Source organism: Psychrobacter sp. ANT_H3, assembly GCF_027919975.1.
GTDB lineage: Bacteria > Pseudomonadota > Gammaproteobacteria > Pseudomonadales > Moraxellaceae > Psychrobacter > Psychrobacter maritimus.
Genome location: NZ_JAQISM010000007.1, coordinates 115,343 through 173,013, shown reverse-complemented (window position 1 = coordinate 173,013; position 57,671 = coordinate 115,343). Strand labels below are relative to the sequence as shown.

General features: G+C 43.3%; 50 protein-coding genes and 4 tRNA genes. 25 read left to right on the top strand and 29 right to left on the bottom strand.

The features are described from left to right. Window positions 1-41: 41 nt before the first annotated feature. On the bottom strand, window positions 42-1,736 hold the full coding sequence (locus PG901_RS05705; protein WP_271133824.1) for an AIPR family protein: 1,695 nt from the start codon (window positions 1,734-1,736) through the stop codon (window positions 42-44). A 205-nt stretch (window positions 1,737-1,941) separates the two neighbouring features. Here PG901_RS05705 and PG901_RS05700 point away from each other — a divergent pair, with 205 nt between their 5' ends. Together PG901_RS05700 and PG901_RS05695 are read left to right on the top strand one after the other, a co-directional pair. Further along, window positions 1,942-2,961 (top strand): lipoate--protein ligase, encoded by a 1,020-nt coding sequence (locus tag PG901_RS05700; protein ID WP_271133823.1) that lies wholly within the window; start codon window positions 1,942-1,944, stop codon window positions 2,959-2,961. Window positions 2,962-3,181: 220 nt separating this feature from the next. Further along, on the top strand, window positions 3,182-3,502 hold the full coding sequence (locus tag PG901_RS05695; RefSeq protein WP_271133822.1) for a PAAR domain-containing protein: 321 nt from the start codon (window positions 3,182-3,184) through the stop codon (window positions 3,500-3,502). A 166-nt stretch (window positions 3,503-3,668) separates the two neighbouring features. On the opposite strand, the gene PG901_RS05690 is transcribed toward PG901_RS05695, so the two are convergent. After that, the gene (locus PG901_RS05690) at window positions 3,669-5,804 is read right to left on the bottom strand and encodes an NADPH-dependent 2,4-dienoyl-CoA reductase (RefSeq protein ID WP_271133821.1); all 2,136 of its coding nucleotides are present in this window, start codon (window positions 5,802-5,804) and stop codon (window positions 3,669-3,671) included. A 456-nt stretch (window positions 5,805-6,260) separates the two neighbouring features. Here PG901_RS05690 and PG901_RS05685 point away from each other — a divergent pair, with 456 nt between their 5' ends. After that, window positions 6,261-7,925 (top strand): AMP-binding protein, encoded by a 1,665-nt coding sequence (locus tag PG901_RS05685; RefSeq protein WP_271133820.1) that lies wholly within the window; start codon window positions 6,261-6,263, stop codon window positions 7,923-7,925. A 105-nt stretch (window positions 7,926-8,030) separates the two neighbouring features. Here the strand turns inward: PG901_RS05685 and PG901_RS05680 are convergent, their stop codons facing one another. The 4 genes from PG901_RS05680 to hemA form a co-directional block, all read right to left on the bottom strand. Beyond that, entirely contained in the window at window positions 8,031-8,450 is a 420-nt protein-coding gene (locus tag PG901_RS05680; protein ID WP_271133819.1) for a YeeE/YedE family protein, read from the bottom strand. A gap of 112 nt (window positions 8,451-8,562) precedes the next feature. Continuing rightward, window positions 8,563-9,000: a YeeE/YedE family protein gene (locus PG901_RS05675; protein ID WP_271133818.1), complete on the bottom strand. Its 438-nt coding sequence runs from the start codon at window positions 8,998-9,000 to the stop codon at window positions 8,563-8,565. Window positions 9,001-9,188: 188 nt separating this feature from the next. After that, window positions 9,189-10,322, bottom strand: a complete 1,134-nt coding sequence (locus PG901_RS05670) for an aminotransferase class V-fold PLP-dependent enzyme (protein WP_271133817.1) — start codon at window positions 10,320-10,322, stop codon at window positions 9,189-9,191. 185 nt (window positions 10,323-10,507) lie between these two features. Further along, a complete protein-coding gene (gene hemA / locus PG901_RS05665; protein ID WP_271133816.1) occupies window positions 10,508-11,887 on the bottom strand; it encodes a glutamyl-tRNA reductase in 1,380 nt (459 codons plus the stop codon). A 671-nt stretch (window positions 11,888-12,558) separates the two neighbouring features. On the opposite strand from hemA, the gene PG901_RS05660 reads away from it, so the two are divergent. From PG901_RS05660 to PG901_RS05610, 11 genes are all read left to right on the top strand, one after another. Then, window positions 12,559-14,517, top strand: a complete 1,959-nt coding sequence (locus PG901_RS05660) for a tetratricopeptide repeat protein (RefSeq protein ID WP_271133815.1) — start codon at window positions 12,559-12,561, stop codon at window positions 14,515-14,517. Between the two features lie 222 nt (window positions 14,518-14,739). Further along, window positions 14,740-15,378 carry a lipoprotein insertase outer membrane protein LolB gene (gene lolB / locus PG901_RS05655; RefSeq protein ID WP_271133814.1) on the top strand — a complete coding sequence of 213 codons (639 nt, stop codon included), beginning with the start codon at window positions 14,740-14,742 and terminating at the stop codon, window positions 15,376-15,378. A 61-nt stretch (window positions 15,379-15,439) separates the two neighbouring features. After that, window positions 15,440-16,396, top strand: coding sequence for a 4-(cytidine 5'-diphospho)-2-C-methyl-D-erythritol kinase (gene ispE, locus PG901_RS05650; protein WP_271133813.1), 957 nt, complete (start codon window positions 15,440-15,442; stop codon window positions 16,394-16,396). Window positions 16,397-16,440: 44 nt separating this feature from the next. Next, window positions 16,441-17,019: a hypothetical protein gene (locus tag PG901_RS05645; RefSeq protein ID WP_271133812.1), complete on the top strand. Its 579-nt coding sequence runs from the start codon at window positions 16,441-16,443 to the stop codon at window positions 17,017-17,019. A 172-nt stretch (window positions 17,020-17,191) separates the two neighbouring features. Further along, a tRNA-Gln gene (locus tag PG901_RS05640) sits at window positions 17,192-17,267 on the top strand. Window positions 17,268-17,510: 243 nt separating this feature from the next. Continuing rightward, a tRNA-Gln gene (locus tag PG901_RS05635) sits at window positions 17,511-17,586 on the top strand. Between the two features lie 110 nt (window positions 17,587-17,696). Beyond that, entirely contained in the window at window positions 17,697-18,644 is a 948-nt protein-coding gene (locus PG901_RS05630; protein WP_149490452.1) for a ribose-phosphate pyrophosphokinase, read from the top strand. A 511-nt stretch (window positions 18,645-19,155) separates the two neighbouring features. Further along, window positions 19,156-19,830 (top strand): 50S ribosomal protein L25/general stress protein Ctc, encoded by a 675-nt coding sequence (locus PG901_RS05625; protein WP_201564486.1) that lies wholly within the window; start codon window positions 19,156-19,158, stop codon window positions 19,828-19,830. 197 nt (window positions 19,831-20,027) lie between these two features. Next, window positions 20,028-20,609 carry an aminoacyl-tRNA hydrolase gene (pth, locus tag PG901_RS05620; protein WP_201618983.1) on the top strand — a complete coding sequence of 194 codons (582 nt, stop codon included), beginning with the start codon at window positions 20,028-20,030 and terminating at the stop codon, window positions 20,607-20,609. A 153-nt stretch (window positions 20,610-20,762) separates the two neighbouring features. Beyond that, a complete protein-coding gene (gene panD, locus PG901_RS05615; protein WP_045443274.1) occupies window positions 20,763-21,143 on the top strand; it encodes an aspartate 1-decarboxylase in 381 nt (126 codons plus the stop codon). Window positions 21,144-21,319: 176 nt separating this feature from the next. Beyond that, window positions 21,320-22,333 (top strand): calcium/sodium antiporter, encoded by a 1,014-nt coding sequence (locus PG901_RS05610; protein WP_271133811.1) that lies wholly within the window; start codon window positions 21,320-21,322, stop codon window positions 22,331-22,333. Between the two features lie 77 nt (window positions 22,334-22,410). On the opposite strand, the gene PG901_RS05605 is transcribed toward PG901_RS05610, so the two are convergent. From PG901_RS05605 to PG901_RS05595, 3 genes are all read right to left on the bottom strand, one after another. Further along, a complete protein-coding gene (locus PG901_RS05605) occupies window positions 22,411-23,064 on the bottom strand; it encodes an RDD family protein (RefSeq protein WP_271133810.1) in 654 nt (217 codons plus the stop codon). 266 nt (window positions 23,065-23,330) lie between these two features. Further along, window positions 23,331-23,407, bottom strand: a tRNA-Arg gene (locus PG901_RS05600). 186 nt (window positions 23,408-23,593) lie between these two features. Next, window positions 23,594-23,683 (bottom strand) — tRNA-Ser (locus PG901_RS05595). A gap of 355 nt (window positions 23,684-24,038) precedes the next feature. On the opposite strand from PG901_RS05595, the gene PG901_RS05590 reads away from it, so the two are divergent. Continuing rightward, window positions 24,039-24,833, top strand: a complete 795-nt coding sequence (locus tag PG901_RS05590; protein WP_271133809.1) for a hydroxymethylpyrimidine/phosphomethylpyrimidine kinase — start codon at window positions 24,039-24,041, stop codon at window positions 24,831-24,833. A 121-nt stretch (window positions 24,834-24,954) separates the two neighbouring features. Here the strand turns inward: PG901_RS05590 and PG901_RS05585 are convergent, their stop codons facing one another. The 5 genes from PG901_RS05585 to ppx form a co-directional block, all read right to left on the bottom strand. Continuing rightward, the gene (locus PG901_RS05585) at window positions 24,955-25,524 is read right to left on the bottom strand and encodes a YggT family protein (protein WP_201564470.1); all 570 of its coding nucleotides are present in this window, start codon (window positions 25,522-25,524) and stop codon (window positions 24,955-24,957) included. A gap of 167 nt (window positions 25,525-25,691) precedes the next feature. Next, the gene (gene proC, locus PG901_RS05580; RefSeq protein WP_271133808.1) at window positions 25,692-26,525 is read right to left on the bottom strand and encodes a pyrroline-5-carboxylate reductase; all 834 of its coding nucleotides are present in this window, start codon (window positions 26,523-26,525) and stop codon (window positions 25,692-25,694) included. Between the two features lie 168 nt (window positions 26,526-26,693). Further along, window positions 26,694-28,289, bottom strand: coding sequence for a tRNA lysidine(34) synthetase TilS (tilS, locus tag PG901_RS05575; RefSeq protein ID WP_271133807.1), 1,596 nt, complete (start codon window positions 28,287-28,289; stop codon window positions 26,694-26,696). Window positions 28,290-28,495: 206 nt separating this feature from the next. Further along, window positions 28,496-29,299 (bottom strand): acetyl-CoA carboxylase carboxyltransferase subunit alpha, encoded by an 804-nt coding sequence (locus PG901_RS05570; protein ID WP_201564458.1) that lies wholly within the window; start codon window positions 29,297-29,299, stop codon window positions 28,496-28,498. A 314-nt stretch (window positions 29,300-29,613) separates the two neighbouring features. Further along, the gene (gene ppx, locus PG901_RS05565; RefSeq protein WP_271133806.1) at window positions 29,614-31,149 is read right to left on the bottom strand and encodes an exopolyphosphatase; all 1,536 of its coding nucleotides are present in this window, start codon (window positions 31,147-31,149) and stop codon (window positions 29,614-29,616) included. A gap of 511 nt (window positions 31,150-31,660) precedes the next feature. Here ppx and PG901_RS05560 point away from each other — a divergent pair. Next, window positions 31,661-32,065, top strand: a complete 405-nt coding sequence (locus PG901_RS05560) for a DUF962 domain-containing protein (RefSeq protein WP_271133805.1) — start codon at window positions 31,661-31,663, stop codon at window positions 32,063-32,065. A 136-nt stretch (window positions 32,066-32,201) separates the two neighbouring features. Here the strand turns inward: PG901_RS05560 and hemL are convergent, their stop codons facing one another. Both hemL and PG901_RS05550 read right to left on the bottom strand, forming a co-directional pair. Next, window positions 32,202-33,503: a glutamate-1-semialdehyde 2,1-aminomutase gene (gene hemL / locus PG901_RS05555; RefSeq protein ID WP_271133804.1), complete on the bottom strand. Its 1,302-nt coding sequence runs from the start codon at window positions 33,501-33,503 to the stop codon at window positions 32,202-32,204. A gap of 61 nt (window positions 33,504-33,564) precedes the next feature. Then, window positions 33,565-33,918 (bottom strand): zinc ribbon domain-containing protein YjdM, encoded by a 354-nt coding sequence (locus tag PG901_RS05550; protein WP_149490437.1) that lies wholly within the window; start codon window positions 33,916-33,918, stop codon window positions 33,565-33,567. 334 nt (window positions 33,919-34,252) lie between these two features. Between PG901_RS05550 and ygfZ the strand changes: the two genes are divergently transcribed. After that, complete coding sequence (ygfZ, locus tag PG901_RS05545; protein ID WP_271133803.1) at window positions 34,253-35,026, top strand: CAF17-like 4Fe-4S cluster assembly/insertion protein YgfZ; 774 nt, start codon at window positions 34,253-34,255, stop codon at window positions 35,024-35,026. Between the two features lie 73 nt (window positions 35,027-35,099). Beyond that, entirely contained in the window at window positions 35,100-36,425 is a 1,326-nt protein-coding gene (locus tag PG901_RS05540; protein ID WP_271133802.1) for a D-amino acid dehydrogenase, read from the top strand. A 72-nt stretch (window positions 36,426-36,497) separates the two neighbouring features. On the opposite strand, the gene PG901_RS05535 is transcribed toward PG901_RS05540, so the two are convergent. Together PG901_RS05535 and PG901_RS05530 are read right to left on the bottom strand one after the other, a co-directional pair. Then, window positions 36,498-38,723 (bottom strand): molybdopterin oxidoreductase family protein, encoded by a 2,226-nt coding sequence (locus PG901_RS05535; protein ID WP_271133801.1) that lies wholly within the window; start codon window positions 38,721-38,723, stop codon window positions 36,498-36,500. A gap of 136 nt (window positions 38,724-38,859) precedes the next feature. Further along, entirely contained in the window at window positions 38,860-39,549 is a 690-nt protein-coding gene (locus tag PG901_RS05530; protein WP_271133800.1) for a TetR/AcrR family transcriptional regulator, read from the bottom strand. A gap of 445 nt (window positions 39,550-39,994) precedes the next feature. On the opposite strand from PG901_RS05530, the gene PG901_RS05525 reads away from it, so the two are divergent. From PG901_RS05525 to PG901_RS05515, 3 genes are all read left to right on the top strand, one after another. Beyond that, window positions 39,995-40,198, top strand: coding sequence for a CsbD family protein (locus tag PG901_RS05525; protein WP_201564442.1), 204 nt, complete (start codon window positions 39,995-39,997; stop codon window positions 40,196-40,198). A 1,021-nt stretch (window positions 40,199-41,219) separates the two neighbouring features. After that, complete coding sequence (locus tag PG901_RS05520; RefSeq protein WP_201624447.1) at window positions 41,220-41,897, top strand: hypothetical protein; 678 nt, start codon at window positions 41,220-41,222, stop codon at window positions 41,895-41,897. Window positions 41,898-42,160: 263 nt separating this feature from the next. Then, window positions 42,161-42,532 carry a hypothetical protein gene (locus tag PG901_RS05515; RefSeq protein ID WP_201564438.1) on the top strand — a complete coding sequence of 124 codons (372 nt, stop codon included), beginning with the start codon at window positions 42,161-42,163 and terminating at the stop codon, window positions 42,530-42,532. A 9-nt stretch (window positions 42,533-42,541) separates the two neighbouring features. Here PG901_RS05515 and PG901_RS05510 read toward each other — a convergent pair whose 3' ends face one another. Then, window positions 42,542-42,853: a Nif3-like dinuclear metal center hexameric protein gene (locus PG901_RS05510; protein ID WP_271133799.1), complete on the bottom strand. Its 312-nt coding sequence runs from the start codon at window positions 42,851-42,853 to the stop codon at window positions 42,542-42,544. Between the two features lie 52 nt (window positions 42,854-42,905). After that, a complete protein-coding gene (locus PG901_RS05505; RefSeq protein ID WP_271133798.1) occupies window positions 42,906-43,562 on the bottom strand; it encodes a DNA-3-methyladenine glycosylase in 657 nt (218 codons plus the stop codon). 212 nt (window positions 43,563-43,774) lie between these two features. Here PG901_RS05505 and PG901_RS05500 point away from each other — a divergent pair, with 212 nt between their 5' ends. Continuing rightward, on the top strand, window positions 43,775-44,227 hold the full coding sequence (locus PG901_RS05500; protein ID WP_271133797.1) for a hypothetical protein: 453 nt from the start codon (window positions 43,775-43,777) through the stop codon (window positions 44,225-44,227). 104 nt (window positions 44,228-44,331) lie between these two features. Here PG901_RS05500 and purC read toward each other — a convergent pair whose 3' ends face one another. The 4 genes from purC to PG901_RS05480 form a co-directional block, all read right to left on the bottom strand. After that, on the bottom strand, window positions 44,332-45,045 hold the full coding sequence (purC, locus tag PG901_RS05495; protein WP_271133796.1) for a phosphoribosylaminoimidazolesuccinocarboxamide synthase: 714 nt from the start codon (window positions 45,043-45,045) through the stop codon (window positions 44,332-44,334). 135 nt (window positions 45,046-45,180) lie between these two features. Then, a complete protein-coding gene (locus tag PG901_RS05490; RefSeq protein WP_201618962.1) occupies window positions 45,181-45,501 on the bottom strand; it encodes a hypothetical protein in 321 nt (106 codons plus the stop codon). Between the two features lie 123 nt (window positions 45,502-45,624). Beyond that, window positions 45,625-46,530 carry a 4-hydroxy-tetrahydrodipicolinate synthase gene (gene dapA, locus PG901_RS05485; protein WP_271133795.1) on the bottom strand — a complete coding sequence of 302 codons (906 nt, stop codon included), beginning with the start codon at window positions 46,528-46,530 and terminating at the stop codon, window positions 45,625-45,627. Between the two features lie 600 nt (window positions 46,531-47,130). Further along, window positions 47,131-48,585 (bottom strand): Do family serine endopeptidase, encoded by a 1,455-nt coding sequence (locus PG901_RS05480; protein ID WP_442966853.1) that lies wholly within the window; start codon window positions 48,583-48,585, stop codon window positions 47,131-47,133. Between the two features lie 900 nt (window positions 48,586-49,485). On the opposite strand from PG901_RS05480, the gene PG901_RS05475 reads away from it, so the two are divergent. Further along, window positions 49,486-51,780, top strand: a complete 2,295-nt coding sequence (locus PG901_RS05475) for a cation:proton antiporter (RefSeq protein WP_271133794.1) — start codon at window positions 49,486-49,488, stop codon at window positions 51,778-51,780. Window positions 51,781-51,908: 128 nt separating this feature from the next. Here the strand turns inward: PG901_RS05475 and tmk are convergent, their stop codons facing one another. Then, window positions 51,909-52,541 carry a dTMP kinase gene (tmk, locus tag PG901_RS05470; protein ID WP_271133867.1) on the bottom strand — a complete coding sequence of 211 codons (633 nt, stop codon included), beginning with the start codon at window positions 52,539-52,541 and terminating at the stop codon, window positions 51,909-51,911. 217 nt (window positions 52,542-52,758) lie between these two features. Beyond that, complete coding sequence (gene mltG, locus PG901_RS05465) at window positions 52,759-54,057, bottom strand: endolytic transglycosylase MltG (protein ID WP_271133793.1); 1,299 nt, start codon at window positions 54,055-54,057, stop codon at window positions 52,759-52,761. Window positions 54,058-54,228: 171 nt separating this feature from the next. Between mltG and PG901_RS05460 the strand changes: the two genes are divergently transcribed. Continuing rightward, window positions 54,229-54,993 carry a DpnI domain-containing protein gene (locus tag PG901_RS05460; RefSeq protein ID WP_271133792.1) on the top strand — a complete coding sequence of 255 codons (765 nt, stop codon included), beginning with the start codon at window positions 54,229-54,231 and terminating at the stop codon, window positions 54,991-54,993. Here PG901_RS05460 and PG901_RS05455 read toward each other — a convergent pair. Next, window positions 54,985-55,551 (bottom strand): hypothetical protein, encoded by a 567-nt coding sequence (locus PG901_RS05455; protein WP_271133791.1) that lies wholly within the window; start codon window positions 55,549-55,551, stop codon window positions 54,985-54,987. The two genes, PG901_RS05460 and PG901_RS05455, sit on opposite strands and share 9 nt — an antisense overlap. Before the next feature lie 181 nt (window positions 55,552-55,732). Here PG901_RS05455 and PG901_RS05450 point away from each other — a divergent pair, with 181 nt between their 5' ends. Further along, window positions 55,733-55,930: a DpnD/PcfM family protein gene (locus tag PG901_RS05450; RefSeq protein ID WP_271133790.1), complete on the top strand. Its 198-nt coding sequence runs from the start codon at window positions 55,733-55,735 to the stop codon at window positions 55,928-55,930. On the opposite strand, the gene PG901_RS05445 is transcribed toward PG901_RS05450, so the two are convergent. Both PG901_RS05445 and PG901_RS05440 read right to left on the bottom strand, forming a co-directional pair. After that, window positions 55,927-56,904, bottom strand: a complete 978-nt coding sequence (locus tag PG901_RS05445; RefSeq protein WP_271133789.1) for an aminotransferase class IV — start codon at window positions 56,902-56,904, stop codon at window positions 55,927-55,929. The two genes, PG901_RS05450 and PG901_RS05445, sit on opposite strands and share 4 nt — an antisense overlap. 15 nt (window positions 56,905-56,919) lie before the next feature. Beyond that, window positions 56,920-57,591, bottom strand: a complete 672-nt coding sequence (locus tag PG901_RS05440; RefSeq protein ID WP_201564397.1) for a hypothetical protein — start codon at window positions 57,589-57,591, stop codon at window positions 56,920-56,922. Window positions 57,592-57,671 lie beyond the last annotated feature (80 nt).

The window sequence follows — 57,671 nt, the reverse complement described above, 5'->3', positions numbered from 1 at the left end:
TATCTTTAAATAATTATGTAATATAGACTTTTAGCTACTGGTTACAACTGTTTATCCACTCTAATTTTTTCTTTAAGTGTCTCAATTAATTTGGCACCTTTAGCAATCTTATTGGTGCCTCCAAGCTCACGGTACAAATCATATGTTGTGGCTACAGCATAATCAAACATATCATCAGTTAAGTCATCAAGCTTTAGCTTAGATAATTGATTGCTACTCGGATAAAGGCTTTGAGCCATTAAACAGGTTACTGTATATAATATATAGAACTTTATATCTGCAATTTCAGTTATTGTATATTTTTTATCTTTCTTTAGTCTTTCTTCAATGCTCCTTCCTAAGTTGGCAACTAAATAGTATGACTGTAAATCATTATTTTTATGAAATAGTTTAGAGTATGATTCATCGTCTTCTAGCAATGTTGATGGTCTTGCTCTTGCAAAGTTTGGTTTTTGCATTAACACTGAAATTAAGCACTGAGACATAAAAGGAACACTGATTATTTCTTTAGGCTTTTTCCCTTCATTTTTATAAAAGTTCTTTCTTCTATCATAAAAAAGACCTCTGGGTTTGAGAAAATCTTCTATTTGACGGTGTACTTGATCCGTTGCTCTTAATGATGATTTAGGAATTGGCGTTTGACTATTTGTAGCACGAATGATTCGATCACGTGTTTCTTCACTTTCAGGGACAATTATTCTAACAAGTACATCTCGTTTCTCGGATGCTAATTTATCTTGATTCAAACTATAGAAACGATGTATTTCCGAAGATGTTTGCAAGCCATTTACAATCTCAGGGTTATGAACAACCAGCTCTTTTCCTCCCGGAGCAGCAACTTCGCTGGCTAAAATAGTAACACCGTTATTCAACCACCAAAACTCTTCATCTCCAGGATTCTCAAGAGTATCTTGTATTTCATTATTTACATTCGTTTTACCCTGATAATCTCTGACATTAGATTCAAATATGTGTCTAATTAACTTTCCATTTTCATCTGTAATGAATTTAAAGTAATCAGCTAAATTTGTTAGAGCTATAAATACCTGACCTGAAGTCGATAGTGGATTTTCTGATATCTTCAAACGAAATACATCATTTGGTCTTTCCTGTGTCATTTTAACTAACTTTTCAGCACCAAGGAAATAAACATTGGCATCAGCAGCGGGCAACTTGCTCTTGATATCACTCTCTAAGTCAGCACCTTGTTTTTCTACGTTTGGATGTAAATCAACTCCTTTAGAAACATAATAAATACTAACTTTTAACTTTGGCTTTTTGGTTATTAGACCAACATAAGTATTTTTAAATAATTCAAATGCTGCTAATACCTTTTCATTGTATCTGCCAATATAATCATCAGGATTAAAATCTAAATCGAAAAGACTTCTGCATAATCTAGATATCTTTAAAAGAGGTTCTTCTGAAAAAGAATTTTCATATTTCGACTGTATTAAAACTAACTCAATATCCACATTTTTCTTATATTTACCGATTAAACTTTCATCTTCTTTTATTATTTCACCATTTACAAACAGATAAATGGAGTCCACACCGCCATCATGGCTTTTACCCGAAATACCTGCATTAATTTCGTCATAGCTTAACTCGTTTTCCTTTAGTACTTGGAGTGCAGAATAAAACTCAAAGAATTCACTTAAAGGTATATCTTCCCCTAAATCCTCCATTTCTTGATTAATAATTGCATCAAGCAGTATTTGATTATTTTTAGACATCAATTTTCCTTAACCTTGTAGCCCTTTATTTAGGTACAGTAAAATTATATCAGAAAGACTAAAAATAAGTTAACTTCTTAAAACCTCAGACTTAAACCGCTCCCATACCACACACCCATTGAAATCCAACCTTGCATCAGCAACAATGGCAGTATCTATTTATTACACTCAATCTATAAAAACCATTCGGGAAAAAGGATAAATAATGAAACTACGTATTCTAAAATCTGCCGTGACTAACCCTTGGTTTAACCTCGCGACCGAGGATTGGATATTTAATACGCTCAATCCTGACTCGCACACGCTATTCTTATGGCGCAATAGCGAGACCGTGGTCATTGGGCGCTCACAAAATCCGTGGGTAGAATGCAAAATCGATAAGATGGAAGCCGACGATGTGTTTTTGGCACGGCGACAGAGTGGCGGCGGCGCGGTATTTCATGATTTGGGCAATACCAACTTTACCTTTTTATCACCCAAAGACGACTACGATCAAGCAGCGAACTTTACCATTATTATCAATGCGCTCAAAAAATTGGGCATAGAAGCAGATTTATCTGGTCGTAACGATATGCAAGTCGGCGATAAGAAAATATCAGGCAGCGCCTTTAAACATGCGGCGGATCGTAGCTTTCATCATGGCACATTGCTAGTGAACGCCAACATGCAAAAGCTGGGCGACTACCTTAATCCGCATCCGCTTAAGCTCAAAGCAAAAGGTATCAAATCTGTCCGTGCGCGCGTCGCTAACTTGGTTGAGTTTAATGAAGACATCAATCACGAGACTTTATCCGAGGCGATTATCGAGGCGTTTTGCGAATACTATCGTGACACTGATTATGGCGACACCACGCCAGTAGAACAATTGGACGAAGCCAGTCTCGCCAAGCAACCTAACCTGAATAAATACTATCAGCAGATGGCAGATTGGGATTGGCGCTTTGGTAAGACGCCTGAGTTCACCCATCACATTGAGACGCGATTTGATTGGGGCATTATTGATTTGCACCTTGATGTGAAGCAAGCAGTGATACGCGAAGTGGTCATCTTCTCTGACGCGCTAAACGTTGAGTTGATTGATCTTTTAAAAGAATCACTGGCAGATGTTAAGTACGACAAGCATGATATTAAAGCTAAGTTTGATAAGCTCAGCAGAGCGCATGCTGAATTGGCAACGCAGATTGATGATGTGTCTGAGTGGTTACGTGGTGAAATGGAAGGGTAGATTTTTGCTTGTTATTAATAATAAATAAAGGGACTCGAGTTCCTCTTGCAGTCAATTTTTCAAAAGCTTTCATAGTTTACGCCGACTAAGGTTATCATATCATTTATAGCTTTAAATAAACTTAAGTTTGATATTTTTTGCTTTTGCCCTCTATAATATGATGCAAATAATAGAATCGCTATAAAAGTCCAAACTTTAAATATTTAACCAAGGTAGCACTATGGCAGCCTATATAACCGTCGGCGCAAAGACCTCGCACGGTGGGACGGTCATCTCCGGCTCACCGCATACCACTCATAACGGCACTCCTGTCGCGCGTAAAGGCGATAAAGTCATCTGTAAAAAATGCAAAAAGGTCACCACTATCCTTAGTGGTGATGCATCCTTTATCGTCGATGGTGCGCCTATTGCACGCGGCGGCGATGTAACCAGCTGCGGCGCTAAGATGATTGCTAATCAGCAGTCATTTGCGGAGTCCGACTTTGAGGTAATGGGGGTTGAGCAGGCGGTGCCTTTGCAGTTTCCTAAGGCAACTTTATAAAATAGTTTATTCCCTAAAGATAATTTCTCCTAAGAATAACAAGTCTTTAAGATAGAATTCAATAGCTGAATTAGCAAAAAAAGCTCATCATTACCTAACAAAAAAACGGCAGGGGATTTCTCCCCTACCGTATTCTCAATTTAAAACTTTAATTCAAATTAGAATTTTAAATACTCGCCGCAACCTCAGCGCCATCACGAATCGCACGTTTAGCATCTAGCTCAGCCGCTAGCTTTGCCCCACCGATTAGATGGTATTGCGCGTCTGGTGCATCACCGACGTTTGGCATCAGCTCAACGACTGACTCTTGACCGGCACAGACTACGACGCTATCGACACGGAGCAGCTGGCTTTGACCTTGGTTATTGGTGATCCAAATACCTTCATTGGTAATTTTATCGTACTGGGCGCCTGATACTTGGATGACGCCGTGCGATTTAACGTGAGCACGATGTACCCAGCCCGAGGTTTTATTGAGACCACTGCCCAAGCGACCTTTGGTACGCTGCATTAAGTATACTTGGCGCACCGGCTTGATGGCTTCAGGCTTAATCAGACCACCCTCGGTTTGATAATTGGTATCAGAGGTCACGCCCCACTCTTCGCGCCACTCGCTAATTGACTGCGCTTTTGGACGATAGCTTGGGTCTTTTAAGAGCTCAGGACCTAGCTCATCGAGCGGCTGACCATGTTTGGCGGTGAGATATTCACTAACGTCAAAACCGATACCGCCAGCGCCGATGACAGCAACAGTTTCACCAACTGATTTTTCGCCAGAAAGCAATTCAGCATAGCTCATCACTTGTGGTAAATCAGCACCTTCTAGCTTACCTTCAAGACTTCTCGGTACTACACCAGTAGCGACGATGACATGGTGGAATTTGGCTTTCTCTAGCATGGCTTTATCGACTTTGGTATTGAGTTTAATCTCAACGCCTAAGTGCTCAAGCTCATTGATATAGTAGCGAATGGTTTCAAAGAATTCTTCTTTACCCGGGATGACCTTGGCGTAGTTAAACTGACCGCCTAAAATATCTTTTGCTTCAAACAAGGTGACGTCATGACCACGTAGCGCGGCAACATGAGCGGCTGACATGCCAGCGACGCCGCCACCGATAACCGCAACCTTTTTAGGTTTTTTGGTTTTCTTATAAACCAATTCTGTCTCATAGCAAGCTTGTGGATTGACCAAACAGGTCGAGCGTTTATTCTCAAAAGTATGGTCAAGGCAAGCTTGGTTACAGGCGATACAGGTATTGATGCGATCTGCTTGGCCATTTTTAGCTTTATTCACCCAATGCGCATCGGCTAAGAACGGACGCGCCATCTGAATCATATCAGCCTGACCACTAGCGACGATTTCTTCTGCGGTTTCAGGCATATTGATACGGTTGGCTGCCATCATTGGGATACTGATGTGTTTTTTAATTTCAGCGGTGAAATCAACAAAAGCGGCACGCGGTACGCTGGTGACAATCGTCGGAACACGCGCTTCATGCCAGCCGATACCAGTATTCATAATGGTAACGCCTGCTTCTTCTAAGGCTTTAGCGACAGTAATGACTTCATCCATGACGTTACCGTCTTTGACCAAATCAATCACTGACAAGCGGAATAGGATAATAAAATCTTCACCCGTCGCTTCACGTACCGCCTTAACGACATCGACCGCAAACTTCATACGATTTTGAATATCACCGCCATATTCATCCGTACGTTTATTGACATGACGCGATAAAAATTGATTGAGCAAATAGCCTTCTGAGCCCATGATTTCGACACCATCATAACCCGCTTGCTTAGCCAATTTTGCACAGCGCGCATAGTCTTTAACGGTCTGCTCGATATTTTTAATGCTCATTTTACGTGGTTTAAATGGCGAGATTGGCGATTTAATCGGGCTCGCTGATACCGCAAACGGATGATAACCATAGCGACCGCTGTGCAAAATTTGCATGATGATTTTGCTGTCATATTTATGCGCCGCACGGGTGACGCGTTGATGATTAAGGACATCAGCGCGCGTGTTCATGGTACCGCCAGCCGGTAGCAACCAACCTTCACGATTGGGTGAAATACCGCCAGTAATCATCATTGCCACGCCGCCTTTCGCACGTTCGGCAAAATACGCCGCCAGCTTACCGTAATTATAAAAACGGTCTTCAAGCCCCGTATGCATCGAGCCCATTACCATGCGATTTTTCAGCGTGGTAAAGCCCAAATCTAGCGGCTCAAATAAATGCGGATAGTGCTCGTTGGTGCTGGCGGTCTCAATGGTGTTGGCAGTGCGGCTGGCGGTCATATCATTTTCCTTATGAATGGTTTGTGGGACTACTTCTAAAGAGAGTTAGGCTTTATAAATACAGTTAAGCGATTTAAAAGCAATCGGGATTCTCAAAATTATTCAACTGCGGGATTTAGCATTACCGTTATCCTAACACACCGCCATTCTTATCAGCTACGCGGACAAGCGACTGATGAGTGAGCAATATATTGATGCGAATGTTCAGCAACTTGGTTTATGACTCGATTTTATGGCATTTAGCAAAGTAAACCCCACAAAACCTGCCCAATTTTTAGTTCGATTGGCTATAATAGCTAAGGCATTGTTATATAAATACGCTATAAGCATGAGCTATGACATGCTAAATATATAAGCCATGTACTAAGCGAAATACGGGTTTTACTGAGTATCAGCAACCGCTTCGCTAAATCCCTGCACCATCGAATACTAGCAATACGATAAAGGACTATCCTAATGACAGACTTCCACACCGGTCTTGGCAAAAACACTGCCAACTATCAACCGCTTACCCCTATTGACTTCATCATCCGTAGCGCGCAGGTTTATCCTGATAAAACCGCTATCATCTATGACGATTTAGAACACAATAACCTCACGCAAACGTGGCAGCAGACCTATGATCGTTGCCGTCAATTGGCGGATGGTCTACGTAAACTGGGGATTGATAAAAATGACACCGTGGCGGTCATGATGCCAAACACCCCAGCGATGGTCGAATGCGCCTTTGGTGTACCCATGTCAGGCGGGGTACTTTGCACCCTTAATACCCGCCTCGATATCAACGCCCTGACCTTTTGCCTACAACATTCTGAAGCCAAAGTGTTGATTCTAGACAGCGAGTTTGCTGAACATGCTGAAATTATCGAAGAAGCCTTTCCCAACTTAATCGTGATTCATGCAACCGATGCGGCGCTCGATATCGAGCATTTTGGTCGTATGAGCTATGAAGAATTAATCGCCAGCTCAGATAGCTTGGATAATTGGGAAAAACCAACAGATGAATGGGATGCCATTGCGCTTAACTATACCTCTGGCACCACTGGCAAGCCCAAAGGTGTGGTCTATCATCACCGCGGTGCCACCCTAAATGCCGTCTCCAACATTTTAGATTGGGATATGCCCAAGCACCCGATGTATCTATGGACACTGCCATTGTTCCACTGTAATGGTTGGTGCTTTCCATGGACTATCGCCGAGCGCGCGGGCGTCAATGTCTGCTTGCGTAAGATTGACGCTGATTTAATTTTGCAGCTGATTGCCAAGCATAAAGTCACGCATTATTGCTCAGCGCCGGTAGTACACAATATGATTGCTGGCGGTAAACCGGAATACAAAGAAGCCATTAACCATGAAGTCAAAGGCTGGGTCGCTGGTGCGCCGCCGTCTGAAACCATGCTCGCTGCTATGGAAGCGATGGGCTTTCATATCTCGCACGTTTATGGTCTCACCGAAGTCTATGGACCGGTCACTGTTTGCGCTGAGCAAGAAGAATGGGATGCGCTTGATGTCGCTGCTCGTGCGCAAAAGAAATCACGCCAAGGTGTGACCTCGCATTTGATGAAAGGCTTTGAGCTTTTTAAACAAGGCACTACTGAGCCGGTTGCTGCTGATGGCGAAGAGATGGGCGAGCTGGCACTGCGCGGTAATATGGTAATGAAAGGCTACCTAAAAAGCCGTAAAGCGACCGAAGAAGCCTTTGCCGACGGTTGGTTCCGCACCGGTGATTTGGGCGTCAAATACCCTGATGGCTATATCAAAATCATGGATAGGCTTAAAGATATCATCATCTCAGGTGGCGAAAATATCTCTAGTATCGAAGTCGAAAACGTCTTATATAAAATGCCTGAAGTACAAAGCTGTGCTGTCGTCGCCGCGCCGCATGACAAATGGGGCGAAGTGCCTGTCGCCTTTATCGAGATTCATGCTGGTAGCACCTTACAACGTGATAATGTCATGGCGCATTGCAAGCAGCATTTAGCTGGTTTTAAAGTACCTAAATATATTATCTTTGCTGAAATCCCTAAAACCAGCACCGGTAAAGTACAGAAGTTTGAGCTGCGTCAGGCGGCAAAATCATTGGCTCATGAGACGCCAAAAGTCAGCCCAAGTACCACGTAGGACAATGCAGTATAAGCTTTTTGTGTAATAATTAATTGAGCATAAAAAAGGTCAGCCTAATGAATGTAGGCTGACCTTTTTGCTTAGCTATTATTAATCAAACGACTAATTCAGTTTTGGCTCAAGCCATTGATAGACCAGCATGCCGATTATCATCGCTGGGATAAAGACATACGCCTGCCATTGTCCTGTACCAAGCAGCACGATTCCTGGTCCTGGGCAAATCCCCACCAAGCCCCAACCGATACCGAATAGCATCGCGCCAATCACCAGTCTCTTGGTTATCTTAGTTTTAGTGGGCATTTCAATGTCATCTCCTACCCAACTAATACGCTGACGTCTAGCCAACTGCACGCCGACTATCGCCACCGCTAGACCGCCACCCATCACCAGTGCCAGAGAAATATCCCACGCACCAAAGACGTCCAAAAAACCCTGTACTTTAGCAGGGTCGGTCATCCCTGATATCAGCAGTCCAAAACCGAATAATAACCCTGCCAGTAATCCAATTATATTTTTTAGCATGTTTGTTTCTCGCACCTAATGTGTTAATCCAAGCTGTTATAACAATCTATTATGACTAGCTGTTATAAACAATATTCAACGCTGTCTTCGCAACGTGCTGTCTATATGACTTTTAAATCAAGCCCAAGACATGGCGACCAACATAAACCGTCACAATACCAAACAACATAAAGGTCACCGTCGCCGCCATCGAACGTGGTGACAGTCGCGCATTACCGCAGATACCATGTCCGCTAGTACAGCCTGAACCTAAACGCGTGCCAAAACCGACAAGCAAACCTGCGCCGATTAATAACGGTATAGAAGTACTTACTTCTATCACTGGTAACGGATTGACCAAACGATATAATAACGGCGAGATAACAAGACCGGCGATAAATAACACCTGCCACATCTCAACGCGCTTGGGTTTTAAGAGACTTGAGAAAATACCACTAATACCCGCAATACGACCAATACCTAATAGCAGAATAACGGTCGCCACCCCTAGCATCAGACCACCTACCAAGGAGATTGGCGTAAATGCCTGCCAGTCTATTTGTATACTCATAATGTTTACCTAAGCCAATTTTTATCAAATACGGATTTAAATTCGTTTTATATAAATACATTATATAATAAAATATAATAAATAGGTAAAAAAATACTGAACCATCGTTACACAGGCTCAGTATCCTTTTTACTATAAAAACAGCTTAATAAATACAGTCATTATTATAAATATAGTAATTATTTAAACTATTTAGCCAGTACTTCATCAAGCGCTTTTTCAAAACGCTGTACCGCACCGTCGACATCGGTCAATTTATCAAGACCAAATAGACCTAAGCGGAAGGTTTTAAAGTTATCAGGCTCGCCTACTTTTAACGGGACACCAGCAGCGATTTGCATGCCAGCTTCAGCAAAGGCGCTCCCCTTATGCATATCATCACGCTCGGTATAAGCAACCACGACGCCCGGCGCCTCAAAACCTTTTGCCGCAACGCTCTCAATACCTTTAGTAGCTAATACTTCACGGACGCGCTGACCAAGCTCCCACTGTGCCGCACATAGTTTATCAAAGCCCACTTCTTTGGCCTCATTAACGGTATCGCGGAACTGACGTAAGCTATCGGTTGGCATCGTTGCATGGTACGCATGACCGCCATTTTCATAGGCGCGCATGATGTTTAACCACTGTTTTAAATCTAGGCTAAAGCTATCAGACTCGGTGCTGTCTACTTTTTGCACCGCAGCGGCGCTCAGCATGACCAAACCTGCGCCCGGTGTGCTGCTCCAGCCTTTTTGCGGCGCGCTAATAAGCACGTCAATGCCCAAGTCTTTCATATCGAGCCAGACGCAACCTGAAGCGATACAGTCAATGACTAATAAGCCGCCAACGCTATGAACGGCCTCGGCCAATGCTTTGATATAATCTTCTGATAAAATAATACCAGATGAGGTTTCAACGTGCGGCGCAAAAACCATGGCTGGTTTTTCAGCTTTGATTTTAGCAACCGCTTCATCGATAGCAACTGGAGAAAACGGCTTTGGGGTATCACCCTCTTCACGATTGGCAGTCAATACCGTAGACGACTTGGCAATTTTGCCTTTTTCTAAAATTTGCGTCCAACGATAGCTAAACCAACCGTTACGGATAATCAGGCAATCTTCATCATTGGCCAATTGACGCGCCACGGCTTCCATGCCATAAGTACCAGAACCAGGAACGATGGCAACGGCATCAGCGTTATAGACTGATTTTAAGTCTCTAGATAAGTCGTTCATGACTTGCTGAAAGACTTTTGACATGTGGTTTAGGGCACGGTCAGTATAGACCACTGAGTATTCTAATAAGCCGTTTGGATCAATATCTTGACGTAATGCAGTCATAGGACGCTCCTAGTATAATAAGAGAAAATTTGGTTACTGGGTTTTGAGTTTTGGGCATGGCTGAGATTTTGCCACATCACTGATGTTTTTTGCTCTATCGATTATAGGGGGTAATTTAGCAAAAAACCAACCCGTGTTTAGCAAATGGTTTAGCGGCTAGTTAGATGAGTGGTTTGATAAATGGTTTAACGACCGCGATGCGCCTCTTGTAATCCCGAAACCACAAAATCTAGCAACTCATTATCGCCTTCACGTGCCGCTTTACGCATCAGCTTCGATGGCGCATGGGTCAGCGTCTGGGTCAAACGTCGCGACAGCTCAATGAGAATGTCCTCAGGGCTGGCATTATCCTGTTGCAGCTTAGCAATAGATTCATGCAGCAGTTTATCGACTTGGTCATGGGTGCGCGCGCGATATTGCTGAATATCTTTGCCGACTTGGCGCACTTGAAAGCGTCGATCCATCTCAACGACCAATTGACTGACGAGCAGCTCAGCATCGACCGCCGCTTGCCTACGCTGCTCAATATTACCAGCAATCACGTGTTGCAAATCATCGACAGAATACAGATAAACATCATCGATACGGCTAATAGTCGAATCAATATCGCGCGGCACGGCCAAGTCAATCATCAGCATCGGCTGATAGCGACGGCTTTTAAGCGCGCGCAAGGTCATGGTTTTATCAATCAGCACATCCATGCTACCACTACAGCTACTGACAATATCGGCTTCTGCCAATACTTGCGGCAACTCTTGCAGCGCTCTCACCTCTATAATGCGATCAGGTCGACGCAGCTCAGCGGCCAATGCTTCAGCACGCTCAGGATTACGGTTACAAATAATAACCCGACCGACCCCAAGCCCTGCAATATGGGTCGCTACCAAGCGATTCATCTCGCCTGCTGCGACGACTAATAAGGTACGACTGGGCAAATCGTCAAATATTTGCGTCACTAATTTGGCGGCAGCATAGCTAAGGGATACCGCTTGCGCGCCCACTTGGGTTTCGTTACGCACGCGTTTGGCGGCGGCAAATACCTGATCGACAATCCAGCCAAGCTGATTGCTTAGGGCTTTTTGATCCTGCGCCAAATGCACAGAACGCTTGATTTGACCAAGTATCTGCGGCTCACCCAATATCATCGAGTCAAGACCAGCGGCGACTCTGAGCCAATGGGTCAATGCATGAGTATCACGGTGCACATAAAGATAAGGGTCAATCTCATCCAATGACAACTGCTTAAAATCCGCCAGCCATGCTTTTATTTTTAAAATATGGGCGCTGATGGCCGCTGAAGCAGTCTGCGTAGCGACTGCATTATTGCTGGCAATAGTAGCAGCTTGTGGCTCTGATAAATGTGCGCCTGATTCTGGCGGTAATGAGATTTGCGGGACGAGCGCATAAATCTCAGTACGGTTACAAGTAGAGACAATCACGCTACCATCGGTAAAGCGCTCTAGCTGTTTAAGGGCGATATTCACATCGTCACCAACAAGCGCCAAGCGCTCTCGTAGAGCGACTGGTGCGGTTTTGTGATTGACCCCAATGACCACTAATCTCATTATTGATAGACCATAAATATAACGTTTACCTGCCAGCCAAACGCTCTTAGAATGTTAAGAAATCCTATTCAATCAGCAGTGCTAAAAAACAGCTTTTCACAGACAGCGCTTGATAAACTGCCTTTGAAAAAATGTCTTTAATAAACCACGCGCACGAGAGACATAGTGTAAACGCCTAAAAAGCGCTTATTATATCATTATTGCCAGCTTTATTTAACAGGCAACGCTTGGCGATGGTATTTGTCTGTATCTGGGCATGGCCGCGATAAATCAACTGCTATGACGGCTTTTCAAGTAAATGCTGCTAAATAGCTAAGTTTAAAAAACGCTAGTAGTGTTCATCTTGTTTATTAGCAATTTGTTTATTAGTAATGATGGACAGCAATGACTATCAACAACGGGTTATTCAATAATTGAGTGATTGCCGCCAACTTAGGATAATTTAGCAGTTACTTAATCCTCTAAATATTGCTAACATCCGAGTAACACGGGCGCTATTGTTTATCCCCTCAATCTACTCTTATAATGCTAGTGACAGGTTTTCTTCGCAGCTATTTCTAAAATAATAACAATAAAATCACCTTGTTATGCTGCAAACGATTTGACGGGTAAATAATGGGTAAACACTGCTAGCTATGATTTTTTTTGGCTCATCCTTTAGATTGCAACCTATGCATCATGATCAGTCTCGCCTGCGCGCTTTACTGCACGCTATTATTGAGCGGCTATGCCAGCGCCATCAGCTAACTTTATCGTTGGCCGTTTGCTTATGCCTAGGATTACCTGCCCACGCCAAATATATCAGCCCCTCACTACATATCAGCTCCTATGACATCTCTGCCGTCGTCGCCAGTGATGCCAATACTAATAATGTAAATATTAGTGATGTAAACATTAATGATGCTAGTAGTGAAAATTCTATTAATACTCCTGCTCATAAAACGCTTACCAAGCAATCATTTAATCAACAGCCACAAACCACTGAAAACGTGGCTAATGTCAACAGTCTAGCACCGACAAGCGGCGGGCAAGTGACGCTTAGAGAACCAAGTTTGTACGCGCTTTTAGATGCAGAGTTTGCCGCGGATCGCGATGATACCGAACGCGCGCTGACCATCTATAAGCAGCAGTCTTTTAAACAAGATGCGACGGCGGTATTTGAGCGCGCGCTAAGCTTATCTTTACGTAATGAGAGTGTTGAGGATTCGCTGCGCTTTGCCAAAACTTGGCAAGACCAAAACCCCGACCACGTGCCCGCGTGGTTTTATGTGGCGCACTTAGCCTTGCGCGCTCATGATTATGAATTGGCAGGCGAAAGCCTGAATCGTATTTTAAGCTATGATCCGCGTGCCGATCTTAGCGAAATTCTGATTGGCATTTATCCCAGTACTGATGAAGACAAACGCGAACTACTTGCCGCTCTGCAACCTATCGATAGTGAGCAAAACGCTTCTTTGTCAGTGTTAAAAGCCGGTTTGCTGTATCAGTTTAATGAGCCTGAGGTTGCCATTGTCCATATCGATCGCGCTTTAGCCCGTCAACCTGATTATGTGCCTTTCATTACTTTAAGAGCCGATATATTGCGCAAGACTGAGCCATCAGAGGCAGTCATTCACTATATTAGCCAAGCCCGCCTACGTAATCCTGATAGCAAGAGCTTATATTTATATGAGATTCGCTACTTACTTGATTTAAAACAAAGCGAGCAGGCTTGGCAGCTGTTACTTGACGCCCATGAGCGCTTTGTCGATGATGAAGAGATTACCTTGCTGGCCGCACTGGTCAGCTTAGACGTTGAAGAGTACGCCAGCGCTGATCAGCTACTCAATATGTTGGCCAAAAGTCCGGCTTACCTTGACCAAGCCTACTACTATCTTGGTATCAGTGCCGAGCGCCAGCAGCGCTTTGAGCAAGCAAAGCACTATCTCAATGGCGTCATGCAAGAGGACTTGGTATTAGAAGCGCGTCGAAAAGTGGTTTCGTTTGAGCTGCTCAATGATGACGTCGAGGCAGCCATCGCAACTTTAGAGAAGCTGCGTAAAGACTTTAGCGTCTTCGCCCCTGACAGCTTTGTGATGCAAGCGGATATCTTGTGGCAGCAAAACGAAGCCGATGAAGCGCTACGGTTATTAACGCGCGCCGCTCGCAAATATCCTAATAATGAGATGCTGCTATTTGCACGCGTCCAACTCCTTGATGACAAAAACGATTATATCGTTAAGCGTACTTTGCTCAATCACTTGCAAGCGCTTGACCCGACCAATCTCTCCTATCAGCTCAGTTACGCGCAGCTATTGCTAGCCAATGAGCGCAGCTCTGAGCAAGGTTTAGCGCTGGCAACGTCTATTATCCAAATCCGTTATGATGACCCGCGCTATGACAATGAGCTGCACCTGCAAGCACTCAATATACTGGCAGCGGATGCCTTAGCGACCGAGGACTACCAGCAGGTCATCGACTATCTACAAACGCCGTATGACGTCTTCCCGACCCTACGTTCAGGCACGCTGTTACTACGCGCTTATCAAGGTTTGGGCAATAATGAGAAAGTCGAAGCATTATTGGCAGACTTACAACAGCGCTTCTCATTTGGGCAGCGCAATATCAACGACCGGATACAGCTTTATTAATGCGCTTTTTACTTAAAATCCATTTAATACTGATAATAAAACACGGCTAGAAATAAAAAACGCTTGCCATAAAAACTACAAGCCAGTTATAAGAAATGAACAGCCGCGCATCAGCGAGTAACAAATAACGCTTAAGCTAAGCTCTTTTTAAGCTTTTAAATATATGAGCTTCTAAATATCAAAATATTAATTTTGTAGATTTGTCACTTTTGAGGAATAACCATGTCCGTATTAAAAAAAACTCAGCCAACTAAACTGGCGCTATTCACCGCTTTAACCACCGCGCTTATGATTACCTCTGGCTGCCAGTCATTAACAACCGCCAACGCTACCAACCAGCCTATTGGCACGGTACAAGGTCAAAGTGCTGAACAACCAAAAAAACTTGAGAGCTTTAATATCACGGGCAAAATCGGGGTCACAACGCCTAGTAAGGACAATTCAGGAAACCAAGGCGGTAGTGCGTTTTATGCATGGGGTCAACAAAATGACCGCTTTGCTATCGAATTGATTGGCGCGCTCGGTATTGGCAAAACCAATATCGAATATAATGGTCAGTCAGCGACTTTAGTCAGTGAAAAAACCGGTACTTTAACCGCCGATGACCCTGAAACTTTGCTAAAAAAAGCGACTGGCTGGCAAGCGCCGATTTCACAAATGCCGTATTGGATATCGGGTCGCCCAGCGCCTTCAGACAGCGCGCCACAGCTTGATGCCCAGAACCGTTTGATTAGCTCAGTTAATGGTGAATGGCAAGCCAGTTTCACTTATAAGGGCAATGATAAACTGCCAAATAAAATCAGTGCGATGCAGTCACAAGGCAATAAAGTGGTGATGACCATCGATCATCAAAAACAATAGTAATACGCAGAAAGCAGAATACATTGTGATATTTACGAACAATTCATAAAGACATTTATTTATGACTGAACGCCCCACAACAACATCGGTTATCACGCGCTTATCACCGGCAAAGATTAATTTATTTTTGCATATCACCGGTAAGCGCGCTGATGGTTATCATAATCTGCAAACCGTCTTTCGCCTGCTTGACTGGGGCGATTATCTGCATTTCACGCTTGTAGACGACGCAGCATTTTCTATTATAGATAAGACCTTAGACGCTAATAAGCTATGTCATCAGCTTCTCACGCTGTCTGGTGCCGACACCATAACCAGCAGTATCAACGACAATCTTATTTTTAAAGCTGCTAGTGCGTTATTAGCATTTGTCATTCAAGCAAACAGACTACCTCAGCAGCTGGCGCCAGTACAAATCACCTTAGATAAACACCTACCGATGGGCGCAGGTTTGGGCGGTGGTTCATCCAACGCTGCGACGACATTATTAGTATTAAATGAGATTTGGCAGCTTAATCTTAATCAAAATGAGCTAATAAAAATTGGCGCAAGCATTGGCGCCGATGTGCCGATATTTATCTTTGGGAAAGACGCCATTGCCATGGGGATTGGCGAGGAGCTGACAGCCATTGCTTTGCCCGAGCAACAGTATTTAGTGTTAACGCCAAATGCGCATGTGAGTACTGCTCAGCTGTTCACCTATCCACAACTACAACGAGGTATCGCCCCGCTATCGATTGAAACCATTCAAAGCCAGTCCAATGAGTATGTGCAACATTTAAACTCGCCTTATCAAAATGTCTTTACGCCAGTAGTTACTAGCCTTGCTCCTGCTGTCGATGAAGCGTTACGTTATTTGCAAGGGTTAGAGTCACAAGCATTGGGCACAGCACGGATGACCGGCTCTGGTAGCGCGGTGTTTTTGCCATTGGATACGAGTGTCACGACTGATAAGACGCTGTTGGCAAAATGGATTAAAGATGCGCCTTGTGCAGGGTATCTGGTGAGTAATTTATAAAATGGACGTGCCCTACTCAAACTCTCAAATAAGTTGGTATTAATATGAACTATTCATATCTAAATAAGAATCTAATAGCCGCCACCGTTTTTATTTGCTTATCATCAAGTTTGACTGGGTGTACATTACTATCTAAATCTCAAGATGAGTCTAATGCTAATCGCTTATCCGATAAAATAACTTTGCCACAACAGCTAGACATAAAAGTAAAAGACAACCCTCGAAATGTAGAGGTTTCTCAGCAGGATTCCAAAGTCAGCTCGCCTACTGAACTATTCACTTATGCTGCTACTCTTTCAATGCGCGAGATCAATTTTGTTTTCAAAGGTAAATACGTTATCAAAAATAACTGCTTATACTTTGTCAAAAATGATAATGAGTATCTTAGCCCTATTTTTTACCCCGATAGAGCCATTCTTTTTGAGAATGAACAAGCCATTTCTCTAAATGGAACTAAAGTTAAACTCGGTGATGAGGTTGTCACTAGCGGTATAATTAAAGAGCGTATAGGTAGTTACTATTTACGAAAAGGGGATATTGTCATCGAAGACCCAGAGAATACAGCTTGTTTGACGGAACCTGCAATATTTATGAGTGGTAGAGTGGTCAATCCTCTCGTCTAAAAGAAAATCGCACAGCATCAGCTTACGATTAACAAACTTAATAAAAAACCTCTATTCACTACAATAGTAGCTATGCAACTCAGGCTAATTCACTTACTTTCGAATAAAAGCCATAAAAACACCTAAAGACCTTGCATATTCTGAAAACTTATTTATAATAGGTCGCCTCAATAGGGGTATAGCCAAGTTGGTAAGGCATCAGGTTTTGATCCTGACATCCGTTGGTTCGAGTCCAGCTACCCCTGCCATTTTTAAGCGCAAAGCGTTTGATATGTAGCTATTATAAGCAGTTTTTAAATAAACGCTTATTTTATTGACATTGACAACGTTATCCCAGTTTCGGTATAGTTCGCAATGAACACCGTTAGGGAAAAGTTATGTTGTAGACGGTTTATCCGTTTATAAAATAACGAACAGGTCGTGACGCTATTCTAAGCGTAATTTTATTAAAAGTTGCTATTAGATATCGACGTACACAGCCTAGACATTACAGGGGTATAGCCAAGTTGGTAAGGCATCAGGTTTTGATCCTGACATCCGTTGGTTCGAGTCCAGCTACCCCTGCCATTTTTTACTGTAATAGTAGTCATCAATACTTTTCAATACTCTTTTCTTAATTTGAGCAGTTTGACACTGCTTAGCGGTCGCTGCTTGAGTCAATCAATAGGACTTCTGTCATGCCTTATTTGGCGATTTTTACGGGTAATGCTCACCCTGAATTAGCAAAAACCGTAGCCGATCATCTTCATATACCTCTTGGTAAAGCTGACATCACGCGTTTTTCTGATGGCGAAATTGCCGTGGAAATCAAAGAACACGTACGCGGTAAAGACGTGTTTATCATGCAGCCTACTTGTGCACCGACCAACGACAATTTGATGGAAATCATGATGATGGCCGACGCCTTGCGTCGTTCTAGTGCTGGCCGTATCACCGCTGTCATGCCTTACTTCGGTTATGCCCGTCAAGACCGTCGTCCGCGTTCAGCCCGTGTACCTATCTCTGCTAAAGTCGTCGCTGACATGCTAAACATCGTCAGTATCGATCGCGTCATGACCGTTGATTTGCACTCAGATCAGATTCAGGGCTTCTTTGATATCCCAGTCGATAACATCTACGGTACCCCTGTATTATTGAACGATCTTAAAAAACAAGATTATGACAACATCATGGTGGTTTCACCTGACGTTGGCGGTGTGGTGCGTGCGCGTGCCATGGCTAAGCAATTGGGCGATACAGATATGGCGATTATTGATAAACGCCGTGCCCGTGCCAATGAGTCACAAGTGATGCATATCATCGGTGATGTCCGTGACCGTGATTGCGTCATCGTTGATGATATGGTCGATACCGCAGGTACGTTATGCAAAGCCGCTGAAGCACTAAAAGCAAACGGCGCGCGCCGCGTATTGGCTTATATTACCCACCCTGTCCTATCGGGTAATGCGCTGAAGAACATCAGCGAATCGGCATTGGATGAGATTGTGGTTACTGATACCATCCCATTGTCTGACGCTGCTAAAGCCTGTAGCAAAATTCGTCAAGTGAGCATCGCACCGATGCTGGCTGAAAGCTTACGCCGTATCAATAACGAAGAATCAATCAGCGCCATGTTTGATGCCTAGTTTGACGCTTAAGATTTTCTGCTGCTAGAAAAAGCGCTAAGTTTTATTACTTGGCGCTTTTTTTATATCCTATTTTTGAGCGGCTTTGATACATAGGCTTTGTCTATATAAGTACCACGAGTAAGAAAAATCTATTTCCGTAGCGCTTTATAACTTTTATCCTTTTTTTATTTAGGATTGACTATAGTTTTCTGCCGAGGCATTTTATATAGCCATTTCACGTAGGTCTTTATTATTACTACAAAAGCACGTATAATGCGCGCCTGTACTGACCGTTTTTTATGATTTAAGACAGTCGGGATACTTAAAAGTGCTGATCACGCTAAAAACCCATAACTTTCCTCATTACTATGATGCTGAAAATTGGTTATTAGCGAATGGCTTAAGAGAATAGTGGTTGATTTTTATTAACACTCATCTCTTTTAGCTATCATCACCCATTAGTGGATTGGTCGCAAATCCACTTTTTTATGACCAGACACTTCCTCATTCTTTTTATAGGATTATATCCATGAGCATTAATCATTTTGAATTAAACGCAGTTGATCGTTCTGCTGAGCTACAAGGTAAAGGTGCGAGCCGCCGCCTACGTAAGCAGAACCTAGTTCCTGCTATCATCTATGGTGGTAACGAAGAGCCAGCCGCTATCTCTATCAAAATCAACGAGCTAGTAAAATCTCTTGAATTTGAAGCGTTCTTCTCACACATTTTGACGCTAAATGTAGATGGCGAAGCACATCAAGTGGTTATCAAAGACCTACAACGCCATCCAGCTAAAGGCTTCCCAATGCATGCTGATTTCCAGCGCGTTGTGAAAGGTCAGAAAATCAACATGAACGTTCCATTACATTTTGCTGGTCGTGAAGAAGCGCCTGGTACTAAAGCTGGCGGTGTTCTATCTACGCTAGTGACTGATATCGAAATCGTTTGCCTACCATCACAACTACCTGAATACTTAGAAGTTGACGTATCAGGCATGGAAATCGGTGATCTATTCCGTCTATCAGACATCAAACTACCTGAAGGCGTTATCATCTTTGATCTTGACATGGAAGATGCACACGACCGTACTATCGTTAACATGCAGCCACCAACCGTTGAAGAAGTTGACGAAGACGCTGCAGAAGTTGATGCCGCTGACGTACCTGCAACTGAGCAAGCTACTGAAAACAAAGACGGCGAATAATAAACCACCGTTACATAGAGACTGCAATCTAGCGTTTACTATGTAATACAAGGTTCGTTTAGTCAAAAAAATAGCAGGTGATGAATATCTCCTGCTGTTTTTGTAAGTAAGGTTTGAAAAATAACAGTTGTGCTATCAATAAATAGCATCATCACAAGCCTTACCACTCATTTATTAAATTTAAGCAGGGTGTTTTTATGGCCATAAAGCTTATTGTCGGTCTTGGTAATCCTGGTCAGCAGTATATGTTTACGCGTCATAATGCAGGATTTTGGTTCGTGCATCATTTGGCTCAGCAGTTTAATATCGCCCTCGCCCCTGACAAAAAATTCCACGGGGTGACAGGACGCGGGCAAATTCATGGGCATGACGTGCGTCTGCTGATGCCACTGACCTTTATGAATAAATCCGGTCAGTCGGTGGTGCCGATGGTTAACTTTTATGGCATTAAAAATGATGAATTGCTGATTGCCCATGATGAGCTCGATATTCCAGCCGGCAGCATCAAGCTCAAAACCGATGGCGGTCATGGCGGTCATAATGGTCTGCGTGATATCACGCCGCATATTGGCAACGACTTTCATCGTCTGCGTGTCGGCATTGGTCATCCTGGTCATAAGTCTAAAGTCAGCGGTCACGTGTTATCGAAAGCATCTCCCGATGAGCAAATCGCCATTGATAGTGCCTTAAGCGCTGCTTTTGATGCCTTGCCATTGCTATTAGATGGCGATATTGAAAAAGCGCGTTCACAGATTAATGGCTTTAAAGTACCGGAATAAGCTGCCGTTATTTGCATTACTTTAAGTCATTTAAATTACCAACACGTAAATTTAGCAGTGACTTTTAGGCAAATAACTTTTATTCTAGCAACCTTGTCCCCATTAAGCTTTTGATTTGACTCATTTATATCAGTTACCCTAAGGAAGCAACCTATGCTACTTAACATGCTCAAGTGCAAATTACATCGCGCCCGTGTTACTCATGCTGAGCTGCACTACGAAGGCTCATGCGGTATCGACGGTGACTTACTCGACCTTGCTGGTCTACGCGAAAACGAATCTATCGACATCTATAATGTCACCAACGGCAAACGCTTTCGCACCTATGCGATTCGCGCTGAAGCGGGCTCTGGTATTATCTCGTTAAATGGTGCCGCCGCCCATATGGCAGATTTAGGCGATATCGTCATCATCTGTGCTTATGCCCATTTTGATGAAGTAGAAGCAGCAACTTATCAGCCAAAGCTGGTTTATTGCAACGAAGACAATACCGTCAAAGACACTGCCAATATCATTCCGGTACAAGTGGCTTAATAACTATTGATGTTAAGGTGTTTATTTTCACAAAAATACGCTTAACTATCATAATAAATAGCGGATGGTTAGCTACGTAAATATTGTGTTTTAATAAGAAAGCCGAATCTGAATAGGATTCGGCTTTTTTTATACTCATTTATCCATTTATCCATTTATAAGAAAGGAATTTACTGATGTGGTTGGCGGTTGTTGCAGTATTGCTTGGTTTGGCAATTTTGGTTTGGAGCGCGGATGTTTTTATTGATGGCGCGACCGCACTGGCAAAAAAGCTAAATGTGCCAAGTTTTTTGATTGGGGTGATTATTTTAGGGCTTGGCACTTCTGCCCCTGAAATGGTGGTATCAGTATTAGCCGCAATAGAAGGCAGCCCTGAGTTGGCATTGGGTAATGCTTACGGCTCAAATATCATCAATATCGCTTTGGTATTGGGTGCAACGGTACTCATAAGCCCCATTATCATCCATACAGGCATCGTTAAGCGTGATCTGCCGATACTGGTAGCGATTACTGCTTTGGCGGCGTGGCAGCTGCGTGACGGGCTACTAAGCTTTACTGATGGATTGGTGCTATTGGCATTGCTTGTGGTGGTTTTGGCTATTCAAATCGTAATGAGCTTACGTGAAGGCAGCTCAAAACACGTAGATGAAATCAGTCACGGTAATATCGTAGATAGTAAGTTATTAGAAAGCCAAGCAGGAAAATCAGATAATACTGAACCCAGTTTAATACGGGGTTTGGGTGGGCTATTTCTTGGATTATTGATGTTGGTTGCCAGCTCACGCGCGATTGTTTGGGGCGCGGTTGAATTGGCGACTTTTTGGGGGTTGAGCGAGCTGATTATTGGTTTGACCATCGTCGCTATTGGGACGTCTTTGCCTGAACTGGTCGCAAGCTTATCCGCCGCTCGTAAAGGCGAGCATGATATGGCATTGGGCAATATCATTGGCTCTAATATCTTTAATACCTTGGGCGTTGTTGGGCTTGCAACGCTCATCGCACCAATTACAGCCAATCCAATCATCTTATCGCGTGATGTGCTGACGATGGGCGTCATCACCTTATTGCTTGTCGTTTTATCTCTCTTTGCCTTTATCAGCAAACGCCCATTTGGTCGCACATCTGGCGCGACGCTGATGCTGTTCTTTGTCGGTTATACGCTATGGCTGATGCAAACCGCCAATATGTAAAGCCGTTTAGCCGTTTAACATTAGAACCTCTTAACACTAAAGACTCTTAACGTTAAAACCTTTAAATACTAAACATATTATTTATTGGCTTTGCGATTTCTAATCACCCGCCATAACCCTTCATTTTCTGTTTTTGGCATCTTTAAGGTGATGGTATTCGAGAGCATATCTTGTACCGCAAGACCGCGACGGTTAAACAGACAAAAGGCATAGTTAAAGACAAAACCCAAAAAGGCACTGGTCAATAAGATAGCCCGTGAGCCGCCGATGACACTACCAATAAGGCCAAATATGAGCGGCATCAGACTTGCGGCCAAGATACGTTTAAACGACTGCCCCCATGTTAGCAGGTGACCGCTATTATTGACCGTCTTTAAGCGCCACGTTTGCATACCGAGTGTTTGCCCGCCGCGGCGCCAAAACAGCCCATAGAAGCCCACTAGCGTCAGTATAAATGACGGTGTCATTATGGCATTCTGATACCACGTCGGCAGCGATCTGGCTTGTTGCGATTGCGTGCCCGTCTCCATCGTCAATAGCGTACCAATCACGGTCAGTATGGTCCCGACCAAAAACAATAAAGCCAAAATCAACATACCATCATAAAGAATAGCCGCCAAGCGCGTGCCAGGTTTGGCAACCATCGCTTCTTCAACAGCAGAGGTTTGATGCGCTGATTGTTTGCGTGGCGATTTTGCTTTAGTAGCAGCTTTTGGTGACGATTTTGACATGATACAAGCCCATAACAAGCGGAAAATAGAGCGCTCATTGTACCGTAATTCAGGCACTTAGCGTACATTATGATAAGACAAGACTTCTGATGCAAAAGGCTGTTGACTGAAACTTAGAAGGAAGGCAATAAATTGGGGGAGAAGCTCACTGAAATAGCAACTCTACAAAAACGACAGATATAAAAAAATCGCCAAATTGTCATAAGACAGGCGATTGATTTAGTTTTAGCTTAATAGTTACATGAACAAATAAGCTAGTATGCAAATGGTGCGCTTGGAGAGATTCGAACTCCCGACCCCTTAGTTCGTAGCCAAGTGCTCTATCCAACTGAGCTACAAGCGCGTACTTTGCACATTATCTACTGAATTATTCAAGAACAATTGCAGTAAATTAGGTTGGTCATTATATAGATAATCTCGCTTGTGTCAACATCTTTTTTAGTTAAATTCAAATTATTTTTAAACTTTATACTAAAAAAATCATTAACGCCAATTTCTGCGTTATTACTCTTTATAACAACTGAATAAATGGCGGTGAAGGAGGGATTCGAACCCTCGATACGCTTACACGTATGGTTCCTTAGCAGGGAACTGGTTTCAGCCACTCACCCACTTCACCGAACGATTTAAGACACTTATCGAAATATTCTTATTAAAAAATGCTTTTTAAGCCAAATATCCTTTTAAACACAGTATCGATGCTAATGATACGTCTTATGCCGTGGGCGGTATTATAGCAAAGCCAAAACGAATTGCAAGCATTGTCTACAGATTTAACCCTACATTTGCCATAATTATCGATTTAAATGCCTTTATTATTTTTTAAGGGTGAAAATCGCCTAGTTTAGCCATAAAAAGCCAATTTTATTTTAGGTTTTACTATTGATTGACGAGAATCTAATGGCTATGGCTTTTTGGGCAATGGATGGCTATAGTATTTATGATTCATTGTAGAATAAATAAAAGGAAGGGTTATGCGACCAGTGGTACTGTGTTTTTCAGGATTGGATCCGTCAGGCGGTGCTGGATTACAAGCGGATATCGAGGCGATTGGCCAAGCAGGCGCTCATGCTGCCATCGCTTGTACAGCAATCACCATACAAAACTCGCAGCAAGTATTTGGTTTTGAGGCTTGTGCTGCCGCCTTGCTAGAAGCGCAGGCAACCACAGTGCTCGATGATTTACCTGTGCGCGTAATTAAGTCAGGTATGCTTGGCACCACTGACAATATCGCTATGCTGACGCGTTTGTTTGCCGAGCAGGTTATCGCTGCTGAGACGCCGTTTGTACTTGACCCGGTATTGGTTGCCAATAGCGGCGGCAGCTTAGGTGATGAGCAAACCTTGGTAACGGCGTTTAGAGAGCTGCTCCCCTATGCGACATTAATCACGCCAAATACCCATGAGCTACGGGCTTTAAGCGGTGAGCAAGATTTGCATATCGGTGCGCAAAAACTATGCGCCAAAGGGTGTCATGCGGTATTGGTTAAGACCTCACACGACTTTGATAGCGGTGATATTGAGCAGTATTTATATATCAAAGGCGAGATGGTACATAAAAGTATCTTGCCACGCCTAAAAGGCGAATTTCATGGCTCTGGCTGCTCATTAGCAAGCTTTATCGCCGGAAGCTTAGCAATGGGCGATGCGCTTGTCGAGGCGGTAAAAGCGGCGGATAGTTGGATTACCCAAACGCTGCGTGCCGCTGATGCGCCGCACCCTGATAATGCTAACGCCCAATTGATACCCAATCGTTTTGTAGAATTTTAGAATCATCTATAGATGGTAAATAAAAAAAGGCGCTCTATATTTTATAGAGCGCCTTTTTATTCAGTGTTCGATTTTATACTAACTTTAACTTAATGAATTTAACTTAGCTCACCATTGGCATTTAGCCCAACATTGGCATAAAGCTTGATGCCAATCCACCGATAAATATCTCAAGTAAATAAAAGGCAAAAAAGGCAACCATCGGTGATAAATCAATCATACCTAGGTTTGGCGTAATGCGGCGAAACGGCGCTAAAATTGGCTCCGCTAAATTAACAATAATGCCAATAATCGGATGCTGAGATTGGGTAAACACCACAATCCAGCTCACAATGATAGAACCAATAACGAGATAGCGGCACATACGCAAAAAGTCTAACACCAAGCTGATAGTACCAGTAAAAAATAGCGGTACAGGCGCAATGCCTTTATGTGTCAAAGCCGCCTTACCAGAGATATCAATCAGACGAATTAAGAACATCAATACAATGGCAGCAATACTAATACGACCTTGGGCGACAGTTGGGAAAATACGCCCGAACACATCGACGATATGGGTGGCTTTATAAGCAGGGGCAACCATAGGATTGCTGGCATCCATCCCAGCAAACTGCAGCATAAAACGGATAAACACCAACATCATGGCGAAGGTAGTGACCAAATCAAAAATTTGCAATAACAGGTTGTTCATGAAGTGCTACTCAATGTGACATTATTAACGGGATTTAGGATGACGAATGTCATTATCAGGCATTTTTATGACTTTAAGTTTTTTATGACTTTAAATTTTTATAATTCTAAATAGGGCATCTCATAAATCATGACATACCCTATCAGTAGAGCACTAACCATTAAAGGCTATTTACTCATCTCTTCACTCAGCGCTTGGCTACGGTCATAACAGGCCTGCATGGCTTCAATTATTTGACGACTGATGTCATTGGCCTGCATGGACTCAATGGCTGCTTGGGTCGTGCCGTTTGGTGAAGTGACTTTACGACGTAGCTCGCTTGGTGCGTCTTCACTACCCAGCGCCATTTTTGCCGCGCCCAGCATGGTTTGCAGCGCCAGTGCTGACGCTTGCTCTTTATCCAATCCTAACGCCACTGCGCCATCGACCATCGCTTCGATAAAGTAAAACATATAAGCGGGCGCTGAGCCTGATACGGCGGTGACCGCATGCATGTGTTCTTCATTATCGACCCACATGACCAGACCTGAGGCTTCCATCACTGCGGTTGCCAATTGCTTTTGTTCGGCAGAAATATCATCCGTACCGTACAGACCAGTCGCGCCCATTTGAATCATCGCCGGCGTATTTGGCATCGCACGAACGATATCGCCATAGCTACCTAGCATATTTGATAACAGCTCAGTCGACAAACCTGCTGCCACTGAAATCACCAGCTGCGTGTCTAAAACGTCAGCAAAACCACTGACCACTGCTTTCATGACTTGCGGCTTTACCGCCAATACCACGATGTCAGCACCGATAACCGCCGCTTTTGCATCGGCAGTTGGATCAACCGTATTCAATCCTTTCGCAGCCAATTGCTCGCGCGCTTCACTACTCGGATCAGCAACGGTAATCAGACTCGGTTTGACACCGCAGCTGACTAGCCCGCTAATCAAAGCCTGCGCCATATTTCCGCCACCGATAAAGCTGATTTTCTTATTATCTAATACTGACATACGTGTCTCCTATTCAAAAAATGCAAAGGCATTCAAACTAACATAATGATAGGTAAAATGACACTCAGTTTACCATACTGCTACTGGCGTCGTTTGATAAATTCAAAGGCTCAGTAATGGCGTTGCTGTTTAAGTAATCATCACTATAGAACGTCGCATATTTATTATTTAACAGGTTTTATGCAGAGTTAAATAGCTGTTGATAAATGCGTCAAGCTGTTTTACATCTACATTAATATTCGCCTGCTCAGCATTCAACACCCAGCTTTCAAAAGGTGATAATAATAAAATAGGCAATACTATCGGATGCTCATTTTCCAAAAGCCCATTTTCATTGTTTTTTTCATTTATAAAAGCCACGCTAACTACTACCAAGCTCTCACGCAGCCATGATGGAATGCCCAAAGTTTGATAGAGCTTTTTGCCCGCTTGTAGACGTGATGCTAATGCGGTTTGCACACGCTGATTGCGATCTAATGGCGCAAACGTTACCTTCACCTTATATTCATAGCTTTCTAATAGCGGCGTTACTTCATTTGGTAGAATCTGTAATTGCCAAGCAAATTTATCATCATTACGTAAATTAATTAGAACGGGTTGTCTTCCAGTTGCATGAACATCAGCCCCAATAGGATTAGATTCAGTAAAATTAAATAAGGTTTGCGTCTGCTCGGTAAGCGGCAACTCAAGCCATTTGAGCCAGTCGCTGCTGAGACGAAAAAGCTGCTGACGATAGCGGCGAATGGTATAAGACGCTTTGCGACCTTGCCAAAACAGCGCCGTTTGATGGTCATTATTATCACGTTGGCTTAGACTTAAGACATCATCGACGAGCTGTTTGGCAGGCGGTAACGGTTCATCTTGACCAAGCCAATAATGCAATAATTGCCGCTGACGATAAATCGGTAGTTTTTGCAATTTATCTATATTTAGCGCGCGCTGGGCAGGTGGTAATTGTAATGATGCAATCTCTATCTGTTGCAAATCCTCGCCTGCTTGGGCATTGATTATTAATTGCGCATCACTTAATAACTGCGCGCTACGAGCAATATTATCAATAACGTTGGAGTTATAGCTCGCCAATATCGGCATAATATCTCGACGTAGGCCGCTACGGACATTATCACCAGTGTCATTGGTTGGGTCATCGATATAAGGCAGATTTAAACGCTGGGCATAGGCGCTGATATTGGCGCGTTTGATAGTCAGCCACGGTCGCCATAACGCTATACGATGCGCACCCTGCGTTTGAATGCGCCACGGCTGCATAGCCGATAAACCATTTACCCCGGCGCCTTGAATCAGGCGCATTAAAACCGTTTCCGCTTGGTCATCGGCATGATGGGCTAATAGTAATACATCATCTTGATTAAGTTGCGCGCGCATCACATCATAGCGTGCTTGGCGTGCGGCTTGTTCATCATGACCGTCCACTTGGGCCCGTAAAATCCGACAAGCTATCTTTTGCACCTTGGCCCACTGAGCCACATGCGCTGACCACGCGCCACTATCTGCTTGTAGACCATGATTGACATGCAGTAATTGGGGTAAAAATGGCAATTTACCTTGCTGATAAAGCTGTACGCAAAGTGCTGCCAGCGCCAACGAATCACGCCCACCACTACAGGCCAGCCAAAGTCGGCGACCATGTAGTTGTTCACCATATTCAGCCAGACTGCTTAATAACGCTTCTGCTAAAGCATCATCATCAGGCAGGGTGGCTATCGGCTCAATAGGATGGGAAAGGATTGCACTATTAGTCATTACTAACCTTATTAATCTTAAACTTATTAACAATCAAGCCATCATAAAGCCGATGATTGATTATCATATAAATAAGCTTGTGCATAAATTAACAGCCACAAAAAAACGCGCCAAAAATGACACGTTTTTATTTTAACATTAAGCGTAAACTGATATCGTTAAAAGCCAAGTTTAAGTAACCTAGCAATATACTTTCATATAAATGCTTAGCAAGGCAACATCACTTCTGAGTTAAAGGATTTCAACTTCTCATAACGCAGCTCGCAGCGCTCATGCGCATCCATATCTTTAATCTCATTCAATTGCTCAACGATTAATGCTTTTAGCGCCGTCATGACTGGCTGCGGCTGAATATGGGCGCCCTCACCTTCGTCGATAACCGCATCAATTAAGCCCATTTGATAGAGATTAATGGCATTTAATTTTAATGCTTCACTGGCATCCTGTGCTTTTTCAGCGGTTTTCCACAGGATAGACGCACAGCCCTCAGGAGAAATAACAGAATAAATACTGTTTTGCAGCATATTTACCTTATCGCCAACGCCTATTGCCAATGCGCCGCCTGAGCCACCTTCACCGATAATGGTGACGATGATAGGCACTTTCAGGCTAGAAAACACGGCGATACTTTCGGCGATGGCTTGCGCTTGCCCGCGCTCTTCAGCACCGATACCGGGGTAAGCGCCTTGGGTATCGACAAAGGTCATCACCGGAATGTTAAAACGCTCAGCCATTTTCACCAAACGAATAACCTTACGATAACCTTCGGGATTGGCCATACCAAAATTATGGGCGATACGCTCGCGCGTACTACGACCACGATGCTGACCAATCACCATCACAGGCTGGCCGTCCAGGCGCGCAAGACCGCCAAGGATAGCCTTGTCATCCGCATAAGCACGGTCGCCATGCAACTCATCAAATTCGGTAAACAGCTGATTCACATAGTCCATAAACAATGGACGTTTGGCATGCCGCGCAAGCTGAACGCTATCCCAGACGGTACTCATAGACGCTTCCCTTTCGTAATTCTATATAATGTAGTGATGTTTAATAATGGCGCTGTTAAACGACAATGTTAGATGACAAAGCTAAATAACAGGATTGTCGACGTTATCGGCTTTTGGACAATCGATTATCAAAGTACAGTTGTAAACTCAATAGAAGCTATAGTAGCACATCTTAAATAGCATGACATTACTGACAACGCCGCTTTTGTTACGTTAATCTGTAGGGCAATTATTACAATAGTAACGGCTTAGCGTTAAACATCAATGTTAAAAATCAGTGTCAAAAGCCAGTATCAAGAATCAGCGTTGATGCCTCAATCACACTCGGCCTCAACCACGCTCAGTTTCACGCCCCATTTAGCGAATTGCTCAACCTCAGTATGCAAGTCTGATAATAAGAAAGCATAGTGCTCACTACTCTCACCAACTGTGATTTGCCAGCGATTATCATCAATCACTTTCAGCTCTAATTCTGGTAACTCATGATCGCTGCGACTATGGTGCGCCAGTACTGCTAAGCGTAACAGCAAACACAGATAAACGAGCGAATCGCCGCCGATGGTACACGCCTGCTCTAGCATATCCGCTTTAAGCTTACGGCGATGATTGAGCATCAACTGCGCCATACGCTTTTGATCCACTTGCGAAAACCCTGGAATATCAGAGTATTCAATCAAGTAGGCGCTGTGTTTATGGTAGCTGCTATGGGCTATCGCCAAGCCTATTTCGTGTAAGGACGCCGCCCGTCTGAGCAAATCGCCATCTTCGCTATTGAGTGCAAGCTTGGCTTTGACTTGTTCAAATAAATTAAGGCTGGTTTTAACCACTTGTTTGGCTTGTTTTTTATCGCCTGAATAGCGCTTTATCAGTGCCAAGACACTGCGGTCACGCACGTCTTCACTTGCAAAGCGGCCGAGCATATCGTACATGACGCCTTCGCGTAGCGCACCATCTGAGTACACCATGGTTTCGATGCCGAGCACCTTCATGATGGCTCGCAATACCGCAACGCCCGCTGGGAATACCGCTTTACGATGCTCCTTGACGCCTTCTAGCTCAATGTCATCGACGTTGCCAATTTTAAGCAATAATTTCTCTAACTTTTTAACACCTTTATAAGTGATGCGTTCTTGCTCGTCTGCCCAACCTTTTGAGACAAGGACGTTGCGCACCGCTTTAATCGTGCCACTTGAGCCAACGACACTACTCCAGCCGACTTTTTGGTAACGGCCATTAATCGCTAGCACCTCTTTACGCGCCGCTGAGATGGCATTATTAAAGGCGTCTTTGGTAATCAAGCCGTCCGCAAAATACTTCTGGGTAAAGGCGACACAGCCCATCTGTAAGCTTTCGGTCAATAACGGATCGAACTCTTGCCCAATGATAAACTCTGTCGAACCACCACCAATATCAATGACCAAGCGTTTGTCACTACTGGCATTGGTGTGCGAGACGCCCAAATAAATCAAACGCGCCTCTTCACGTCCAGCGATAATCTCAATCGGTTTGGGCAAAATTTTATTGGCACGGCTGATAAAGTCATTGGCGTTTTTGGCTTGGCGTAAGGCGTTGGTCGCGACGACGCGGATACGCTCAGGTGGCACCGAATCTAAACGCGCAACAAAGCGGCTTAAACATTCAAGACCGCGCTTTTCAGCCGCAGCGCCCAAGATATTATTCTCATCGAGTCCGGCAGCAAGCTGCACCTTTTCAGACATAGACACCACTTTTCGCACCTCACCATGGTCGAGGCGTGCAATGGCTAAATGAAAACTGTTGGAGCCAATATCAATGGCTGCCATCATTTCATCATCAGCAAGTGGTGGGTTTTTCAGGTAGTCTTTGGGCATAAGCGAGATCGTTACCGTGTCAGATAAAAAGATATTTAAGAGCGCCAAGGCTTTTAAAATAAAGAATACATGGAATGGAACTTAAGTTTTTTATATAAGGGTTTTTATATAAGGTTTTCTTATATAAACCAGAGCTTTTATAATAAGGCTTTTGTATATTGAAACTATTATTATGCGGATTATAGCAAGTTTTGCCATTAAAACATTTATGCAAAACACTGGCAAGTAAGACGCTAGCACTACTACCTACGGATTAAACCGAAAATAAACACTCTTTAACCTTAAAAAACAGCGACCACTTCTCATGCTTTTTTAACATAGCCTATTTAACAATATGGGCTTGCTACCGCCGTAATTCTCTATATTATAATAGAGAACAAGCACTTACTTATGGCGATAAGTGTTCGATAGATATAATTCGATATATATAATAAGCACCCATTTTTACCATTAAAGCCCATCATGGAATGATGAAGCTCAATCAATAACAACCTGCAAGGAAGCAGAAATCATGAATCAAACAACCGCCCAAGCCGCAAAAACCAACGCTCCTGCTGGCACGGAAAAAACCAGTCATAGCAGCCTTATCCATATAAAACGTCCAGCTAAGCTGAAATTTTACGATTTTTATTTAAATGAACATCAAAATATCGCTTGCCGCCGTTTGCATTTCGCCGGTAGTAGCTTTGGACTTTTAGGATTGGCAAAGTCTGTTAAGAACCGCTCGGCAAAGCCACTACTGAAAGGTATTGCGGCAGGATATGCCTGCGCGTGGGTTGGGCATTTTTTCTTTGAGAAGAACAAACCGGCCTCTTTTAAATTCCCTCTACAAAGCTTTGCCAGCGACTTTCGTATGTATAGCGATGTATTACGCGGCAGACTCAGCTTAAAAGACCGTAAGTTTGATAAAATTTAATTGGCATAATTCAATAGGCTCAATTTAATTGGTTTAATTTAACAAACACGAAAAAGCCAGCATAATAAATCATGCTGGCTTTTTATTTTTACCATTAAGAGCCAAATACTCTTAATGTAGTCCAATAGTTTTCAAACTAAGCTTTTGCCATTTCAGCAAAAATCTCGTCAGCGGCTTTAATAGACGCTTCAATGTCTGCATCACTATGCTTGATTGACATAAAGCCCGCTTCATAAGCAGATGGCGCGAGATAAATACCGCGGTCGAGCATGCCATGGAAGAAGGTATTAAACACGTTCATATCGCATTCGGTCACTTCATCGAAGTTTTGCGGTACGTTTGTTGCCTTGTCTTTAACAAAGAACATACCAAACATGCCGCCCAGTTTATTGGTACGCAAGTTAATACCATGCTTATCCGCAGCAGCTTGGAAGCCATCAACGAGCTGATCTACTTTCGCTGATAATTCCGCATAAAAACCATCGACGGTTAAGTCTTCAAACATCGCAATACCGGCGCGCATTGCCAGTGGGTTACCTGATAACGTACCCGCTTGATAGACGCCTCCAAGTGGCGCGATGCAAGACATCACTTCTTTTTTACCACCGAAAGCACCGACTGGTAAGCCGGCACCGATGATTTTACCAAAGCAGGTTAAATCAGGGTCAATGCCAAAATGCGCTTGCGCGCCGCCAAGTCCGACACGAAAACCAGTCATCACTTCATCAAAAATCAATACCGCGCCATTGGCGGTACATTCTGCGCGCAAAGTATCATGGAATTCTTGGGTTGGAATGACCATATTCATGTTGCCGGCGATTGGTTCCACAATCACGCAAGCAATCTCACTACCCCATTTCTCAAAGCAGTCTTTAATCGCTTGCGGGTCATTATAAGGAATGGTAATCGTATGCTTAGCAAAATCGGCTGGCACGCCTTTTGATGTTGGTTCGCCAATATCCAGCATGCCTGAGCCCGCTTTTACCAGTAAGCTGTCTGAATGCCCATGGTAGCAACCTTCAAACTTAACGATTTTATCACGCTCAGTAAAGCCGCGCGCCAAACGAATCGCGCTCATGGTCGCTTCTGTACCTGAGCTTGTCATTCGAATCATCTCAACACTTGGGACGATTTCGCAAATCTTATCAGCAACGGTGGTTTCAAATGGCGTTGGTGTACCAAAGCTCAAACCATCATCAGCGGCTTTTTTAACCGCATCAATGACTTTTGGATGCGCATGACCCAAAATCATCGGGCCCCAAGAGCCGACATAATCGATATAAGCATTGTCTTCGGTATCATAGATTTTGCTGCCGTTAGCACGGTGCATAAAGATAGGCGTACCACCGACACCGGCAAAGGCGCGAACCGGTGAGTTTACGCCACCAGGGATATGCTTACGTGCTTGCGCAAATAGTTGTTCATTTTTAGTGCTCATAATTATTCTCTACTTATTCATTCAGTCTTATTTTATTAACAATTACTTAATTAGCAACAACTTAGGCTTTTTTAACCACTGATGATTTCAGCTTCATTGGTCCATAACCATCCAGTTTACAGTCGATATCATGACCATCAGACGCATCTGGCAATAGGCGGATACCTTTTGCTCTCGTACCGACTTTAATAATGGTTGATGAACCTTTGACCTTTAAGTCTTTAATCACGGTGACGGTATCGCCATCTTGCAGCTCATTACCGACCGCATCACGAATGACCGCATCTTGCTCTTCAGCTTGCGCCGCATCGGTTTCAGCCGCGGTCCACTCATGCGCACACATCGGACATACCAGTAACGCACCATCTTCGTACGTATATTCAGCATCGCATTTTGGGCAATTGGGTAAGCTCATAATTTCCTCGTCAGCCGTGATAAATTGGGTGTATTCTAGAGCTAACATTGTACCGTAACTCGCCAGCTTTAACCAATCGCTTCGGCTGTGAATACTGTGCTGTGCTCCATTGTCATATTTGCTTATGCGGTAAAGCGGACGTTTTTTATCATGTGGTTTTTTATGGTACTCTGCTTTAACCAAATTTGGTTTGATAGCCACTTGTCTTTAGATGGTGAAAACCTCAAACACTACTTTAAGTATTATTTTAACAACTACGTGAACAACCACTTTAATAACTCAGTATTAACCCTAATATCTGAGGCTATAGCGACTGATAAATAGGACAACAATAATGACTCAATCAAGCTTATCGACACTCTCATCAGCATTGCCACAATTTGCTCAATTAACGATTCAAGGTGAAGATGCGGAAAAATTCTTACAAGGGCAACTGACCTCTGATGTCACCAAGCTCGGACTTAGCTATCAAGCAACGGCGCTTAGCAATTTAAAAGGTCGTATCGATTTTGGGCTATGGATTAAAAAACAAGAAGAAAAGCATTTTGACGTGGTTATCAGCGCCGATTGTGCTGAGGCTTTTCAAGCGCATTTAAAAAAATTCGGTGCCTTTTCAAAGTTTGATACCAGTGTGCCAACGCCCATTTATCCTTGCATGGTTGCCGATGAGCCGACCTTTAGCCATAAAGAGGAACATAATACGCCAGCAGACACCCAAGCGTGGATGCAAGCAAGTCTAGCCATTGGTAACTATTGGATAGTTGCTGCAACACAAGGTTTATTTCAGCCACAAGAGCTGCGTCTGCATCAGCGCGGCGGTATGGACTACGATAAAGGCTGTTACTTGGGTCAAGAAGTCATCGCCCGTATTTACTTTAAAGCGGCACCAAAAGCGTTTTTACATTATGTCAGCGGCACAGGTGATGTTCCAGCAGCAGGTGATAAGTTAGAGAAAATTCAGGTAGTTAATGCGCTTGCCGATGACGATATTAATAGTAATGGTTTCAAAGCATTGGTTGTTGCCCGCCCTGAGCATTTAGCAGACAGCGAGCTTACGATATTAGACTTACCACCAGCACTGCAAGCGGATGTCGCCCGTCAAAAATAACGCGGAATAATCGATAGTATGAAGCAGTAAGCATCTTTTAAAATCCTTTAGTATAAACGCAGCAGAGCAATCTATGACCCATATTGCGGTACTCGGAGCAGGCGTGGTGGGCGTGACCACCGCATGGTATCTTCGCCAAGCAGGCTACGATGTGACCGTGATTGAGCGTGAGCCAGCCGCCGGTATGCAGACCTCATTTGCCAATGGTGGGCAGATATCAGTCTCGCACGCGACGCCTTGGGCCAATCCTGCGGCTCCTATGAAAGCGCTTAAATGGCTATTTAAGGAAGATGCGCCGCTGCTCTACCGCTTGCGTGCTGATAAAGCGCAATTGAAATGGGCGATGCAGTTTTTACAAGAATGCCGCGCAGATAAAGCTGATGCCAATTTGGTACAAATGGTACGTTTGGGCTTGTATTCGCGAGATACTTTGCAAAAGCTGCGTGCTGATATCGGTATCGATTACGAGCAGCAAACGCGCGGTATTATGCATTTTTATACCAACCAAGCTGAATTTGATGCCGCCATTGCGCCAACCGCACGTATGCAAGAGCTCGGCTGTGAGCGTCATATCATTGATATTAATAACGCGGTTAGCCTCGAGCCTGCGCTTTATCCTATTGCTCATAAACTCAAAGGCGCAACTTATACCAGCCGTGATGAATCGGGTAATGCCCATTTATTTACCCAACGTTTGGCTCAGCGCTGCATCGATGCTGGCGTGCAGTTCTTATACGATACCGACATTTTGGCGTTAAACACCGATGCCCATTCTGCTCGCCCGCATATGCATAGTATGACTATTCGACCCAAGAGCGAGAACGCGCAGACTTTTAGCGCCGACAATTATGTACTGGCACTTGGTAGCTATAGCGTATCACTCATGAAGCCACTTAATATTCACCTGCCAATTTTCCCTGCCAAAGGTTACTCGGCTACTTATGAAATCAATCCGCGTGCGCCGCATTTAGCACCTTTCGTTAGTCTCATTGATGATGAATTTAAGCTGGTCACCTCACGCCTTGGCGATAAATTACGCGTAGCAGGAACGGCAGAGTTTAACGGCTACAATTTGGATTTAAATAGCACCCGCTGTGAAGCCATCACGCGCCGTGTGCAGCAGTTATTCCCCAAAGGCATCATTGCCGATTCTGTGCAATACTGGACAGGATTGCGACCGATGACCCCTTCTAATGTGCCATTAATAGGACGCGCGCATAAGGGTCACGTCCGTCATGGTAGTCATGATGCCAATGCTAGTTTTGATAATTTATGGCTCAATACCGGTCATGGTACGCTTGGCTGGACCCATGCTTGTGGTTCGGCAAAGGCTCTCAGTCTATTAATACAGGGTGCAACGCCGCCAGTCGACTTTGATTTTGTTGGCTTAAGAACGTAAAAATAAGAAACGTAAAAAAAGGCACTTTTATAAGTGCCTTTTTATTTATATTAAAGAATTTTTAGAGCTATTTTATGCAGCGCTTCCTGATTTAATATCGGCATTAACGTCAGAATCAACGCTTGAATCGGTAATCTCCAAATTAGCCACTTCTAGCGGAATTACTTCTAATTGCACAGGTACGCCATTGACCGCTGCATTACCACTTAACTGGTCGATTAAGGTATCGTCCGTCAAATCATTGACACTGACGCCGGCATGCGCTTGCGCAATCTTTTGCTTCACGCCTTTACGCCCATGACCCCAACCATGCGGGATACTTACCACTTTTGGCATCAGCTCATCGGTTACTTCTGCGGTAATAATCACGCTACCAACGCGCGAGCTAACTTTTACGTTTTGACCGTCCTCAATACTGTATTCTTTGGCCGTTTCAGGATGCAACATAAGCGTACAGCGCGGCTTACCTTTTACCAAGCGATAGCTATTATGTAGCCACGAATTATTACTACGGACATGGCGACGACCGATGAGTAAAATTTGCTTATCGTCATAGTTCTGCATCATCTCCCTTACCCGCTCTAAATCTGCTTGATAAAAATTAACGTTGAGATGTATTTGCTTGTCTTTATGCTTTAATGCTTGCGGTAGCATCCTTTTGAGGGGCCCTAAATCAAACCCATGCGGCTTTTTCTTAAGCTTATTTAGGCTCATGCCAGCATAAGGTCCACTTCTTAACCCTTGATCAAGCATAAATTTTGGTCCTAAAATATTGACTATTCGGCGCTCAATTTTGGTTGCAAGCGCTGCTTTTTTATCTAGACGTTTTACTAATTCTAAATAGATTTGCCAATCATGTTTGGCACTTTTTTTCTTAGCAAATAATGCTTTTGAATACTTAGCGACGTTATGCACAGCGAAATTATTAAAGGTAACATCATAATGGTCACGCTCTAGCGGCGATACCGGAGGCAAAATGATATTGGCATGACGACTGGTTTCTGTCACAAAGTAATCAATCGCAACCATAAAATCCAAGTTGGCAAAAGCCGTATCTAACTTTTCACCATTAGGCGTACTTAGGACAGGATTGCCAGCGACGGTCATAAAGCCCTTTAACTGCCCCGCGCCTTCTACTAGCATCTCATCTGCCATCGCCACGACGGGATAATCGCCATTAAAATCAGGCAAGTTACTCACGCGGCTATGACGTTTACCTAAATAACCTGGGCCTGAGTTATTGACCACATCGACCGCAGGATTGGGGAACATCAGACCACCCACTTCATCCAAGCGCCCCGTGACAATATTAATGACCATTATGAGATACTGACTTAATAAGCCAAACTCTTGCACCGAGACACCCATGCGCCCATAACAGACCGAGCTTTCGGCTTCACAAAACTCTTTGACGAGTCGTTTAATCTCGCTTGCCGCAATGCCAGTAATATCAGCAACGGATTCGGCGCTATAATCTTTGGCAAAGTCTGCAATGCGCTCAATCTCTGGCGCGAGCGCCGCCGCTCTATTATTTTTAGCGCGCGCTTTGTCTGCATAACCTTGTAGATAGATTTCATTGAGCATGGCAAGTAAGAGTAAGACATCCGTCGCTGGGCGAATAAAATGATGCTCGCTCGCAATATCTGCCGTTTCGGTGCGCCTTGGATCAATCACTACTACTTTACCATCACGTGCTTTGATATCTTTTAGCTTTTGGCGCATATTCGGTGCGGTCATAATACTGCCGTTAGACGCTAGCGGATTACCGCCAATGATGAGCATATATCGGGTACGATTGACGTCAGGCACGGGGATACGCAGCATATGCCCAAACAGATGCATACTGACAATATGGTGCGGCAATTGGTCGATGGAAGTCGCAGAAAAACGACTGCGCGTCTTTATACTGCTTAATAAATGCTTAATCGTTAACATGCCGCCCAAATTATGGACATTGGGATTACCTAGATAAATACCAAAGGCGTTTTGACCATGTTTCTTTTGTACCGACTGAATACCCGCGGCCACTTTATCGAGAGCGTCAGGCCAGCTAATCTCCTTCCAACCGTTAGCCGTTCTCTCAACGGGATGACGCAACCGATCACTGTCTTCATGCAAATCTTGCAAGGCGGTCGCTTTTGGACAAATATAACCTTTGGAGAATGGGTCGTTTTTATCACCTTTAATCGATAGCACTTTTTCACCATCGTGCTGGATGACGATACCGCACATCGCTTCGCATAAATTGCAGGTTCTAAAATGTGTTTGTTCATTCGTCTTGCTTTGTTCACTAGCCATGGTCGCGCTCCCTGTTATTTTTTACTATCGCTTTCACTATATAAATTCCGTTTTATAGGTTTAATAAAGGTAGTAAATTTACTCGTCTTCAAAATATTGAGCATTAGCCAAAGTTAGACATTGATAAGCTCAATAACTAACCTTCCACTCTGTGCCTATCTTTAGCGAAAAAACTGCTAAAAAGTCCATTAAAGTTTTTGCACAACATGGCAATGGCCTGTTGCTGTGAATAGCGCTGTTGATGACAACCTAATATCAACTCATGTACTTGGGCGGCAGCGATATCAACGCAGAGATGAACGTCAAACGCCTCAAAAGAACACTCGGCTGACTGCAAACCCTGCATAAATATCTTGGTCCATTCGTCGCGTATCTCTGTGATTAGACTCTCCAAGCTTTTATTCTCTGCTTGCAAGTCAAAGCGCAGACTGTCTTCCATTAAACGTTGGAATAAAGCGATATTTTGAAAGGCCGCATCAAAAATCATGGTTAAGCAATACTGGCAACGCTGATTAAACGCCTCTTTAGACAGCATTGCATAGTCTTTAAGCATATCGACCCACGCCATACGCATCGGTGATAAATAGTTGTCTTTTAGCTGTGCGCCTAACTCCTGCTGCAATGCCTCTAAGCTATCAAAGTGATTATAAAAACTTGGTTGAGCAATACCCGCACCTTTGGCGATTTTGTTCATACTCATGCCACAAGCGCCCTCCAAGCTATACAGCCGCAAGGCACTTTTTAACAGCGCATGGCGCGTCTTTGCTTTGGCCAAATCACGCCTCGACTCTGCTTTTGTAGAACTTACTACCTTAAGTGCATTCACTGTCAATCTACCGTAGATGAATCAATCGTATAACGTATTTATTATTTCAACTATAAGGCTATAGCCATTTAAACGATAAGTCTATATTTAAATACTCAGATAGGTTTAAATACCGAAGCAAAGGATTATTAACAGTCAATCTTTACCTATCATGCTGAGAAAACGCCCTATCTCTTACACAACTATGCGGCCCATAACATAGTGGTGGCTTTTATCATAATTGAGTAACACTGCAAACATTGCCCATACAGACAAGGCGCGCTGAAATTCATATATTGGTAGCACAAGTTAGCCACTGGCTAGTTGTAGAGTACTGAAACGCAGTACTGAAAGTGTCATAAGAATCATAAATAATAATCTACATATTAAAGCGTCATACAAACTGTTGATTCAACTTTTATAACAGCTTTATCAAGACGCAATAACGAGAATAAGGAATATCACAATGAATGAACATACTCTAAAAGGTGATTGGAATCAGATGAAAGGTACAGTGAAGCAGAAGTGGGCTGACCTGACTGATGATGACTTACTACATATCGAAGGTAGCCGTGATAAGCTTGTAGGTAAAGTCCAAGAGCGTTATGGTCATAGCAAAGATGACGCTGAGCGCGAAGTTGATACATGGCGCAATGAAAACAAATATTAATTAATAATTGTTCTTATAAAACCTTGTCGTAAATACAGATCTTTATAAGTAAGTAACTAATTAAAAAAACCGCATTGATTATGATGCGGTTTTTTATTGCTCATTGATAGCTGTGTCAATATATAGAATGCTGGATCGCAGGTTTGAATAAAAAACAAACAGTGTAAAATAATTAACACCCAGACACGATAAAACCGCATAGCAATTAATTGTTATGCGGTTTTATTGTTAACGATCCTTGTTACCCATCACCACTCTCATCACTGCATCCTTGCAGGATATTGAGTACATTGTGATAGCCGGGCATCCTGCCCATTTCTTCACACTACTATTGGCATTATCTGCCTGCAACACGGGTCATGTGTCCTTATTCCAATTGCTATTATCATCCTGATGCCAGCAAATCGAACTATTATCCTTAATACGGTCAACTCAATCCTTGAGTCACATTCCCTTATGCCGTGTGTGTATAGTGTCAAATTATAAGGCTGCTGTTAAGTCGCGTAAGCGTCATTGCGTGTAAGCATATGCTTACGTCAGTTATAAAAATGACCGGTAATATCAGCCAAGTTATTGATAATAATATTATTATCGTTAAAAAGTATATTTAATGATTTTCTATAAACTATTTAAATACTAAAAGTGTTATCGATGTTTGCTAACGTTAGCAACACCTTGGTCACCTAAAGTGTCGAATGCTTACGCAAATATTTGCAAAATTTACAACTTATTAACACCAAAGACATGTATTAATGAGTTTTAAGTCTTACTATGTGTATGTAAGAAAATATTTCAAGATTAAGAGACAAATATCGATTATATAAGAGTGTTGCTCCGTAGTCTTTTGCTTCATAACCTTTATACAGTCTTTAGCTCTTTATATATAACAAGACATATAACCAGTCACTATTAGAAATTTAAGCCTGATAAATACCAGTATGACAAGTATAAGTTGGATTAAAATAAGGCTTATTAATAACAGTGCCTTACTCAGATATGCTATACCAAAGGAGATTTTATCGTGAAAATTCTACCCGCTTTCTCATTTAAGACAGCAATATCTGCCGGTCTGGCGCTGACGATGTTAGGGACGGTTGCCGGTTGTGCCGTTGTCGGTCCAGGTTACGAAGATTACCCAATATATGGCGGTAACAGCGATTATGGCAATGTTGACTATAAGCGTGTTAACCAAACCCTGCGCAATGACCTACGCCGCAAAGGCTATCAGGTTATGGATATCCGTGCTGATAACTATCGTGGCAATCGAGCCATCACTGCCATTGCTAGAAAGAACAATCAAACTTATGAGTTGAAATATACCTATCCTGATTTAAGACTCATTAGCTCAAATAAAAGAGCCTCTACTAGCATCTGGCAAGATGATAGATATGATAAAGACAGATACGACAAAAACGATTATAAGAAAGACAAATATAAAAATAATGGCAAATACAAGCAGAACAAGCATTATAAAAACGATGATATTGAAGACAGCATCAAAAGAGATTCGCGCTATCCAGCCATTAAACAACGCGCTATTAATAAGGTAAGATCGATGGGCTACCGCGTCGAAGGTATTGAGCTGGAAGAAAAGAACGGTCGCGGCGTGTTTGAGATTGAAGCCAAGCGTGGTTCGCAAGAATATGAGATTTTACTTGGCTATCCAAACTTAAATGTCATCAAGGTTGAGAAAGATTAGTATTTAAGCTGTATAAACTTTTTCAAGAAATGTTTTAAGCAGTAAATGAGATAAGCAATAAATGCATTAGCTAGAGATTTTGGCATCGTTGACTACTTGGTGCCTTTGGTCACATAAGCCAGCCCTTGGTTTATGTGACCATTTTTTATAGCATGGCTTTTGATAACATAGCTTTTGATAACATAGCTTTTGATAACATGATTTGTATGGCAAGATTTTATATAGCATCACTGCTAACGCCTTTAACATCATAAGAGGATATTATGAAAAAATTTACTTTATTAAAAACCACCGCTGCGAGTAGTACGATTGCCGCGTTATTAGCCATCACGACAGGCTGTGTCACCGCACCCGGTTACAACGCTTATGGCGACCTTTACGAGGACATTTATAAAGACACCAAGGTCTACAAGAAACACAAAAAAAACATCAAATCCATTGATAAAGAGCTTTATCAGCCTGCTATCGAGCAACGTGCGGCTAATAAAGTCAGTAGCATGGGTTACCGAGTAAAAGACGTCAAATATAAAAAAGGCGACAGTAAAATAAAAGTAAAAGCCCGACGCGGCAGTGAAGACTATAAAATCGAACTTGGCTATCCGAGCTATAACGTGATTAAAATCAAAGAAGATTGACAACAGGTGTTAAAAGTCTAACACCTCAATCACATCATAAGCAGGCGTCTCATAAGGATGCGCCTGCTTTAATGCCTCAATAACTGCCTTAATACGAGCCGTAGCAACGACCATCTCTACCCGCCATTCATCAACGGTTTCAAGTTTATCTTGCGCCCCAATATTTGGCTGACTGCCTGCCAGTGGCATAAACTGCCCTGTCCCCTGCACTTGCCAGCAGCATTGTTCATAATTGCCAATCTTGCCAGCACCCGCCGCAAATAAGGCGGATTTTACTGGCTCTAACGCCGTATCTGGAATAAAAACGGTTAATTTATACATAGATTACTTCCTTTGAGCCTATTTAGAAAAATTACTATCAGCTATAAACTTACTATTTTTTAGACAATGAAGGATGGTCGGTCCAGATATAGCGCAATAACCAATCTTTTGCCTCGCCTGCATAATCAATCCCAATCCGTGGACGCAGTGATATTGGCGGCTGACAGCCATCGTCTTCAATCCAAACTTCTGACGCAGGTGTAATGGGTTCGCCGTATAAATCACGGTCGATTTGCAAATGTTTGGTCAACTTGCCGGGACCGGCCAATTGTTTTATTTCTTTTAAAGGACTTAATGGTTTATCTACGCTCAGTAATTGCTCGTCAAGTAAGCGCTCACTATCCTCTGTGAAAAAGCCTGCCCGTATCAATACGGCTTCTGGTGACTCTGCGGGTCCACTTACTAAATTAAGCATATGATGGATACCGTAAGTCAGATAAACGTAAAACACGCCGCCTTGGCTATACATAATCTCAGTACGTGCAGTACGCGTACCGGCGTGAGCATGACAGGCGGCATCACCCTCTCCAATGTAGGCTTCGGTTTCTGAGATACGCATGCGCAGTATTCTTTGCTTGCCGTCACTATCGGTTAGCTGTCGACATAAAACCTTACCAATCAAGTCAGCCGCGACCACACAGGTTGGACGGCTAAACCATGCAGGTTCTAAAATTATAGTCTGAGTATCGGATGGCTTAGGCGCTAGCATCAATGATGACCTTTTGATTTATAACAGTATTTTTATATTAACGATATAAATTTAGCATAGAAACTCACCGAAAGACGTTAAGCGATAAACGCTATTACCTATTGCAACTGATGCTATACAGACAGTTAACTCATTCTAATAGTAATCTTGACTCTCGCTATTCAAGATTAAAAACATCCAATACTAAAATACATAATCAAAAGGATATAACAATGAGTAACTCTAATGCGAGTGATAATAAGCACAATAATAAGCAGCAGAATAACAATGAAAAGGACACGGATCAGAACACAGCGGTGAAAAATAACGACGCTGCTAATGACTCTAAAGACAACAACGCTAATAAAGATACTAATAGCAAAAACGATAAACAGAACAATCAGTCAGACAGCAAAGACAGCAAAGATGATAAAACGTCAGATAAGAATGGTAATAAAGACGATAAATCATCAGACAAAGACAACAGTAAAGATAAAGACGCTTCTGATAAGGAAGGTAAAGACAGTAAAAATAAGGACTCTAAATCTAAAGACGATAAAGAATCCTCTTTAAAAGACACTGCGACAACTAAAGCTAAAGAGGTGGTCGGCTCATTAGCTGATAAAGCCGCAGATGCGATGGAGCTGGCAGCGAAAAAAATCAAAGAAGTGCGTAAAGACAAATAATATAGCTGTCTTTAACATAACCGTTTTTAAAATGATTATCCCCATAAAAAAACTGAGCACATGGCTCAGTTTTTTATTACTTAAATATTGAAGTTTGGATATATTTAGCTTAATGGCACGCCAATACGTTTTGCCACTTCTTCATAGCCTTCAATCACGTCACCCAACGACTGACGGAAACGGTCTTTATCCAGTTTTTTCTTGGTAGCTTTGTCCCAGATACGGCAACCATCAGGCGAGAACTCATCACCTAAGACGATACGGTCATGGAATACGCCAAATTCAAGTTTAAAATCTACCAGTATCAAATCACCAGCATCAAATAAAGTTTTTAATACTTCATTTACTTGATGGCTCAGCTCTTTCATCTTCGCCAATTGTGCCTCATTAGCCCAATCAAGAGAGATAGAGATTGACTCATTGACCATCGGATCACCAAGCGCATCATCTTTATAGAACAGCTCATAAGTAGGCGGCGTCAATGCTTGCCCCTCTTCTAGACCCAGACGACGCACTAGACTACCAGCGGCAAAATTACGTACCACACATTCAACTGGAATCATATCTAAGCGCTTAACCAGCACTTCATCATCTGATAATTGCTTTTCGAAATGGGTTTCGATACCAGCATCAGCCAATTTTTGCATGATAAAGGCGTTAAAGCGGTTGTTCACCACGCCTTTACGGGCGAGCTGCTCGATACGCTTGCCATCAAGCGCTGAGGTATCGTCACGGAAATGTAAAATCAGCAGATCGTTGTCTTCTGTTTCATAAACAGATTTGGCTTTGCCTTTATACAGCAGTTCTTGCTTTTGCATGAGGGGAGTTCCTGTTCGTTCAAGCTTATGTGGTAAAAACGCGCAGCGACCGCTAAGCGCTTTATATTAAGGTGTTAAGAAAAAATGCTTAACCATAATAAAAAACCAGCGGTACAGATAGGGGTAAAAAAGGGTTTATTCTGAAACTTGGGTAACGGCAACAGCACGCTGAGGTTTTGGCAATTGATACTGCTTACCTGACTCGTTTTGCAACTTTAGCGTATTTGTGCCCGCGCTAGGGGTTGGATATAACGGCACAAATGGCGCGGTTTCTTGCTCAGCAGGTAGCTGAAGCGGCGCCAGTTTTTTGCTTTGCTGATACTCAAGACTACCGTTATCACGCTTGCCAAACACTTCTTTTGTCGCTTGGCAACCGCTCAATACCAACGTACTACCCAAAACTACCGTTAGCAGCGCCGGGAATATCTTTGCAGGGGTTGATGATACTGTCATCATATTATCTCTCTGAGTTAGCCGTTATTGCTTATTTGGTGCGTATTTGGATAATGCACTTATAGTTAAAATACTTAATAGACTCTTGCTAAGCTATAAGCGACATTTTATTGAATTGCCAAAAATCTAGAGTAAGTTGGCACGAATCAAGGCTTCATCAATCGTTGCATGGTGCTTTTCAGCCAACCATACCAATGGTAGACGAATACCTGTGTCTATCATGCCCATTCTATGTAGAGCATATTTGGCAGGGATAGGACTTGACTCGATAAATAGGTCGCGGTGTAGATGTTTTACCACGTCATGGACTTTATGAGCGGCATCAAAATCACCGCGTAAACCCGCACTAAAGGTCTCGCTCATGGCTTTTGGGGCAACGTTGGCAGTCACTGAAATATTGCCTTTACCACCCAGTTTCATCAATTCAAGGGCAGTACCATCATCACCAGATAACACCACCATTCTGTCACCGACCGCTTTGATCAATTGCTCGCCGCGAATCGTAGAACCTGTAGCATCTTTAATGGCGACAATATTATCGATATCAGCAAGGCGTTCAACCGTTTCTTGAGCAATATCAACAACGGTACGACCCGGTACGTTATAAAGCATCTGCGGTATTTTTACTGCTTCAGCGATGGCTTTATAATGCTGAAATAAGCCTTCTTGTGGCGGCTTATTATAATAAGGAGCAACCAATAGCGCACAGTCTGCACCCGCATCTGCTGCATCTTGAGTCAGCTTAATGGCTTCAGTAGTGTTATTGGCACCAGTACCTGCAATCACCGGCACGCGACCTTTGACATGCTGCACAAAATAGCGAATCACATCGCTGTGCTCTTGCATCGACAAAGTTGCTGATTCACCAGTGGTACCGACAGCAACAAGGCAATGCGTGCCCTGCTCAATCTGCCAATCTATGAGGTCTGCCAGACGTTTATAATCGACCGTGCCGTCAGGATGCATGGGCGTTACCAAGGCTACCATTGAGCCTTGTAGTCGGGTTTTGATATCGTCGTATGCTGTGCTCATAACCGTGCCTTACTGTATTATCCTAGCTTTTATTAAAGCTATCACATGATAAGTCGTGTGCAAGTGCCCTGATAAAGATAATCGTCATAAACACAAATGCATAATGATTTATGTTATTGAAAATAACGTTAAAGGTCATACCTTGCTTGATGGTGATATTCATGATTTATAATAACGTCATGAACGCTATTTTTATCTGCTGCCAATCTGATTGAGGGTTAGCCATAAAAACGCCTGTTAGTGTAGCATATTTTGGCTCTATCGCTATCAATCAATTAACCCCTAAGCTTTTTATAAAGCAAAAAATCGCCTGTCCATTGAGAGGCCAAGCGCTACTTTATTATGCCAATTTTGCAGCAAACATCGAGAGGATTTCAATGTAAGCTTGGCATTATTTGGGACTCAAGCCTAGCCTGAAAACTAAACAGTTAGTGTAGCGTAATTACGGATTACCGATAAAACCTTTTCCGATATTTTAACGAATCGTCAACACATCGATGGTCGGGCGATACAAGCAAGCCAATTATCGCCTTATTATTTATCTTAATCATCATCTATGATTCTAATAGCTCAGCTTCTCTACTCTCTACTCTATATTTTCTACTCAATCCGCAAACCGATAATACCCGGAATACCTTGACGCATCATCTCAAGCGTCACCACCCCTTTTTTGGGTAATAATGAAACGGCGCTAGAAAAATCGTTGACTGTTTTAATAGGTTTTTGATGCAAGTTAGTAATAACGTCGCCCGCCAATATGCCAGAGCGTGCTGCCAATCCTGTCGGCTCAATGGCGGTGACCAATACACCCGTCTTATTATCAGACGCCAGCTCTCTTTGCTCCTCCGGCGTTAAGTTGCGCAGCGCCAACCCTAAGCTTATGCCGTTAGTTTGCTGAGCAGAACTTTGTGATTGGATATCGTTTGAGGCGTTACTGAGCTTGCCTGTTATGATAGATTGCTTACCATCGCGCTGAATCTGGACGCGAAATGTATCATTAGGTCGGGCCCGATTAATGAGGTTTAATAAGTCTGATGCTTCTATAATTTGGATATCATTATATTTTAGAATAATGTCGCCTGATTTTAGCCCAGCCTTTTGCGCTGGCGAATCTGGTGACACACGCGTCAATAACGCCCCTTGCGGACGCGCCAAGTTATAGGCTTCAGCTAAATTACGGTCGATATCTTGGGGATAAATGCCCAAATAAGCGCGTGCGACCTCACCATTATTTTTTAGCTGCTCATAAATATCCATCGCCGCATCAATCGGGATGGAAAATGACAGCCCCATATAACCGCCTGTACCACTAAAAATACGCGAGTTAATGCCAATCACTTCGCCGCGCTGATTAAATAATGGACCACCTGAGTTACCAGGGTTCAAGGCAACGTCAGTTTGGATAAAGGGCACGCTGGTTTCACGCGAAAAATTACGGGACTTAGCACTAACAATACCCGCCGATGCCGAATAATCAAAACCAAAGGGTGACCCAATTGCCAATACCGGCTCACCTACTTTTAAAGCATTGGAATCACCGATTGGCAACGAAGGGAACTGACGACCCGTGACCTTTAATACTGCCACATCAGAGCGCTCATCACTGCCTACTAAAGTCGCATCAAGCTCGGTTCGGTCATTAAGCGTGACGCTGATTTTGTCCGCGCCCGCCACCACATGATGGTTGGTCAGCATATAACCATCAGCGGTGACAAAAAATGCCGTGCCATAAGCATGCTCAATCGCTGGCGTCGCTGCTTGATCAGGAATACGCAAACGATCGCCAAAGAATTTACGCAATAGCTCAGCGGTTTGGGCTTTAGCAAGCTCAGCCTCACTAACGGTTTTGGTGACATTTACGCGCGCCACCGCTGGGGTAACTTGCTGAACCAATCCCGAAAAATCTGCGGTGGTAACGGCAGCTTCAGCATTCGGTACGGTAGCTACATTGATACCCGCAACCATGGTAGTGGCTACGGCAAGTGCCAAGGCGCTCTGTTGTAACCAACGCGTCAAATTGCGCGTATTCGGTACTTTAGACATATTGATAGGCATATTTTTAGGCATGTTACCCTCCATATAATGGGTCTTATAGTCGTTATAAACTAATTGTTATAAACGGTTTAAATAGGACCGTTATTAAGCATAATTTTGGCGTATCTCATCAAGGTATCGTACTAATCTATTTATTCTAATAACTGTGGCTTAGCTTGCTTATTCACTAAAATCTAAAGCAATGGTCTTTATATTTTTAGATTAAAAATTTACTGAATGCTTTTATCGCAGGTTTTTATCATTAACTTTTAATAATGCAAGCTTGCAAAGTAGACTGTTTGTTAGTTTACAGTCCATTTTAGACTTATGGTATAAAACTTTCTCTTTTCTCTCATAAGGATGGTCAATGTCATTACCTACTTCTGTTTTAAAGTGAATCCACTATATGCTAGCAATGCTAAAAAATAACGCAAGCCTGCCTTATTTATAACATGCGCTTAGTAGCTGCTTTGATAAAGCTTTATGGGCAGATAGTAAAGCCGCTCAGAGCGCTCAGAAAAAAGAGCCTCGAAATACATAAAATAAAACCATGTTATGATAACAAGCCAAATAATTTACATGGCAAACAAAAGTTAATTTTTGTAGGTCATTAGGTTATCAGATTGGCTATCATCACCTTATTTTTCATCTTTTGCTTTTTTAGATTATGCTTACTAATCTGGGAAAGCTTTTGTCTTTACTGCGATATCGTATATATATCATATCTCACTTTGTTTTGAGCAATGCTATGGCTCATGCTGCCATTGACGTTATTGATTAACGTTACTGATTGATACTTTGATTTATATGCGACAGCTTATGAAGGGGAATTTTGCCACAGCTAGTGACAGCAGCGTCTATAGCCTGTGGCACGCCTCTTAATAGATATAAAATATGACAAGATTATAAAAGGATTAATTTATGGATACCGCCCTATTGTTATCCGGCGTGGTTGGGCTTGGCATCGCCGCCCAATGGTTGGCTTGGTATTTAAAGCAACCGTCCATTTTGTTTTTATTACTGATTGGTATTATTGTTGGCCCGATATTGGGCGCTTTTGACCCTGACTTGGTGCTCGGCGAGCTGATGTTCCCTTTTATCTCGTTGGGCGTGGCGATTATTTTATTTGAAGGCTCGCTGACTTTAGAGTTTGATGAGATTAAACAACACGGCTCTGTGGTACAGATGCTGGTATCGGTCGGCGTGCTTATCACCATTGCGATTGTGGCGCTATCGACTTACCTGTTGTTTGATGTCGACCCTTTGATTGCTTTGCTATTCGGTGCACTGGTTTGTGTGACTGGCCCAACGGTTATTATGCCGTTGCTGCGCAGCGTGCGCCCCAATAAAACCATTTCTAACATTTTGAAATGGGAAGGCATTATCATCGACCCTATCGGCGCGATTGCAGTGGTATTGGTCTATGAATATATCATCTCAGGCGGTGAAGCCAGTAGTATCTTGCTGTTTGCCAAAATTGTGGTATTGGCGGTAGCGATGGGCTTAGCGGGCGCGTGGGCATTGGCATTTTTAATGCGCCGCCATATGATTCCTGAGTTTTTACGCAATGTCTTTACCCTTGCTTTTGTGCTGCTGCTGTTTTCTATCTCCAACCACTTAGAACACGAGTCTGGCTTATTAACGGTCACCGTACTTGGGGTGGCGCTGGCTAACTGGCCAAAATTCCCACGTGAGACGATTTTAGAGTTTAATGAATCACTGACCATATTATTGGTATCGGTATTATTTATCATTCTTGCTGCCCGCGTTGAGCTTGAAAGTTTGCTGAGCGTTGGCTTTGCTGGACTGGTGCTACTCGCCATTGTGATGTTTGTCGCGCGTCCTTTATCGGTATGGGCGTCGTCTATTGGTTCCAATCTAAAAACCAATGAAAAGCTGATGATTAGCTGGATTGGGCCACGCGGTATCGTTGCCGCTGCTATTTCGTCCTTATTTGCTATTCGCTTGCAAGAGTATGATATTCAAGGTGTTGAGCTGCTCGTACCCTTGGTATTCCTCGTCATTATTGGCACAGTAATGATTCAGGGCTTGGGCGCCAAAATGGTTGGGAATTTCTTGGGCGTGCGTGAGCCTGAAACCAACGGTATCTTGGTCGTTGGCTCCAACCCTATCGCTTTATTGGTGGCAACGTCTTTAAAAGACCAAGGTTTCGATGTCATCGTCGCCCACAATAACTACACCAATATTGCCCGCGCGCGCATGAGCGGTCTGCGTACCTACTTTGGCAACCCCATCTCTGACCATGCCGATCATCACTTAGACCTTATCGGTATCGGCCGTCTGTTTGCCATGAGTATGGATAAAGAGATGAATACCTTGTCCGAGATTCACTATCGTCATGAGTTCGGCGAGCGCAAACTGTATCGCCTTAAATTTAGTGATGAGAAAGTCAAAAGCGAGCGCGATGACAAGCAAGGCAATTTTCATTCGCAGTGGTTATTTGGCAAAGATGTCACTTATACCAAGCTGGCCAGTATGCTGTCGAAAAAAGCGCGTATTAAAATCACCAATATCACGGACAGCTATAGCTTTGAGCAATATAAAGCCGATAATAAGCAATTCGTACCGCTTTATACGGTCGACAAAGAAGGTAAGCTACACGTGATTACCGATAATTTTGATGGCACGGTACCACGTGATCGTAAGCTGATTTCATTGGTCGTTGATGATGAAGTACAGCCAAAACCGGTCGATGTAACGCCGAAACAAGAGCAAGCACGGGCGGCGGCAGATGCCAGCTTTGAGTCCAGCTCAAAAGCGCCTGAAAAGCGTCAAGAAACAGAGCTCACGGACGCTAGTAATGACACTACGCTGCCGGAATCTACATCAACCACGGCGAAAGAAGTAGATAATGAGGTAACAAAGGATACTGATATAAAAACTGCGCAAGAAAATCCGTCCGATACTGTTACGCATAATAAAACTCCAGCATCAGAGGTTAATGCTAAAAAAGTAGAGACTCAAACGGCAGAGTCTGATGCTACTGGTGCTGCTAATTCTACTAACGTTACCAATGCTCATAAAACTAAAGGGGTAATGTCGGATAATTCGACGGCAACTTCGAAAACTAAAACCTCTAGCAATACTAATGGTAATGGCAGCGCACCGAAAACCAAAAAAGGCGCGCTTGACCCCAATCGTTTACCCGACTCCAGTGGCGATAACCTTGATAGCATTGATATAGATAAAGACTAGCGCAGTTTTTAAAAATTTTCCCATAAACTATAAAAGCCCCAACTGCTGAGTTGGGGCTTTTTGCTTAATTGCTTTAGGCTAACAATAATAATGCTAAATAGTATTAATCTGTTCGCTTTAAAACAACATCAAACTAATGCAAATTTTTCCTGAACGGTTTGCCAGATACGTTCACTGACTTCTGCAGCGCTGCCTGACGCATCAATACGCTGGATACGCTCAGGCTGCTCGCTGGCAAGGACGCTAAAACCTTGATGCACTCGGGTAAAAAACTCCGTCGCTTGCTGCTCAAAACGGTCAGCGGCGCTACGTTTATTGGCGCGCGCCATGCCTTCTAATACCGGCAAATCTAGCCACAAGGTTAGCTCTGGTAGCTGTTCGACAAACTGGCGGATAAGCATATCAATTTTAGCGCGTGTCGCACTATCACCATGAGCACGCCCAAAACCTTGGTAGGCAACGGTCGAATCGGTAAAGCGGTCACATATCACCCAAGTACCACGTTGTAGTGCTGGCAAAATCACTTGCTGCAAATGGTCACAGCGCGCGGCAAACATGAGTAGCAGCTCAGTATTATCGTTAATCGTGGTATCAGGGTCTAGCAAAATAGCACGTAATTGCTCAGCAAACGGACTACCGCCCGGCTCGCGAGTTCGCAGATAATCGATGCCCTTTGCTTGCAAATGGTTGCAAAGTTGCTCGATAGCGGTGGTCTTGCCAACGCCTTCAGTACCTTCAAAGCTAATAAAGCGCCCTTGAATGGACGCTGTATTAGTAGACGCTGTATTAATAGGATGGCTAGGCGCTTTTACTTGCGATGATTTTTCTTCTGGTAATGCTGACATGATATGACCTTATGTCATTGATGAGCGTTATGCCGTTATATAAATAGTTATATAAATAGCTATATAACGACATAACGACATAACGACATAACGCTCAGTACACGATAGATTTTTGGAAATATAGAGGATTAAATTACGGCGGCGGCGTTTGTGCTTTCTTTTGACGCATGACGCTTAGATAGTCTCTGACCGCTTGGTTATGCTCATTTAAGCTATTGGTAAATTTGTGCCCGCCGTTACCGGTCGCCACAAAATATAACGCTTCGCTATCGGCAGGATGCAAGGTTGCTTCAATAGAGGCAGCAGATGGCAGCGCAATTGGCGTAGGCGGTAAACCATCGATTTGATAGGTGTTATAAGCCGTCTTTTCATCGATGTCTTTACGGCGAATATTGCCTTCATAACGGCTACCCATACCATAAATAATGGTCGGATCGGTCTGCAAGCGCATGCTTTTATTCAAACGATTATTAAATACCGCCGATACCAAAGGACGCTCTTCTGCCACGCTGGTTTCTTTTTCGATAATCGACGCCATCACTAGCGCTTCGTATGGACTGTTATAAGGTAAGTTAGGGGCACGATTTTCCCACGCCTTGGTCAATGCTTGCTGCTGACGCTTATACAAGTCGGTCAGTACCTGCTTATCCGTGCTCCCTTCACCATAATAATAAGTATCAGGGGCAAACCAGCCTTCAAGATTGTGATTGACGATAGGGTCATTACTATTGATCACCGAATCTGGCAAGATGCCGACCAAATCCAAGGCCTGCGCAATACCGGCATTGTCTCTATTATTACCACTCTCATCAATCAGCACTTCTTTTTTGATGCCTTTATTATCACGTAGCGCCTGATATAAATCTTTTGAGGTTTTGCCTTCGATGATTTGTACTTTTACCATCGCCGCCTTTACCCCTTGCCCAAGCACGTGCAGCGTTTCAGCAAAGGTCGGGTTTTCTGGTAATTGGTAAATACCAGCATGCAGCGGACCATCGACTTGTGATTTGATATACAGCTTAGCCACGCTGGCAGAAAACAGCGGTATCTGCTGTTGCCACTGCGGCAGTAGCCCATAATACGTCTGACCCGCCTCAATCGTCACCATCTGCTGCGGCTGCTCAATACGTCCAAACAGCGTCTGATAAACCATCACCAAAAAAAACGCTGCAATCAGCCCAAGCACCAGTAATACCTGATAGCCGCGCTGCATAAAAAACGACGGATTATCGGCTTTATAGTGGCGCGGTTTATTATCACCGCTAATGAGCGAGATATCCGTCGCCGGTACTTCCTCTGCGGCAACGTCGTCAATGACAGGTTTTTTGTCCAACGCTGTGGTATCGACAGGCTGATCAGCTGTGCCGTCATGGTCGTTTATTGGTGGCTCATCAGGACGTTCAGGCGGTATTTCAGGGGTTGGCTTGCTCATGGCAACTCGCGAGGCAGAAGTTTGCTAGAATTTAGCACTGAACTGGGTGATTTTCAATGGTATTTGCTTAGCTTATCGATTAACTTACTATTTGGCTTGAGAGTGATGGCTTAATATTCATCCTCTTTTATTGTTATTTCCTCGCTTGCCCATTGGTCACGAAAACTTATTATGAATCTAAATTTCAATCAAAGTCTTGCCAAAAACTATCAGTCACCAAGCCAAATCATTAGAGTGCTCAGTGAAGATTGGGTCGCTAAGCAAAGTTATTGCCCTAATTGTAATGCCGAACCATTGGCTGAATTTACGAACGGCAAGCCTGTTGCTGATTTTTATTGCGGACATTGCAGCGAGGAATATGAACTAAAAAGTAAAAAGGCAAAATTAAGTCAGATTATTAATGATGGCGCTTATGACACCATGATTGAACGTATCAACAGTGACAATAATCCAAACTTTTTCTTTTTAACGTATTCTCAAGCATTGAGCGTGAATAACTTTTTAATCATTCCCAAACAGTTCTTTAAGCCGGATATGATTATAAAACGCAAGCCTTTATCCATCACTGCCAAACGCGCTGGTTGGGTCGGCTGCAATATTGATTTGCGTAAAGTGCCTGAATCGTGGAAAGTATTTTTGGTCAAAGACCAGCAAGTCATACCACGCGATGATGTCACTGAGCAATTTCAAAAAACTTTGTTTCTGCGTCAGCAATCACAGCAGACACGTGGTTGGACGTTGGATGTTTGGCAATGTATCGATAAACTCGGTGCTAATTTTTCTCTCAATCAGGTTTATGCGTTTGCTGACTTATTAAAACTCAAACATCCTGAAAACAACCATATTAGAGATAAAATCCGTCAGCAATTACAAGTATTACGCGATAAAGGCATTATTGAATTTACCGGTCGTGGGCACTATCGCAAATTATATTAAACGCTTTTCATTATAATGCTCAGCTCTCGGTTGCCCTTTCTTATCGCGATAGACATCAGCTATCAGCTCATCTCTATCGTCCCATAATGGTAAACGTGCCGTTGCAACTAAACGGTCATGAAACTTATGCGGCGGATACTCCCAATCAATTTCATCATTGATTTTAAAAAAGTGCTCTTCTCGATAATCTACATAAGCGTGCATTCTATTTTTAACATAGTTATTCCAATGCCATACTAGCTGCAATGATGTGCGAGCAGGCTTAGTAAACTGCCTTAAACTGACTGTTAACGCACGCCTTACTGGTTCGTCATTAGGAAAGACTTTAATACGTTGCTCGATAACTTCTTCTTGTGTTTCTGCATACTCAAACACACCGCCAAAGGCAATAAATCTCTTAAAGTCTTTTAAATACATAACGCCGAGCGATAATTGGGTATAAGGCGATAAATGAATAATTTCATCAGGTTGTTCTTTTGCTAATTTGCAAATTTCATCCAAAACCATCAAGCGACGAATTTGTATTGGAATTCTGCTTTCTTCATAAATTGGACGCATCGATATCTCTCCCTTCAAAAGGCGCTATTGAACCTTTATGATTGAGAAAATATCATTGATCGATTTGCCTGAGCGCACAAGTCTTTGTCACAAAAGACGATCACTTCTTTTTAAGCGCCTTTGCTAAGCTAGCGGATATAAATCCTCAAGAAACTTTGATAAGCATGTATTGGGAATAGTGATGATAAAAAGCGATAAGAAAGTGGAGAAAGTCTTTCAGATAGAGATTGTCGAGACGCTAAGTAACCTCGTGGAAGTTAGCGCAGAAAACGAGCAAGAAGCACTATTAAAAGCGCAAGAACTGTATCGCAATGAAGAGGTTGTTTTATATCCTGATAACTTAATTGACACCAAATTTAATATTTTTAAATACAGTTAAGTCGCTTCGAAACTTACCACTTCACCCGAGAATAACCGCAGACTGGTCATTGGCATAATACCGCGTAGCGCATTGCAAAAGAATAGCTGGCTTAAATGGGGCAAATCCTCATCTTGTAACGACCTGATGATAACGGGGTTATTGCTAGTCGATAACCCATCGATAATGACTTGTCGCATGACCCCAGCGACGCCCGATTGCGCCATCGACGGCGTATACCATTGACCTTGGGTTAAATAGTTTGCGTTGCCTTTATTAGCATTGCTTTTATTAGCATTAACAGTAGCGTTTGTCTCTGATGATGGCGATTCTAGCAAGCGTGAATCGGATAGCTGATAGAACACATTGCTCATCGTTCCCTCAACCCAGTGCCCGCTCATATCGCGTAGCAGACCTTCGCCGATGCTTGGTTTGATATTGTCTTCCAATGCTTTGGCTTTGATAGCGTGCAGCTCACCACTTGCCAGCACATTATCCAGACGATTTAAGCTTTTTAATCCAGCTAGCGGTGGCGGTAGGCAAGCAATTTTAGAAGACAAGCAAATGGCGGTGGCGACAGGTTGTAGCGGAATTAGTTGCCCATCAGGCAGAGACAGCGATTGCACAGTGGCAATATTCATCGGCAAGGATTTCAGCCAAATCTCGCAAGCACTGCCGGATTTGCTTGGTGTATAACCATAACCGCGAACTTCTTGGGCAGCACGCGTCACGATAAGTTTTAGCATACCTTGCTGTAATTGCTTGGCATGCATTTTTAATATTGTTAATAATGCGTCGCTGTCCAGCTGCAGTTGTAAGGATGTCGCATGGGAGACTAGGCGCTGTTGATGATAGTCCACCCACAATATCTGCCCATTAATGACGCCCATGGTGGTAAAAAAACCATCGCCGTATGCCAGCCCGCGATTGTCTAACGACATAGCGAGCTTTGCAGCATTTGGCGGGTGTAAGCATATCCAGTTATTGGGCGACATCAAGGCTAGCCCCGCTTATTTATCAGCGGTTTGAGCAGCGGATTTATTAATCACTAGCATACAGCTATAAAACTCGCATTTTGCCAACTCTACTTTTTGACCGCCAATGACTTTATTTTTGACGATTTGGCCGTTGAGCATATCAGCGACCAGCTTACCGCCTTCATCACCCATCAATTGGCGCGCCAGCTGATAAGACTTTTTGGCATGGTTTTTACTAAGCTTTTTTTCATTATCGGAATCTGTCGGATTGGCAAAATACCAGCCAAGCTCGAGATATTTTTCAGAATCAATCAAGTCTAAATACGGCGCATCAGCCTTCATAAAGCGATATTTGGACGCCGGATTACTGGCATAATCTAAGCTGTTTTCATCGGTGCTAACTACTTTACCAAATGCTGATTTTATCTCGCTCAGCTCGTCAACGTTGAGGGTTTTTACTTTACCCGTGCCCCATGAGGCGACATCATATTTTACTGGCGTACCTTGTTGGGCGGTTGCGCCATCTAAATCAGCGTGCGCGGTGGTGTTTTCTTCTTTAGTCGTCTCAGTGACGGTCTGCTCGCTCTTCTCGGCGCTGGCGTCTTCAATTGTGACGCTCTCTTTGTTGCTATCACAGGCGCTCAAAGACACGCCAACTGCCATTATCGTACTGACCATAAGGGTCTGTAGGCTATTATTCCACATGGGCAATTTACTCACACTTTTATAAAGGTCTGAAAATGGTATTAACGAGCGGGCAGCGATGCCGCTGATAATGAACAATG

What these genes read in the sequence shown, in the direction of transcription:
- PG901_RS05705 (WP_271133824.1), bottom strand. Translation starts at nt 1,736, where the DNA reads ATGTCTAAAAATAATCAAATACTGCTTGATGCAATTATTAATCAAGAA.
- PG901_RS05700 (WP_271133823.1), top strand. Translation starts at nt 1,942, where the DNA reads ATGAAACTACGTATTCTAAAATCTGCCGTGACTAACCCTTGGTTTAAC.
- PG901_RS05695 (WP_271133822.1), top strand. Translation starts at nt 3,182, where the DNA reads ATGGCAGCCTATATAACCGTCGGCGCAAAGACCTCGCACGGTGGGACG.
- PG901_RS05690 (WP_271133821.1), bottom strand. Translation starts at nt 5,804, where the DNA reads ATGACCGCCAGCCGCACTGCCAACACCATTGAGACCGCCAGCACCAAC.
- PG901_RS05685 (WP_271133820.1), top strand. Translation starts at nt 6,261, where the DNA reads ATGACAGACTTCCACACCGGTCTTGGCAAAAACACTGCCAACTATCAA.
- PG901_RS05680 (WP_271133819.1), bottom strand. Translation starts at nt 8,450, where the DNA reads ATGCTAAAAAATATAATTGGATTACTGGCAGGGTTATTATTCGGTTTT.
- PG901_RS05675 (WP_271133818.1), bottom strand. Translation starts at nt 9,000, where the DNA reads ATGAGTATACAAATAGACTGGCAGGCATTTACGCCAATCTCCTTGGTA.
- PG901_RS05670 (WP_271133817.1), bottom strand. Translation starts at nt 10,322, where the DNA reads ATGACTGCATTACGTCAAGATATTGATCCAAACGGCTTATTAGAATAC.
- hemA (WP_271133816.1), bottom strand. Translation starts at nt 11,887, where the DNA reads ATGAGATTAGTGGTCATTGGGGTCAATCACAAAACCGCACCAGTCGCT.
- PG901_RS05660 (WP_271133815.1), top strand. Translation starts at nt 12,559, where the DNA reads ATGCATCATGATCAGTCTCGCCTGCGCGCTTTACTGCACGCTATTATT.
- lolB (WP_271133814.1), top strand. Translation starts at nt 14,740, where the DNA reads ATGTCCGTATTAAAAAAAACTCAGCCAACTAAACTGGCGCTATTCACC.
- ispE (WP_271133813.1), top strand. Translation starts at nt 15,440, where the DNA reads ATGACTGAACGCCCCACAACAACATCGGTTATCACGCGCTTATCACCG.
- PG901_RS05645 (WP_271133812.1), top strand. Translation starts at nt 16,441, where the DNA reads ATGAACTATTCATATCTAAATAAGAATCTAATAGCCGCCACCGTTTTT.
- PG901_RS05630 (WP_149490452.1), top strand. Translation starts at nt 17,697, where the DNA reads ATGCCTTATTTGGCGATTTTTACGGGTAATGCTCACCCTGAATTAGCA.
- PG901_RS05625 (WP_201564486.1), top strand. Translation starts at nt 19,156, where the DNA reads ATGAGCATTAATCATTTTGAATTAAACGCAGTTGATCGTTCTGCTGAG.
- pth (WP_201618983.1), top strand. Translation starts at nt 20,028, where the DNA reads ATGGCCATAAAGCTTATTGTCGGTCTTGGTAATCCTGGTCAGCAGTAT.
- panD (WP_045443274.1), top strand. Translation starts at nt 20,763, where the DNA reads ATGCTACTTAACATGCTCAAGTGCAAATTACATCGCGCCCGTGTTACT.
- PG901_RS05610 (WP_271133811.1), top strand. Translation starts at nt 21,320, where the DNA reads ATGTGGTTGGCGGTTGTTGCAGTATTGCTTGGTTTGGCAATTTTGGTT.
- PG901_RS05605 (WP_271133810.1), bottom strand. Translation starts at nt 23,064, where the DNA reads ATGTCAAAATCGTCACCAAAAGCTGCTACTAAAGCAAAATCGCCACGC.
- PG901_RS05590 (WP_271133809.1), top strand. Translation starts at nt 24,039, where the DNA reads ATGCGACCAGTGGTACTGTGTTTTTCAGGATTGGATCCGTCAGGCGGT.
- PG901_RS05585 (WP_201564470.1), bottom strand. Translation starts at nt 25,524, where the DNA reads ATGAACAACCTGTTATTGCAAATTTTTGATTTGGTCACTACCTTCGCC.
- proC (WP_271133808.1), bottom strand. Translation starts at nt 26,525, where the DNA reads ATGTCAGTATTAGATAATAAGAAAATCAGCTTTATCGGTGGCGGAAAT.
- tilS (WP_271133807.1), bottom strand. Translation starts at nt 28,289, where the DNA reads ATGACTAATAGTGCAATCCTTTCCCATCCTATTGAGCCGATAGCCACC.
- PG901_RS05570 (WP_201564458.1), bottom strand. Translation starts at nt 29,299, where the DNA reads ATGAGTACCGTCTGGGATAGCGTTCAGCTTGCGCGGCATGCCAAACGT.
- ppx (WP_271133806.1), bottom strand. Translation starts at nt 31,149, where the DNA reads ATGCCCAAAGACTACCTGAAAAACCCACCACTTGCTGATGATGAAATG.
- PG901_RS05560 (WP_271133805.1), top strand. Translation starts at nt 31,661, where the DNA reads ATGAATCAAACAACCGCCCAAGCCGCAAAAACCAACGCTCCTGCTGGC.
- hemL (WP_271133804.1), bottom strand. Translation starts at nt 33,503, where the DNA reads ATGAGCACTAAAAATGAACAACTATTTGCGCAAGCACGTAAGCATATC.
- PG901_RS05550 (WP_149490437.1), bottom strand. Translation starts at nt 33,918, where the DNA reads ATGAGCTTACCCAATTGCCCAAAATGCGATGCTGAATATACGTACGAA.
- ygfZ (WP_271133803.1), top strand. Translation starts at nt 34,253, where the DNA reads ATGACTCAATCAAGCTTATCGACACTCTCATCAGCATTGCCACAATTT.
- PG901_RS05540 (WP_271133802.1), top strand. Translation starts at nt 35,100, where the DNA reads ATGACCCATATTGCGGTACTCGGAGCAGGCGTGGTGGGCGTGACCACC.
- PG901_RS05535 (WP_271133801.1), bottom strand. Translation starts at nt 38,723, where the DNA reads ATGGCTAGTGAACAAAGCAAGACGAATGAACAAACACATTTTAGAACC.
- PG901_RS05525 (WP_201564442.1), top strand. Translation starts at nt 39,995, where the DNA reads ATGAATGAACATACTCTAAAAGGTGATTGGAATCAGATGAAAGGTACA.
- PG901_RS05515 (WP_201564438.1), top strand. Translation starts at nt 42,161, where the DNA reads ATGAAAAAATTTACTTTATTAAAAACCACCGCTGCGAGTAGTACGATT.
- PG901_RS05510 (WP_271133799.1), bottom strand. Translation starts at nt 42,853, where the DNA reads ATGTATAAATTAACCGTTTTTATTCCAGATACGGCGTTAGAGCCAGTA.
- PG901_RS05505 (WP_271133798.1), bottom strand. Translation starts at nt 43,562, where the DNA reads ATGCTAGCGCCTAAGCCATCCGATACTCAGACTATAATTTTAGAACCT.
- PG901_RS05500 (WP_271133797.1), top strand. Translation starts at nt 43,775, where the DNA reads ATGAGTAACTCTAATGCGAGTGATAATAAGCACAATAATAAGCAGCAG.
- purC (WP_271133796.1), bottom strand. Translation starts at nt 45,045, where the DNA reads ATGCAAAAGCAAGAACTGCTGTATAAAGGCAAAGCCAAATCTGTTTAT.
- PG901_RS05490 (WP_201618962.1), bottom strand. Translation starts at nt 45,501, where the DNA reads ATGATGACAGTATCATCAACCCCTGCAAAGATATTCCCGGCGCTGCTA.
- dapA (WP_271133795.1), bottom strand. Translation starts at nt 46,530, where the DNA reads ATGAGCACAGCATACGACGATATCAAAACCCGACTACAAGGCTCAATG.
- PG901_RS05480 (WP_442966853.1), bottom strand. Translation starts at nt 48,585, where the DNA reads ATGCCTATCAATATGTCTAAAGTACCGAATACGCGCAATTTGACGCGT.
- PG901_RS05475 (WP_271133794.1), top strand. Translation starts at nt 49,486, where the DNA reads ATGGATACCGCCCTATTGTTATCCGGCGTGGTTGGGCTTGGCATCGCC.
- mltG (WP_271133793.1), bottom strand. Translation starts at nt 54,057, where the DNA reads ATGAGCAAGCCAACCCCTGAAATACCGCCTGAACGTCCTGATGAGCCA.
- PG901_RS05460 (WP_271133792.1), top strand. Translation starts at nt 54,229, where the DNA reads ATGAATCTAAATTTCAATCAAAGTCTTGCCAAAAACTATCAGTCACCA.
- PG901_RS05455 (WP_271133791.1), bottom strand. Translation starts at nt 55,551, where the DNA reads ATGCGTCCAATTTATGAAGAAAGCAGAATTCCAATACAAATTCGTCGC.
- PG901_RS05450 (WP_271133790.1), top strand. Translation starts at nt 55,733, where the DNA reads ATGATAAAAAGCGATAAGAAAGTGGAGAAAGTCTTTCAGATAGAGATT.
- PG901_RS05445 (WP_271133789.1), bottom strand. Translation starts at nt 56,904, where the DNA reads ATGTCGCCCAATAACTGGATATGCTTACACCCGCCAAATGCTGCAAAG.
- PG901_RS05440 (WP_201564397.1), bottom strand. Translation starts at nt 57,591, where the DNA reads ATGTGGAATAATAGCCTACAGACCCTTATGGTCAGTACGATAATGGCA.